58 protein-coding genes (2 of these 58 running past the window's edge) are annotated in these 56,030 nt (G+C 62.6%); 16 read left to right on the plus strand and 42 right to left on the minus strand.

Annotated elements, in window-relative coordinates; genetic code table 11:
- The 5 genes from KIO74_RS19325 to gcvA form a co-directional block, all read right to left on the minus strand.
- A protein-coding gene (locus KIO74_RS19325; RefSeq protein ID WP_213333378.1) for an aldehyde dehydrogenase crosses the window boundary here: on the minus strand, positions 1-1,474 show its 5' portion. The gene continues 20 nt to the left of window position 1, outside the view; 1,474 of the gene's 1,494 nt are visible here — the first part of the coding sequence; its start codon is at positions 1,472-1,474; its stop codon lies beyond the left edge, outside the window.
- Between the two features lie 32 nt (positions 1,475-1,506).
- On the minus strand, positions 1,507-3,159 hold the full coding sequence (locus tag KIO74_RS19330) for a 5-guanidino-2-oxopentanoate decarboxylase (RefSeq protein ID WP_213333379.1): 1,653 nt from the start codon (positions 3,157-3,159) through the stop codon (positions 1,507-1,509).
- Positions 3,159-4,184, minus strand: coding sequence for an NAD(P)-dependent oxidoreductase (locus tag KIO74_RS19335; protein WP_213333380.1), 1,026 nt, complete (start codon positions 4,182-4,184; stop codon positions 3,159-3,161). The genes KIO74_RS19330 and KIO74_RS19335 overlap by 1 nt, the downstream gene beginning before the upstream one ends.
- A 52-nt stretch (positions 4,185-4,236) precedes the next feature.
- A complete protein-coding gene (locus KIO74_RS19340) occupies positions 4,237-5,346 on the minus strand; it encodes an ABC transporter substrate-binding protein (protein ID WP_213333381.1) in 1,110 nt (369 codons plus the stop codon).
- A 274-nt stretch (positions 5,347-5,620) separates the two neighbouring features.
- The gene (gene gcvA / locus KIO74_RS19345; RefSeq protein WP_213333382.1) at positions 5,621-6,514 is read right to left on the minus strand and encodes a transcriptional regulator GcvA; all 894 of its coding nucleotides are present in this window, start codon (positions 6,512-6,514) and stop codon (positions 5,621-5,623) included.
- A gap of 204 nt (positions 6,515-6,718) precedes the next feature.
- Between gcvA and speB the strand changes: the two genes are divergently transcribed.
- The 6 genes from speB (at position 6,719) to KIO74_RS19375 (ending at position 13,406) form a co-directional block, all read left to right on the plus strand.
- Positions 6,719-7,828 carry an agmatinase gene (gene speB / locus KIO74_RS19350; RefSeq protein ID WP_213333388.1) on the plus strand — a complete coding sequence of 370 codons (1,110 nt, stop codon included), beginning with the start codon at positions 6,719-6,721 and terminating at the stop codon, positions 7,826-7,828.
- 4 nt (positions 7,829-7,832) lie between these two features.
- A complete protein-coding gene (locus KIO74_RS19355) occupies positions 7,833-9,026 on the plus strand; it encodes an acyl-CoA dehydrogenase family protein (RefSeq protein WP_213333389.1) in 1,194 nt (397 codons plus the stop codon).
- A gap of 64 nt (positions 9,027-9,090) precedes the next feature.
- On the plus strand, positions 9,091-10,236 hold the full coding sequence (locus KIO74_RS19360; RefSeq protein WP_249731072.1) for an ABC transporter ATP-binding protein: 1,146 nt from the start codon (positions 9,091-9,093) through the stop codon (positions 10,234-10,236).
- Positions 10,237-10,255: 19 nt separating this feature from the next.
- A complete protein-coding gene (locus tag KIO74_RS19365) occupies positions 10,256-11,164 on the plus strand; it encodes an ABC transporter permease (RefSeq protein ID WP_213333391.1) in 909 nt (302 codons plus the stop codon).
- Positions 11,161-11,949, plus strand: coding sequence for an ABC transporter permease (locus tag KIO74_RS19370; RefSeq protein WP_213333393.1), 789 nt, complete (start codon positions 11,161-11,163; stop codon positions 11,947-11,949). The genes KIO74_RS19365 and KIO74_RS19370 overlap by 4 nt, the downstream gene beginning before the upstream one ends.
- A gap of 5 nt (positions 11,950-11,954) precedes the next feature.
- On the plus strand, positions 11,955-13,406 hold the full coding sequence (locus tag KIO74_RS19375) for an amidohydrolase family protein (RefSeq protein WP_213333394.1): 1,452 nt from the start codon (positions 11,955-11,957) through the stop codon (positions 13,404-13,406).
- 342 nt (positions 13,407-13,748) lie between these two features.
- On the opposite strand, the gene KIO74_RS19380 is transcribed toward KIO74_RS19375, so the two are convergent.
- Positions 13,749-14,618 carry a DMT family transporter gene (locus tag KIO74_RS19380; protein WP_213333396.1) on the minus strand — a complete coding sequence of 290 codons (870 nt, stop codon included), beginning with the start codon at positions 14,616-14,618 and terminating at the stop codon, positions 13,749-13,751.
- Between the two features lie 391 nt (positions 14,619-15,009).
- Between KIO74_RS19380 and KIO74_RS19385 the strand changes: the two genes are divergently transcribed.
- The 6 genes from KIO74_RS19385 to KIO74_RS19410 all read left to right on the plus strand — a co-directional run bounded on the left by KIO74_RS19385 (position 15,010) and on the right by KIO74_RS19410 (position 20,867).
- Entirely contained in the window at positions 15,010-16,116 is a 1,107-nt protein-coding gene (locus tag KIO74_RS19385) for an ABC transporter substrate-binding protein (RefSeq protein WP_213333403.1), read from the plus strand.
- Positions 16,117-16,177: 61 nt separating this feature from the next.
- The gene (locus tag KIO74_RS19390) at positions 16,178-16,975 is read left to right on the plus strand and encodes an alpha/beta fold hydrolase (RefSeq protein WP_213333405.1); all 798 of its coding nucleotides are present in this window, start codon (positions 16,178-16,180) and stop codon (positions 16,973-16,975) included.
- Positions 16,976-18,181: an LLM class flavin-dependent oxidoreductase gene (locus KIO74_RS19395; protein WP_213333411.1), complete on the plus strand. Its 1,206-nt coding sequence runs from the start codon at positions 16,976-16,978 to the stop codon at positions 18,179-18,181.
- Positions 18,178-18,837: an SGNH/GDSL hydrolase family protein gene (locus tag KIO74_RS19400; RefSeq protein WP_213333413.1), complete on the plus strand. Its 660-nt coding sequence runs from the start codon at positions 18,178-18,180 to the stop codon at positions 18,835-18,837. Before KIO74_RS19395 ends, KIO74_RS19400 begins: the two co-directional genes overlap by 4 nt.
- Positions 18,838-18,853: 16 nt before the next feature.
- Positions 18,854-19,840, plus strand: coding sequence for an amidohydrolase family protein (locus KIO74_RS19405; protein WP_213333415.1), 987 nt, complete (start codon positions 18,854-18,856; stop codon positions 19,838-19,840).
- 313 nt (positions 19,841-20,153) lie between these two features.
- The gene (locus tag KIO74_RS19410; protein WP_213333416.1) at positions 20,154-20,867 is read left to right on the plus strand and encodes a L,D-transpeptidase; all 714 of its coding nucleotides are present in this window, start codon (positions 20,154-20,156) and stop codon (positions 20,865-20,867) included.
- Between the two features lie 1,412 nt (positions 20,868-22,279).
- Here KIO74_RS19410 and KIO74_RS19415 read toward each other — a convergent pair.
- The 6 genes from KIO74_RS19415 to KIO74_RS19440 form a co-directional block, all read right to left on the minus strand.
- Positions 22,280-23,113 (minus strand): oxidoreductase, encoded by an 834-nt coding sequence (locus KIO74_RS19415; protein ID WP_213333422.1) that lies wholly within the window; start codon positions 23,111-23,113, stop codon positions 22,280-22,282.
- Between the two features lie 101 nt (positions 23,114-23,214).
- Complete coding sequence (locus KIO74_RS19420; protein WP_213333424.1) at positions 23,215-23,709, minus strand: nuclear transport factor 2 family protein; 495 nt, start codon at positions 23,707-23,709, stop codon at positions 23,215-23,217.
- A gap of 113 nt (positions 23,710-23,822) precedes the next feature.
- On the minus strand, positions 23,823-24,632 hold the full coding sequence (locus tag KIO74_RS19425; protein WP_213333426.1) for an SDR family oxidoreductase: 810 nt from the start codon (positions 24,630-24,632) through the stop codon (positions 23,823-23,825).
- Between the two features lie 56 nt (positions 24,633-24,688).
- A complete protein-coding gene (locus KIO74_RS19430) occupies positions 24,689-25,102 on the minus strand; it encodes a GlcG/HbpS family heme-binding protein (RefSeq protein WP_213333427.1) in 414 nt (137 codons plus the stop codon).
- Between the two features lie 149 nt (positions 25,103-25,251).
- Positions 25,252-28,017, minus strand: coding sequence for an ATP-binding protein (locus KIO74_RS19435; protein ID WP_213333428.1), 2,766 nt, complete (start codon positions 28,015-28,017; stop codon positions 25,252-25,254).
- 258 nt (positions 28,018-28,275) lie between these two features.
- Complete coding sequence (locus KIO74_RS19440) at positions 28,276-28,866, minus strand: helix-turn-helix domain-containing protein (RefSeq protein WP_249731073.1); 591 nt, start codon at positions 28,864-28,866, stop codon at positions 28,276-28,278.
- Positions 28,867-28,905: 39 nt separating this feature from the next.
- Between KIO74_RS19440 and KIO74_RS31920 the strand changes: the two genes are divergently transcribed.
- Complete coding sequence (locus KIO74_RS31920; RefSeq protein ID WP_249731074.1) at positions 28,906-29,178, plus strand: hypothetical protein; 273 nt, start codon at positions 28,906-28,908, stop codon at positions 29,176-29,178.
- Positions 29,179-29,422: 244 nt separating this feature from the next.
- Positions 29,423-29,620, plus strand: coding sequence for a hypothetical protein (locus tag KIO74_RS19445; RefSeq protein ID WP_213333430.1), 198 nt, complete (start codon positions 29,423-29,425; stop codon positions 29,618-29,620).
- Positions 29,621-30,099: 479 nt separating this feature from the next.
- On the opposite strand, the gene KIO74_RS19450 is transcribed toward KIO74_RS19445, so the two are convergent.
- From KIO74_RS19450 to KIO74_RS19465, 4 genes are read right to left on the minus strand one after another with little or no spacing between them, the layout of a single operon-like run.
- Complete coding sequence (locus tag KIO74_RS19450) at positions 30,100-30,450, minus strand: hypothetical protein (protein ID WP_213333431.1); 351 nt, start codon at positions 30,448-30,450, stop codon at positions 30,100-30,102.
- Entirely contained in the window at positions 30,447-30,692 is a 246-nt protein-coding gene (locus KIO74_RS19455) for a hypothetical protein (protein WP_213333433.1), read from the minus strand. The genes KIO74_RS19450 and KIO74_RS19455 overlap by 4 nt, the downstream gene beginning before the upstream one ends.
- Complete coding sequence (locus tag KIO74_RS19460) at positions 30,689-31,003, minus strand: hypothetical protein (protein WP_213333435.1); 315 nt, start codon at positions 31,001-31,003, stop codon at positions 30,689-30,691. Before KIO74_RS19460 ends, KIO74_RS19455 begins: the two co-directional genes overlap by 4 nt.
- Positions 31,000-31,932, minus strand: coding sequence for an ORF6N domain-containing protein (locus KIO74_RS19465; protein WP_213333436.1), 933 nt, complete (start codon positions 31,930-31,932; stop codon positions 31,000-31,002). Before KIO74_RS19465 ends, KIO74_RS19460 begins: the two co-directional genes overlap by 4 nt.
- A gap of 347 nt (positions 31,933-32,279) precedes the next feature.
- Here KIO74_RS19465 and KIO74_RS19470 point away from each other — a divergent pair, with 347 nt between their 5' ends.
- Positions 32,280-32,642: a hypothetical protein gene (locus KIO74_RS19470; protein WP_213333438.1), complete on the plus strand. Its 363-nt coding sequence runs from the start codon at positions 32,280-32,282 to the stop codon at positions 32,640-32,642.
- A gap of 502 nt (positions 32,643-33,144) precedes the next feature.
- Here KIO74_RS19470 and KIO74_RS19475 read toward each other — a convergent pair.
- The 17 genes from KIO74_RS19475 to KIO74_RS19550 all read right to left on the minus strand — a co-directional run bounded on the left by KIO74_RS19475 (position 33,145) and on the right by KIO74_RS19550 (position 50,843).
- Positions 33,145-33,549 (minus strand): dATP/dGTP diphosphohydrolase domain-containing protein, encoded by a 405-nt coding sequence (locus KIO74_RS19475; protein WP_213333440.1) that lies wholly within the window; start codon positions 33,547-33,549, stop codon positions 33,145-33,147.
- Positions 33,546-34,811 (minus strand): hypothetical protein, encoded by a 1,266-nt coding sequence (locus tag KIO74_RS19480; RefSeq protein ID WP_213333441.1) that lies wholly within the window; start codon positions 34,809-34,811, stop codon positions 33,546-33,548. The genes KIO74_RS19475 and KIO74_RS19480 overlap by 4 nt, the downstream gene beginning before the upstream one ends.
- Before the next feature lie 20 nt (positions 34,812-34,831).
- Complete coding sequence (locus KIO74_RS19485; protein ID WP_213333442.1) at positions 34,832-35,092, minus strand: hypothetical protein; 261 nt, start codon at positions 35,090-35,092, stop codon at positions 34,832-34,834.
- Entirely contained in the window at positions 35,089-35,367 is a 279-nt protein-coding gene (locus KIO74_RS19490; protein ID WP_213333448.1) for a hypothetical protein, read from the minus strand. Before KIO74_RS19490 ends, KIO74_RS19485 begins: the two co-directional genes overlap by 4 nt.
- Positions 35,367-35,696: a hypothetical protein gene (locus KIO74_RS19495; protein WP_213333450.1), complete on the minus strand. Its 330-nt coding sequence runs from the start codon at positions 35,694-35,696 to the stop codon at positions 35,367-35,369. The genes KIO74_RS19490 and KIO74_RS19495 overlap by 1 nt, the downstream gene beginning before the upstream one ends.
- Entirely contained in the window at positions 35,693-36,205 is a 513-nt protein-coding gene (locus KIO74_RS19500) for a lysozyme (protein ID WP_213333456.1), read from the minus strand. Before KIO74_RS19500 ends, KIO74_RS19495 begins: the two co-directional genes overlap by 4 nt.
- A complete protein-coding gene (locus KIO74_RS19505) occupies positions 36,202-36,426 on the minus strand; it encodes a DUF7940 domain-containing protein (RefSeq protein WP_213333462.1) in 225 nt (74 codons plus the stop codon). Before KIO74_RS19505 ends, KIO74_RS19500 begins: the two co-directional genes overlap by 4 nt.
- Positions 36,423-36,548, minus strand: a complete 126-nt coding sequence (locus KIO74_RS32275) for a hypothetical protein (RefSeq protein WP_283772134.1) — start codon at positions 36,546-36,548, stop codon at positions 36,423-36,425. Before KIO74_RS32275 ends, KIO74_RS19505 begins: the two co-directional genes overlap by 4 nt.
- Positions 36,549-36,588: 40 nt before the next feature.
- On the minus strand, positions 36,589-36,915 hold the full coding sequence (locus KIO74_RS19510; RefSeq protein ID WP_213333464.1) for a hypothetical protein: 327 nt from the start codon (positions 36,913-36,915) through the stop codon (positions 36,589-36,591).
- Positions 36,912-37,736 carry a hypothetical protein gene (locus KIO74_RS19515; RefSeq protein WP_213329919.1) on the minus strand — a complete coding sequence of 275 codons (825 nt, stop codon included), beginning with the start codon at positions 37,734-37,736 and terminating at the stop codon, positions 36,912-36,914. Before KIO74_RS19515 ends, KIO74_RS19510 begins: the two co-directional genes overlap by 4 nt.
- Positions 37,736-38,056, minus strand: coding sequence for a hypothetical protein (locus KIO74_RS19520; protein WP_213329917.1), 321 nt, complete (start codon positions 38,054-38,056; stop codon positions 37,736-37,738). The genes KIO74_RS19515 and KIO74_RS19520 overlap by 1 nt, the downstream gene beginning before the upstream one ends.
- A 97-nt stretch (positions 38,057-38,153) precedes the next feature.
- Positions 38,154-38,555, minus strand: coding sequence for a hypothetical protein (locus KIO74_RS19525; RefSeq protein WP_213329915.1), 402 nt, complete (start codon positions 38,553-38,555; stop codon positions 38,154-38,156).
- Between the two features lie 509 nt (positions 38,556-39,064).
- Entirely contained in the window at positions 39,065-42,040 is a 2,976-nt protein-coding gene (locus tag KIO74_RS19530; protein WP_213333466.1) for a beta strand repeat-containing protein, read from the minus strand.
- 15 nt (positions 42,041-42,055) lie between these two features.
- Complete coding sequence (locus tag KIO74_RS19535) at positions 42,056-42,922, minus strand: hypothetical protein (protein ID WP_213333472.1); 867 nt, start codon at positions 42,920-42,922, stop codon at positions 42,056-42,058.
- A 6-nt stretch (positions 42,923-42,928) separates the two neighbouring features.
- Positions 42,929-44,398, minus strand: a complete 1,470-nt coding sequence (locus KIO74_RS19540) for a phage tail protein (RefSeq protein ID WP_213333474.1) — start codon at positions 44,396-44,398, stop codon at positions 42,929-42,931.
- 5 nt (positions 44,399-44,403) lie between these two features.
- Positions 44,404-45,939: a hypothetical protein gene (locus tag KIO74_RS19545; RefSeq protein ID WP_213333481.1), complete on the minus strand. Its 1,536-nt coding sequence runs from the start codon at positions 45,937-45,939 to the stop codon at positions 44,404-44,406.
- Positions 45,940-45,950: 11 nt separating this feature from the next.
- Positions 45,951-50,843: a phage tail length tape measure family protein gene (locus KIO74_RS19550; protein ID WP_213333483.1), complete on the minus strand. Its 4,893-nt coding sequence runs from the start codon at positions 50,841-50,843 to the stop codon at positions 45,951-45,953.
- A 54-nt stretch (positions 50,844-50,897) separates the two neighbouring features.
- Here KIO74_RS19550 and KIO74_RS19555 point away from each other — a divergent pair, with 54 nt between their 5' ends.
- Positions 50,898-51,422 (plus strand): hypothetical protein, encoded by a 525-nt coding sequence (locus KIO74_RS19555; RefSeq protein ID WP_213333485.1) that lies wholly within the window; start codon positions 50,898-50,900, stop codon positions 51,420-51,422.
- Here KIO74_RS19555 and KIO74_RS19560 read toward each other — a convergent pair.
- The 9 genes from KIO74_RS19560 to KIO74_RS19600 form a co-directional block, all read right to left on the minus strand.
- Positions 51,419-51,709, minus strand: coding sequence for a phage tail assembly chaperone (locus KIO74_RS19560; protein ID WP_502762121.1), 291 nt, complete (start codon positions 51,707-51,709; stop codon positions 51,419-51,421). The genes KIO74_RS19555 and KIO74_RS19560 overlap by 4 nt on opposite strands.
- Before the next feature lie 35 nt (positions 51,710-51,744).
- Positions 51,745-52,200 (minus strand): phage-derived protein YdaY family protein, encoded by a 456-nt coding sequence (locus KIO74_RS19565; RefSeq protein WP_213333493.1) that lies wholly within the window; start codon positions 52,198-52,200, stop codon positions 51,745-51,747.
- Between the two features lie 107 nt (positions 52,201-52,307).
- Positions 52,308-53,783, minus strand: a complete 1,476-nt coding sequence (locus KIO74_RS19570; RefSeq protein ID WP_213333494.1) for a phage tail tube protein — start codon at positions 53,781-53,783, stop codon at positions 52,308-52,310.
- A gap of 84 nt (positions 53,784-53,867) precedes the next feature.
- Entirely contained in the window at positions 53,868-54,278 is a 411-nt protein-coding gene (locus KIO74_RS19575) for a phage tail terminator-like protein (protein WP_213333495.1), read from the minus strand.
- A gap of 4 nt (positions 54,279-54,282) precedes the next feature.
- A complete protein-coding gene (locus tag KIO74_RS19580; protein ID WP_213333496.1) occupies positions 54,283-54,882 on the minus strand; it encodes a hypothetical protein in 600 nt (199 codons plus the stop codon).
- A complete protein-coding gene (locus tag KIO74_RS19585; protein ID WP_213333504.1) occupies positions 54,882-55,028 on the minus strand; it encodes a hypothetical protein in 147 nt (48 codons plus the stop codon). Before KIO74_RS19585 ends, KIO74_RS19580 begins: the two co-directional genes overlap by 1 nt.
- Positions 55,028-55,348, minus strand: a complete 321-nt coding sequence (locus tag KIO74_RS19590; RefSeq protein ID WP_213333506.1) for a hypothetical protein — start codon at positions 55,346-55,348, stop codon at positions 55,028-55,030. Before KIO74_RS19590 ends, KIO74_RS19585 begins: the two co-directional genes overlap by 1 nt.
- Before the next feature lie 14 nt (positions 55,349-55,362).
- Positions 55,363-55,989, minus strand: coding sequence for a head-tail connector protein (locus KIO74_RS19595; RefSeq protein WP_213333510.1), 627 nt, complete (start codon positions 55,987-55,989; stop codon positions 55,363-55,365).
- A gap of 1 nt (position 55,990) precedes the next feature.
- On the minus strand, positions 55,991-56,030 hold the 3' end of the coding sequence (locus KIO74_RS19600; protein WP_213333512.1) for a hypothetical protein. It continues 146 nt past the right edge of the window; 40 of the gene's 186 nt are visible here — the last part of the coding sequence; the start codon falls outside the window, past its right edge — the gene reads right to left on this strand; its stop codon occupies positions 55,991-55,993.

The following is a 56,030-nucleotide window of genomic DNA, read 5'->3' on the forward strand; positions in this document are numbered from 1 at the left end:
ATTTCCAGTCGGTATATTTGTCGATCGCGTGGAGGGATTTGTCCCGGCCAAAGCCGGAGGCCTTGAAGCCGCCGAAGGGCACGGAGATCGAACCGCGATCGAAACAGTTTACCCAGACCGTTCCGGCACGGAGCGCTTTGGCCACCTGATGCGCCCGCTTCACGTCGCTGGACCAGACGGAGGCCGCGAGGCCGAAGTCTGTGTCATTCGCGGCCGCCACGGCCGCCTCGGCATCGCGAACCGGGATCACCGAGAGAACCGGTCCGAAGATTTCCTCTCGCGCGATCGTCATGCCATTGCCCACACCATCGAACACGGTCGGGGCGATGAAGTAGCCGCCACTCTCGGCCCGTGCCCGCCGTCCGCCGGCGACAAGCCTCGCCCCTTCCGTCTGCCCTTGGTCAATATAGGCGAGGACGCGGTCCATTTGCTCCCGGCTGACGACCGCACCCATTGCGGTCGCCGGGTCGAGCGGATCACCGGCGGCAAAGGCGCTGCTGGCGGCAATGATCTTGTCAAGCAGAACGTCATGGATCGGGGCCTCGACGATCAGGCGTGAGCCGGCGTTGCAGACTTGTCCGGTGTTGCTGAAGATGCCCGCGACAACCGCCTCCGCCACCGCGTCGAGATCGCCGGCATCGGCGAGGACGACCTGAGGCGACTTGCCCCCGAGCTCCAGGCCGACGCGTTTGCCATTGGATTGGCCCGCGTAGGTGAGAAACCTGCGGCCGATGTCCACCGAGCCGGTGAAGCCGACGCAATCGACATCGGGATGCAGCCCCAGCGCCTGGCCCGCTTCGGGACCGAGGCCCGGCAGCACATTCAGCACGCCCGGCGGCAGGCCTGCTTCCACCGCCAGCGCCGCGATCCTGATCGCGGTCAGCGGCGACTGTTCCGCTGGCTTGAGGATGACGCTGTTGCCGGCCGCCAATGCGGGGCCGATTTTCCAGGCCGCCATCAACAACGGGTAGTTCCAGGGCACGACAGCGGCGACAACGCCCAGCGGCTCGCGGGTGACGAGGCTGACGAGATCGTCGGGACCTGGCGCGACCTCGCCGTAAATCTTGTCGATCGCCTCACCATAATACGCGATGCAGGCGGCCGCATTCGGGACATCCCAGCGCAGGCTGTCGCCGATCGGCTTGCCGACATCGAGCGTCTCGAGAAGCGCGAGCTCTTCCACGCGCTCCTCAATGAGTTTGGCGAAGCGGAGCATGATCCGCTTCCGCTCCTTGGGCGACTGCCGGGTCCAAACCCCGCTTTCAAAAGCCCGGCGAGCGGACGTTACAGCGCGGTCGACATCCTGGGCGTCGCACGCCGACACGGCGGCGATGGGCTGTCCCGTTGCCGGATTGATCGTGCTGAAGGTCCGGCCGGATTGCGCCGGGCAATAGGCTCCATCAATGAAGGCGCGAGTCTCCGGTCGGAGCCGCGCAGCCTTTTCCTGCCAGAACGCCGTGTCGTGCAATGTCATGATCTCATTCAATCCGTCGGCCGTCGTGCGAGTCAGTCGAGGAGGCAGTCGGGCGAGACCTCGATCAGTGTCGGGCGGTTTGTCGAATGGGCTCGCGCCAGCGCTGATTCCAGTGCCGCGCCGTTGGTGGGGCTGGCGTAGTCGCAGCGGTAGGCGGCGGCGAGCCGCTCCAGCTCCGGCGGCGCGACATCGACCGCGACTGGCTCGATGTGATGGGCCGCCATGTGCCGGCGTATGGCGCCGAACCCGTGATTGTTCCAGACGACAACCGGCAGTGGCAAACCGAGATCCGCGGCGGTGGCCAATTCGGCAACCGTGAATTGCAGCCCGCCATCCCCCGTCAGGCACACCACGGCTTGCCCTGGAGAGGCCAGTTTCGCGCCGATCGCCGCGGGAAGCGCGTAGCCAAGCGTCCCGTATCCTGTCGAGGCGTTGAACCACGCGCGCGGATGGGACGGTTCGTGAAAGCGGTTGCCGGCGTAGACCGGCAGCGTGCTGTCGCCGACGATGATCGCATCCGCATCCTTGCCCGCGAGCGCGGCGATCAGCGGCTGGAATTGCCGGGCGTGGGGAGGAAGCGTCGCGGCCGCGGCGTCACGCACGGCCCGGACCCGCGCCGCGCCACCACTCTCGCGGGGGTGCGTGGCTTCAAACAGTGAATCCACGGCCCGTGCCGCGTCCGCGTGGATGGCGATGGCGGGCAGCGCGTTGCGAAACAACTGCTCGGGGTCGATGTCGATGCGGATCAATGGGCCGAGCGTGAGCTTCTGGCCGGCCTCCGTCTCGAAATCGGTCGGCCCGAGCTCGGTGCCGATCGCCAGCAGTGGATCCGCGCTCGCGAGGAGTTCGCGCACGGGCGCCATGCTCGGTGCGTAGCCGATGGTGAGCGGATGTCCCGCGGGAATGAGGCCCTTGCCGTTGATCGTCGTCACGACGGGCGCATCGAGCCGCTCGGCCAATCGGGTGATCGCCTGCCCGCAGAAGGCGGCACCGCCGCCGGCGAGAATGACAGGCGCTCGCCCCGCGCCGAGAACGGACGCGGTGGCTGAGATCGCGTCCGTTGCCGGAGAGGGAGGACTTGTGGAGACTATCGGCACAGGCGCGGCCGCACCGGGGCCGCGCAGGAGATCGACCGGGATCTCGATATGGACAGGGCGCGGGCGGGCGCTGCGAAAGATCGCGAAGGCCCGGCCCAGCACGTGCGGGAGTTCAGCGGCATCCATCAGCGTATGGCTGAAGGCGGCGACGCCGGCCGCCATACGCTGCTGGGACGGCAACTCATGGAGATAGCCATTCCCCGAACCGAGCTCGCCCCGGGCACCGACGCTGGAGATCACCAGCATCGGCACGGAATCCGCGAAGGCCTGACCCATCGCGGTGGTGATGTTCGTGACCCCCGGACCGCTGACGATGAAGCAGACGCCCGGGCGCCCCGTGACCCGGGCATAGCCGTCAGCCATGAAGCCGGCGCCCTGTTCATGGCGCGGCACGACATGCCTGATCGTGCTCGCCGCAAGGCCCCGGTAGAGCTCCATGTTGTGGACACCGGGGATGCCGAACACGTATTCGACGCCAAGAGCCTCGAGCTGGCGGACGACGGCAACGCCAAGGCTTGGTGCCAAGTCCAGACTTGGTATCGTGTCCTGCTCTGGTGCCAGCCTGGGGGTATCGACGCCAGTCCCCATCACTCCGCCGCCAGCGGCATGGTCTCCGGATTGAGCAATCCCTTCGGGCGCTCGCCCTTCATGAGGCGCACGAGGTCACGCGATACGGATGCGCAGCGTGTTCCGCGCACTTCCCATGTCGCGCCGCCGTTGTGCGGAGCCAGGATGACATTGTCGAGCTTCGTCAGCTCCACCGGGCAATAGGGATCAGCATAGGGCGGCTCGTCCCAGTAGACATCGAGCGCCGCGCCGGCGATCACGCCATCCTGCAGCGCCTTGATCATGGCCTTCTCGTCGACGATGCGCCCGCGCGCCGTGTTGATGAAATAGGCCTCCTTCTTCATCAGGCCGAACTCACGTTCGCCGATGAGGCAGTGCGTGCTGTCGTTGTAGTCGCACTGCACCGAGAGATAGTCGCTCTCCGCGATCAATGTGTCGAGTTCTGGCACCCACTCCACGCCCAGCGCCTTCTCATCCTCGGCGGACAGACGATTACGCTTGGTATAGATCACCTTCATGTCGAAGGCTTTCAGGCGGGGAACCATGTAGCGCGCCACGGCGCCCATGCCGATCATTCCGACCGTCTTTGCCGGGCAGCCCTGGCCCATCAAGGCCATCGTCTGCTCCTGCTTGAACTGGCCCGCGCGGGTGTAGCGATCGGAATCGACGATCCGGTAGGCGAGGCCCAGGATCATGCCGACGGTGAGATCGGCCGTCGCCAGGCTCACACCGCCCTGGAAGACCTCGGCCGTGTCGCCCTTGACGATCGGCAGGTTGCGGGCGGTGGCCGCCGGAATGTCAATATTGATGCCGACCTTCGTCAAGGCGCCGATTGCCTTCAGATCCGGATTGGCGTTGATGACATCGGCGCTGACGATGGTATCTCCCAAAACGTAGAGCCAGTCGCAGCGCTTGGCGTTGGCGATGAGTTCGTCCTGGCTGATCTGCCGGTCGAGATAGGGATAGACGGTGACATCGGCGACTTCACGCAGGATGTCGAGCGCGACTTCCGGGATCGGCTGAGCCACGAAGACTTTATCACGCATACGCGGGAGCTCCTTGAGTTAGACTGCGGGACGGGCGAGACCGTCCCGATGATCAGGAAAACGATGTGATGAGATCGACGTAGGCCTTCTCGGAATCCGCGAAGTAGTCGCGATACCAATCGGCGCTCGTCTTGGCCTGAACGGCCGCATTGGCCGGCGATCCGTTGTCGATCGCGAGCTGCTCGGGTGTCTCCAGCGCGCGGGCGGCCGGGTTCGCCGGGCCGTTGCCGAGAAGATCGAGAAGCGCGATCTGGGCCTTGGGGTCCTGCATGACGGCGATAGCCTCCATGGCAAGCTTCCCCGCGGGATTGCCCTTGGGCACCACCCAGCAGGCTGGCATCAGGAACCCGCCCTTGAAGGTGTAGTCGACCTCCGCGTTGGCTTCGCGCTTGAGAACGTTGGCCCTGGTATTCCAGATATAGGCCATGGCAACATCGCCGTTGCGCAAGATATCCATGCTGCGCGAGCCCGTATCCCAGAAGATCAAATCATCCTTGATCGAGGATATTTTCTTGAACGCGCGTGCCTGGTCCAGAGGGTAGAGCTTATCCGCGGGTACACCGTCGGCCATCAATGCCATTTCAAGCATGGCGGTGGACGATTTACGCAGGGCGCGCTTGCCAGGATATTTCTTGACATCAAAGAAGTCGGCCAGCGTTGGCTCTCCGGAAACCTGCTTCTTGTTCCAGGCAAGCACGAAGCTCGACATATAGTTGCAGATGCCATACTCGTAGGCGAATTCTGCCGGAACCTTGGACTTGTCGACAACGCTATAGTCGATTTTCTCGAGCAGACCGCGTGGGCCGAGTTCACCGATGGCGCCAACGCCGGCGTCGCAGACGTCCCAGGTCACATTCTTGGCGTCGACCATCGCTTTGATCTTGCCATTGCTTGGACCGGATTCGTCATAGACGAATTTTCCGCCCGCCTTCTCATAAAGCGGCCCGAAAACGGCGACGAATGCCTTCTGGGAATCGCCGCCCCAGGTCGCCATGACGACTTCCTTCGCGGCGGCCGAGGCGCCGCCGAGGCCAGAACTCAGCCCGACAGCACCGAGCGCCGTGAGCCCCTGGATGAGTGTGCGTCGACTGATCTGGCCCTTGTTGTAACGCTCAACAGCAAGTTCAACGCAGTCTTCCGCAAATTCCTGCAAACGCGCCATCGTATTCCCCTCATTATTGTATGGAATAGATCCGCGAGGACATCGAACTGAGCGATGTCGCTCTGACGCAGGCCCGGCTCTTTATGCGACGTGGTTTACGTCTCCGCCAAGTTCACTGGTCTGCAGACATTGTGCAGGGGACGCGCATGCGGTCGCAACTGATAATTCTGAGAGCTTGTCTCTGAGAAAAACTAACAATGAAGCGCACGCAAACGACAGGATGCCGCGGACCTCGCGTCGCGGCGGGTAAACGGTGGGGACCGGCGGACGAGTTTTAAATCTTCCCGTCGGCGATATCAGCATCGACCCATTCGATGAACGTCTGGACGAGAGGGGTGGTGCGCATGTCGCTGCGGCAAATCAGGAAGAAGGCATCGGTCGCGGGCACGGCCAGATCGAACGGCACCACGAGCCGCCCGTTCGCGAGCGGCTGGCGGATCGTCACATTGTCGCCGAGCGCGATGCCGTTGCCGTACATGGCGGCGGTGATGGCGAGATGGGCATCCGACATGAAATGCTGACGGGCCTTGGCGAGCGTGTCGGTTGCGCCGGATGCGGCGAGCCACCGGCTCCACTCGCGTCCTGCGTCCCCGTGAAGGATCACGTGCTGCGCCATGTCGCGCACTTCGCGCAGTTGGATCTTGTTGAGCAGCGTCGGACTGCAGACGGGAAACAGGCTGATTGTCGTCAGCTCGCGTACCCATCGGTCCGCCCAGCTGCCGTCTCCATAGTGGATGCAGAGATCTATGTTGGGTGAATAGACGTCGGCGGGATTGTTCGACGAGGAGAGGCGCAGGCGAATGCCCGGAAACTGATCAGTAAATGTCGCTATTCTAGGCAAAAGCCAAAAGGTAAGCAGTGCCGGAACGCAGCTGATCACAAGGTCGCCCTCCATCGAGGGGCGCCGAAGACGGCTGGTTGCTTCGGCGATCGTCTCAAAGGCGCTGCTGATCGATGGCAGCAAGGCGGATCCCTGGGCGGAGAGGCGCAGCCGCGTGCCCTCCCGATGAAATAATTTGACGTTGAGGGTCGTTTCGAGCGCCCGGATTTGATGGCTGACCGCGCTGTGCGTGACGTGCAATTCGTTCGCCGCCTTTGTCACGGAAAGGTGTCTGGCGGCGGCTTCGAAGGCCCGCAGAGGATTCAATGGCGGCAGTCGCGCTGACATGGCGTTCGTTATCTTTCCTCACATCGCCGGCGCAATATTTATCATTTGCCTCGGCGCTCTATACTTTCCAAGCTGCATTCGTAGACGCTCAACGTCTCACGCAAGCAAGCGACGCGAGCCATCCTGCTCTGCCTCCTTTGGTCGTGGGGACTCCGGGCTGTCCTGTTGCAACCCGTCTGGCATGAAGCATGCCAAGAGGTCGGTATGGATCGTTCAAATCTGGAACGGCTGCGCAGAAAATATGCGGATGCTCACGGCGGCGAGCTGTTTGATCCGCATTTCCGCAAGGTCGCTGATCGCATCTTCGACAAATCCGGGACGCGGACGTTGCCGTTCGCGGGAATTCCCACCTTTCTGTCGTTGCCTCACCGCGCGGTCGACATGGCTGCGCCGGATTTCGGCGACTTGCAGGTGGCTCTGCTCGGCATTCCGATGGACCTGGGCGTGACCAATCGCAACGGTTCGCGCTTCGGGCCGCGTGCCCTGCGCACCATCGAGCGTATCGGGCCGTACAATGAGGCGCTCGGTTGTACGCCTGGTGCCGAACTCCGGGTTGCCGACATCGGCGATGTCCCGTTCCGCAGTCGCTACGATCTGGCCGCCTGCCATGCGGATATCGAAGCCTATATCAGCGCGATGGTTGACGCGGGCGTCGCGCCCCTGTCGATCGGCGGCGATCATTCCATCAGCTACTCCATCCTGCGTGCCGTCGGCCGCGAGAGGCCGGTGGGCATGGTGCATATCGACGCGCATTGCGACACCGGCGGCCTGTACGACCAGACGAAATTCCACCATGGCGGCCCCTTCCGGAATGCCGTTCTCGATGGCGTGCTCGATCCGGAACGCACGATCCAGATCGGCATCCGTGGCGCGGCCGAATATCTGTGGGAGTTCTCCACGGATTCCGGGATGACCGTGATCCACGCCGATGAGATCACCTCTCTCGGCACCGATGCGATCGTGGCTGAGGCGCGCCGGATCGTCGGCGACGGGCCGGTCTATCTGTCCTTCGACATAGACAGCCTCGATCCGGCCTTCGCTCCGGGTACCGGCACGCCCGAGATCGGCGGGCTGACCACACGGGAGGCGCTGGCGATCATCCGGGGCATGAAGGGGCTCGATATCATCGGCGCGGATGTGGTGGAAGTCGCGCCGCAATACGACGCGACGACCAACACGGCCCATGCCGGCGCGCAGATGCTCTTTGAGATCCTGTCGCTCATGTGCTTCAGCCCCACGGTGACGGGCGTCCCCGCCAGCGAGAGCATGACGGAGGCGCAGGCACTGATGGGCGATCCGCAACCGGCGGAATAGCGCCATGCCCGCTGATACCCTCACCCGGCTGCACCCTTCCTCCAAACAAGCGCCGCAGCAGCGCGCACGGTCGCTCGTGCCGCTTGTCGCCGAACGCGCCGCTGAGATCGAACGGATCAGGCGGCTTCCCGAGGACCTCGTCGACGCCCTTGTCGGCGCCGGCCTGTTCCGCCTTCTCATGCCGGCCTATGTCGGCGGCGAAGAGGTCGCGCCGCTTGCCTTTCTCGAGGTCATCGAGACCATCGCGTGCGAAGACGCAAGCACCGCCTGGTGTCTCTCGCAGACGTCGGTCTGCTCCACCGCCGCGGCCTCGCTGCCGCGCGAGATCGGATCGCACATCTTTTCCGATCCCCGCGCGATCCTCGCGTCAGGCTTCGGCGGCGGCAGGGCGTTCCCCGTCGCGGGTGGCTATCGCGTCACGGGTTCCTGGGGATTTGGCAGCGGGAGCCGTCACGCCACCTGGCTCGCAGGGGCTTGCGTGCTCCACGACACGGATGGCGAGCCCTTGCATGATGCTGCGGGCAAGCCACAGAGCCGGATGATGCTGTTCCCCCAGTCCGCTGTCACCCTCAGCGATGCCTGGGATGTCATGGGGCTCAAGGGCACCGCGAGCGACACCTATGCTGTCGATGGCCTGTTCGTGCCGGACGGCTACGCGTTCCAGTTCGGCGCCAAGCCACAGGCGCATGCCGCCGGGGCGCTCTATCTCTTGCCACCGGACAGCCTGTGGGGCGGCGGTTTCGCTGCCATCGCGCTGGGCGTCGCGGGCGCCATGCGTGAGGCCTTCCTCACCCTGGCGCGGGAGAAGACCGCGCGCGGTCAGAAGCGGCCGCTCGCGGAACAGGCTTCTGTGCAGGCCCTTGTCGCGGAAAGCGAGGCGCGCCTGAAAGCGGCCCGCCTTCTTGTCCACGTCACCTTTGCGGATGTGTGGGCGGACCTGTCGGAGAGCGGCCACATCGATCTGGCGCAACGTGTGGCGATCCGGCTGGCCGCGAGCCACGCCATCCAGGAAGCCAAGGCCGTCGTCGACGCCTGCTACCACGCGGCGGGCACATCAGCGGTGTTCGCGTCTGCGCCCTTCGAGCGTCGCTTCCGCGACATGCATATGATCACGCAGCACCTCCACGGCCGGCGTGACCATTTCGAGACCGTCGGCCAGTTCATGCTCGGCCTGAACCCCGACGTTGCATTTCTGTGACCAATGACACCTTGGCGCGAGGCTTGCTTGGCGTCACCCGCAACACAAAATCGAGGGGCAGACCTTGAGCTTTGCGCACGCTGTTCGCGATGTCTTTGACCGCCCCATCCGCCGGGCCGCCCGGCCGGGCCAGGCTGCGCTGGCGGGCGCGATTACGGTCGACAATCTGACCAAGACCTACGGCCGCGCGACGGCGCTCCATGACGTGTCACTCGAGATCAGCAGTGGTCAATTCATGACCCTGCTCGGCCCCTCGGGATCAGGCAAGACAACCCTGTTAATGTCGATCGCCGGCTTCGTCTCACCATCCGCCGGCACGATCAAGCTGAACGGCGAGGTCATTAACCACCTGCCGCCTGACCGGCGCGAGTTCGGCATGGTCTTCCAGGGTTATGCGCTGTTTCCGCATTTGACCGTGGCGCAGAACATCGCTTTTCCACTGCGTGTCCGCCATCGCCCGAAGCCTGAGATCGAGGAGCAGGTCAAGCGGGCCCTCGACATGGTGCAGCTCGATCGTTTCGCGGATCGCTTTCCGCGTCAGCTGTCCGGCGGGCAGCAGCAGCGCGCGGCGCTGGCGCGCGCGCTTGTGTTCGAGCCGAGCATCGTGCTGCTCGATGAGCCGCTGAGCGCGCTCGACAAGAATCTGCGCCATGACCTCCAGGGCGAGCTGAAGGACCTCCACAACCGTGTCGGCTTGACATTCATCTACGTCACCCATGACCAGCAGGAGGCTTTGTCGATGTCCGACGAGATCGCCATCCTCTCGGAGGGCAGGCTCGTCCAGCTCGGATCGCCCGCGACGCTTTACGAGAAGCCCGCGACGCGTTTCGTCGCCGGCTTCCTCGGACAGAGCAATTTCATCAGCGGGCAGGTCGAGACCGTTTCCGGAGATGCTTTCACCTATCGCAGCGGCGCCACCCTGCTACGACAGGCCGGTGGGGCCCACCAGTTGGTGGGCAGCTCCGTCACCGTGACTATCAGGCCTGAGAAGATCCGCCTCCTCGGCCCTCAGGACACGGCCGACAACATCGTTACCGGGCGCATCGCCAAGTTCAGTTATTACGGCGGCCATTATCACCTTCAGGTCGATGTCGAGGGCATCGGCCGGATCATGCTCGACGCGCCGACCTGGGGGCGGGAGCCGCCGTCGCTCGACGACGCGATCCGGATCGGATGGGACGCGGCAGCCTCAGTGACCGTCGCTGCCTGATGAAGGTGCAAACCGAGACATGACAGCGCTCCCCAATTCCGAGATCTCCGGCCGCATGGGCGGACAGTTGCGCGACCGGCGCGCGCGTTTCGGCTGGCCGGTCAGCGATCAGACCGCCTTCTACATCCTGATCGCGCCAGCCACGCTGCTCCTGCTGGCGTTCTATGTGTATCCGCTGCTTCAGGTCTTCTGGATCAGCTTCACCGAGCCGCAGCCCGGTTTCGCCAATTATGCGCAGCTGTTGAGCCCCTCGGTGCTGCGCGTCGCGACCACCACCTTGCGCGTTTGCCTGATTACGACCTTCATCACCGTCGTGCTGGGCTATATCGTGGCCTATTGCTGGGTGCAGGCAGGGCCGCACGCCCAGCGGCTCATGCTCGTCGGTATCCTCCTGCCGCTCTGGGTATCGGCGCTGGTGCGCGCCTTCGCCTGGATCACCCTGCTTCGTCGCGAGGGGATCATCAACGCGACGTTGATGAACATCGGCGTGATCAATAACCCGCTGCCGCTCCTCTGGAACGAGCTTGGCGTGATCATCGGCGTGGTCCACTACATGCTGCCCTATGCCATCTTGCCGCTGGCCGCCAATCTCAGGGGCATCGACCCCGCGCTGATCGCGGCCGCGCGCGGCCTTGGCGCGACGCAGGGGCAGGCCTTCCGCATGGTCTACCTGCCGCTGAGCGTTCCCGGGATCGTCGCTTCGGGCATCCTGGTTTTCATCTTCTCGCTCGGTTTCTACATCACGCCGGCGCTGCTGGGCGGCGGGCGCACGATGATGGTCACCGAATACATCAGCATCCAGATCATCGAAGTGCTGCGCTGGGGCCTCGGCACGACGCTGGCCGTCACGCTGGTCGTCATCATCGCCTTGCTCCTGGCCGTGGTGTCCCGCGTCCTTGATCTGCGCAAACTCTTTGGTGCGAAATGAAAGAGGCCGCCCTCCTTCCGGCACCACAGACACGAGTGGCCGCGTGGGTCGTCGTCTGCTTCCTGTTGCTGCCTATCCTCGTGATCGTGCCCCTGTCGCTGACAGACCAGGACTATCTCGCCATGCCGGTGGATGGTCTTTCATTCCGGCACTACGTCAACCTCTTCACAAGCCCGACATGGCTCGGCAGCTTTGCCCAGAGCCTTTTCATCGCCTGCGTCTCGACGGTCCTGTGCGTGACACTCGGCACCTTGTGCGCGATCGGCTGCTGGCGTCTCGGCAATCGTGTCAGCGAGATGGTCAGGCTTCTGATGCTGTTGCCGATGATCGTGCCGACAATCGTCTATGTTCTTGGGTTCTACCGCCTGTTGGTCGATCTGAGACTTCTGGGCACCTATGTCGGCGTCATCATCTCGCACGTCGTCACCGGTATTCCTTATGTCATCGTGATCGTCTCGACAGCACTCGCGAGCTTCGACCTTCGCTACGACATGGCGGCGAGAAACCTCGGCGCGTCCATGTCGCAGTCGATCCGGCTGGTGCTTCTGCCGAACATCAAGGCGGCGGTCGCCTCAAGCGCGATCTTCGCCTTCATTCACAGCTGGGACGAGCTTCTGATCGTGCTGTTCATCGCGGGACGGACGATCTTCACGCTGCCGCGCCGGATATGGGACGGAATCAACGACAAGCTGGACCCGACCATGGCGGCTGTCGCCACGCTCCTTCTCCTCATCTCAGCGGCTTTGCTTTTTCTCGACTTGATGCTCCGCAAGCGGGAGAGCTGACAGCCATGCGACGACTTCTGGTAACGGGCGGTGCGCTCCTGACGATGGATCGTGCCACAGGCGATCTCGCGAGCGGTGATATTCTGATCGAGAATGAGCGTATCGCCGCCATTGGCGCCGAGCTCGCGGTTGACGATGCCGAACGGATCGACGCGCGCGGTGCCATTGTGATGCCGGGGCTCATCAGCGCGCATCTCCATACGTGGCAGACCCCACTGCGGGGCATAGGGGGCGACTGGGCGGGCTCCGATTACGATGACATCCTGCACGCGCGGCTGGCCCCGCTCTATACCCCGCAGGATCTCCACGACGCGACCCTGTTCGGCGCCCTGTCACAGCTTGATGCCGGCGCGACCACGATCTTCGACTGGTGCCACAACAATCCGACGCCCGAGCATACAGACGCCGCTGTCGATGCGCTTCTTGCCTCGGGCGTCCGCGCGGTTTTCGGGCACGGTTCCGCCAAACCCCCGCCCAAACCCGGGGAGCCGCATTTCTCAACGATACCCCACGACTGGGACGAGATGCGCAGGTTGAGACGCGGGTCCCTTTCATCGGATGACGCGCGCGTTACGCTCGCCGCGTGCATCCTCGGGCCCGACTATGCCACCATGGAGGTCTGTCGCCGCGACTTCGCCGAAGCGGCCACGCTCGATGTTCTGACGAGCGCGCATGTTTGGGGGCAGAGCGGTCGCCTTGTCGCGGACGGATACCGGCAGCTGGCGCGCGAAGGCTTGATTTCACCGCGCCACAATGTCGTTCACGGCAACTATCTTGCCGATGATGAGCTCGACATTCTGATCGACGCGGGCGCGAGTTTCACCTCGGCGCCCACGGTGGAGTTGCGCGCGCATGTGCGCGAACCGCTGTCGGTACGCATCAGGCGACGCGGGCTCCGGCCATCGATCGGCGTGGATTGCGAAGCGCTCGCCTGCGACCGGATGCTCGATGCCCTTCGGTTCACGCTGCAGGCTCATCGTCTGTTCAACAACCAGGCGCTTGTCCGTGCGATGACGACCGGCGGCGCCGCGGTCCCGGATGCCGCAGGCTCCGTTGTGCGGCAGGTCTCGCTGACCACGCGCGAAGTATTGGAATGGGGAACCATCGACAATGCCCGAGCGCTCGGCATCGACCATAAAGTCGGCTCCCTTACCGTCGGGAAACAGGCCGATATCCTGCTGGTCCGCGCCGACGGCGGCCACGTGGTGCCGGCGCGCGACCCCCCGCAGGTCCTGATCCAGCTCGCGCAAAACCGCGACATCGACACGGTCTTCATCGCGGGACGCATCGTGAAGCAGGGCGGCCGCGTTCTGCACTCCCACTACGAGCGCGCCACGGCGGCGGCCGACAATCTGGCGAGCCGCCTGTTCTCCTCCCTGCCGCCAGATCTGCGCCTGCGCTGTGCGCTGGGGCCGGAGCCATCCGTGACCGCCGCGCAGGTCGGCATGGTCGTGTAATCGGGCACGTCGGCAGGGTATCAGATCACGAAAAGGTCGGGGATACCAGCCGGGAGCTGGGGCTTCTTCCCTGAGACGGTTTGATATCTTGCGAGCTTAGTTCACACCTTCGTCCCTGCATTCATCGCGCACTGTCACCAGTCGTCTCGAATGGGACCTAGAGCATTTTCAAGCGAAGTGGAAACCGGTTCGCGTGAAGAAAATGCTCAAAAACAAAGACCTAGAGCATCCCTGGTGAGCCGGAGTTCACCAGAAATGCTCTAGCGTTCGCACCCGCACCATCAACTGATGTTTTCTGTGGGTGGATTGTGAGAATTTTTCCGAGCCGTCGGGGCTTCTTCGTCAATGTCTATCGACCCGAGCGTTCGCGCGTTCCCTCCTGTAGATAAAAATCATCGCCGTCACGATGATCATGGCGCCGATCAGCACATTGAAAGCAGGTGGGCGCATCCAGATCATCTGGTCGAGCGCGACGGCCCAGATGAGCGATGTATATTTGAACGGGGACACTGTCGATGCGTCCGCGAAGCGCAACGCATCGATCATACAATAGAGCGCGCCGAGATAAGCGACGGACATGGCGGCCAGCAACACCGCATCATTAACGGCGGGTATGACGAATTCACCTTTTGACCAGATAAGCCCAACCACCGCCGTCGCTGCCGCCGAGTGCAGCATGGTCGCTTGTGTGGCATCGGTTTGGGCGAGGCGACGGGTGACGATGTCGCGGAGCGCCGCGCAGGCGGCTGATGCCAATGGCAGCAAAGCATAGAGTGACAGGGTTCCCGATGTCGGATTGATCACCACCAGGACACCAATAAAGCCGATGAGCACCGCCATGAGACGCGGGCCATCAAGTTTTTCGCCGATGATCACCGGTGCCAGGAGAAGAACGAAAAGAGGATTGGCGAAGGATAGCACAATTGCGATCGACAACGGCAGGTACATGAGCCCGATCACGAAAGTGATGAGGCTGCCCACGTTAAAGAATGCTCGCAGCAATTGCCTTGGACGACTGTGCACCTTCAGTTTCGCGCCGCGACCGCGGATCGATATCACGAGTACAGCCGCAAGTGTGATCAGGGCCTGGGTGAGGACGATCTGGCCTGTCGGCAGACGTCCGAGCAGAAGCTTCGTCAAGGCATCGTTGATCGTCAAAAGCAGCGAACTTGCGAGCATCAGCGCGATGCCGACAGCGGGTCTCGTGATCATGGGGGTCCATCGTTGAGAACGACATGGCATCGTCCGCCAAGGTGCCGTGCACACGGCCGCGCGAATAGCGGTGCAAGTGGCCAAGCAAGTGGCCGAGGTTGAATAAACCTGGGAGGGGCCACCGTCCTGCGAATTATATTCACAAGGCGGTCCTTACAAATATCAATTGCTGCAACGCACCCTGCCCAGCAGACTAGCTTCGGTGCTCCTGGGGAAAGGGCTCGCCCTTCTCCGCCAGAGGACTGCTGCTGATGCGCGATACGGCACCGCGGACCGGCGTCGGACCATATGTTTCCCCCTTGCCTTTGGGGAAGCATATATCGGCATGCGGGCCGGCAACAACACTGCGGCGCAACAACACTGGGGCAAAGCCTCGACGAGGGGACATAAGATGGCCGAACTGCAGAGCTACGCCGAGGACTGCGGCGAAATTCTTGCCAAGAAGTACAAGCGCGGCGAAATTAGCCGCCGGAATCTGATGCTCGCTCTGGGCGCCCTCGGGCTGGCGCCGTCAGTTCTCGGCAGCACGGGTGCCGCGGCGGCGGTGCCGGATGTGGTGATGGCCAACTGGGGCGGTGATGCGCTCAAGGCCCTGGCAGCGACCTTCGGCGCCAACTACGAAAAGCAGACCGGCGGCAAGCTCGTCATGGATGGCTCCGGCCCCAGCAATGGCAAGATCCGCGCGATGGTCGAGGCCAAGGCCGTCACGTGGGATGTGTGCGACGCAGGCGCGGCCGCCATCGGCGAATTAGGTCCGCTCGGCATGCTCGAGCCCATCGACTACACCGTCGTCGACAAGTCGAAGTCCATTCCGGAATTCGTCTATGAATACGGCGTCTGCAACTACCTGTTCAGCTTTGTGACGGCCTGGGATACCACTAAGGTCACGACACCACCTTCCCCCGCCGATTTCTTCGACCTCAAGAAATTTCCGGGAAAGCGCATGGTCCGCAAGGATGCCCAGCCGATGGTCGAGCTGGCCTTGATGGCCGACGGCGTGCCGCCCGACCAGCTTTATCCCCTGGACGTCAAGCGCGCTTTCGACAAGATCGCTTCGATCAAGGAGCATCTTCTTTACTGGGAGAACGGCACGCAGAGCCAGGAGCTGCTGCGCAACGGCGAGGCCGTGATGGGCTGGCTGTGGAGCAGCCGCGCCAACATCCTCAAGAAGGAGACGCAGGGCCGTATCGACTGGAGCTTCAAGGGCGGCGTCCTGCTCTCGGGCCTGTGGGTCGTGCCGAAGGGCGCTCCCGCACTCGCGCAAACCATGAAGGCCATCGCGACGTTCCAGGATCCGGAGCCACAGGTCGGCCTGCTGGCGGCACTGGGCAATGGGCCGGCCAATCCCGCCGCCGATGCCATCACACCGCCGGAACTCAGGGCGATCAACCCCGGCGCGCCGCAGAACGTGGCCGTCCAGGCCAAGATGAGCTTCGACTGGTGGATGGCGAACTACGCAAAGACGCTGATCGCCTACCGCGACATGATCGCGTCGTGATAAATCGCGTCGTGATACCTGGCCTGCGACAGGCCGCGTCGCCATGATGCGCCGCGGAAGAATGGACGTCGCTGGCATTGCCTTCGACGTCCTTTCAGGAGGCGAGGGTCCCGCCACACTCGTCCTCCACGGGCTTCAGACATTTGATCCGGCAGCGCCCTTCCTTGAAGCGCTCGCCGGGAGCGGATTGGCCTTGATGGTGACTTCGCATCCGGGCTTCGCCGCGACGCCCCGGCCGCCCCATGTCGCGACGGTGGAGGATGTGGTCAATGCCTATCTTGACCTGCTCGATCAATGGCCGTCCGGGCCTGTCAATCTTGTCGGCCTGTCCTTCGGCGGATGGATCGCGGCGGAAATCGCCGTTCGCTATGGCCACCGCCTTGCGAAGCTCGTCCTCATCGATGCGCTCGGCATCCGGATCAACAGGCGCGAGACACCTGATATCCTGCACATCTTCAATGAGCCTCCCGAGATGGTCGCCCGCGCGACATGGGCCGATCCAGCGCAAGCGCCGGATTTCGCCGCCATGAGCGACGATGCCGTGGTCGCTTACGCCGCCAATCGCGAGGCATCCTGCCGTTACGGATGGCGCCCCTATATGCACAGCCCGCGTCTCCTCCATTGGCTGCATCGTATCAAGGTCCCGACGCTGGTGGCCTGGGGGGCGGCGGACGGTATCGTCACCCCGGCCTATGGCCAGGCTTACGCGGCGGCTATCCCCGGCGCCATGTTCCGGATGATCGAAGGCGCTGGCCACCACCCGGATGTCGAAAAGCCCGGTGAACTCGCCGCTGTCGTCTCAGACTTCCTAAAGAGGACAACAGGCCATGGGGCGACTCTTGGCGGGGAGTGCCGCTGAATGCAGGCCTGGTACATCTGCGAAGCGCCCTATCCTTTTGTCGACAAGGCCGTCATCGAGGCTCACGCGTCCGCCCGCGCCAACCTGCCGAGCCGTCTTTGCGATCCGCGACGGGCAGCCGATATCTTCCACGAGGTGCTGGACGAGTTCCTGCTGTGCGACGCGCTCGGCATCAACGTGATTTCCAATGAGCACCACAGCGGTATCAATTGCCTCCACAGCGCGAGCCCGCTCTTCCTCGGCATCCTCGCTCGGCAGATCCGCAATGTGCGCATCCTGAGCCTTGGCACCCTGATCACGGTTCGGGAGGATCCCGTGCGCGTCGCCGAAGAATACGCTACCGCCGATGTCCTCTCGCGCGGTCGTCTCGATATCGGCTTCGTCAAGTCCGGTGGGTCGGAAATGGCCTCAGGCAATGCCAATCCGGTCGGCATCAACGACCGGTTCTGGGAGGCGATCGACCTCATCGAAGCCGCGCTCAGTCATCGCGAGGGCCCCTTCAGCTGGGAGGGCGATCACTACCACCACCGGCATGTGAATGTATGGCCGCAGGCCTGGCAATTCCCCCATCCGCCGTTCTGGGCAGCGACCGGTGATCCCGAGACGGGCCGCGAGCTTGGCCGCCGCGGCTATGTCCACACCGTCTTCGCCAGCGGCGCCGAGCGCACCCTTCGCGCCTGGGATGCTTACCGCGCGGGCGCTCGCGAGGCGGGCCGGAGGGTGCTGGCCGATCGTTTCGCCTATATGGGGTTCACCTATGTCGGCGAGACCGACGCGGAGGCCTGGGAGACGGCGCGGCAGTTGCTGTGGTTCCTGGAGGTGGGAGATATCTCGGCGCCGCAGTATTCGTCCTTTCTCCCTGGCCAGAATCCGCCGGGAGCAGCGCCGAAGACCTATCGAGCCTTGCAGGCCGCACAGGAGATCGCCCACGCCGGCCGACCGCCGCAGGGGCGCAAACCCATAACGGTCGAGGAGGCTATTGACCGCGGCATCATGTTTGCCGGCAGCCCCGAAACCGTCAGACGACAGATCGCCGCCTTCCATGAAAAGGTCGGCGGTTTCGGGCGCCTCGTGATGATGGGCCGTTCCGGCCTGATGACCCATGCCGAGACAGAGCGGAGCATTCGTCTGTTCGCGCGCGAGGTGCTTCCCTATCTCGAGACTCTGTCGCCAGCGGGGGCGGCTTGCCAGGGCGCCCGGCAATGAACGCGGCCGCACCGCGCGCGCCCTTCCGCATCCTGTGCTTCGGCGATTCCAACACCTGGGGCGCGCGGCCCGACGGGGGTGGACGTCATGACGCCGCGACGCGATGGACGGGCGTGCTGTCCCATCGTCTCGGGCCGGCCTACACGGTGATTGAAGAGGGACTTCGCGGGCGCACCACACGGCTCGATGACGATATGGGTCCGGGGCGCAACGGCGCGGCGTATTTCGCGCCCTGCCTCATCACCCATCAACCGCTCGATCTGGTCATTCTCATGCTCGGCGTCAACGACCTGAAGGACAGGTTCGGCCAAACGGCGGCCGATGTCGCTGACGGCGTCGACCATCTGATTGCCCTCGTCGATGCGCTGCCGATCGAGGGGCCATCGGACAAGGTCCCTCAGGTTCTCATTGTCGCGCCACCCCGGCTTGGCACGCGAGGCGCTGCCTTCGCCGCCGTCTATGCTCACGCCGACACGAAATCGGCGGAACTCGCCCCCGCGCTCGCCGCCCTCGCGACCGCGCGCGGTCTGCCCTTCCTGGACGCGAGTGCGATCGTGACCGTCGCGGGTGGAGATGGCGTGCATTTCGGCGCAGCGGGACACGAGGCGCTCGGCGAGGCGTTGGCGCACGTGGTGGCCAGCCTCCCACTCAGATGACGACTGGGACTGAGCCATGGCCCTCATCGATTTCCACTGCCACGCCATTCCGCCCGCCTTCGTCGATACCTTGCGCCGGGGGAAGCTTGCTGAGGTGCTCGAACTCGGCCAGGACGACCGCCTGACCTTTCATGCACCGGCCGGGATAGCCATCGAGCCGGACATGCGGCTGCGGCCCAACGTTTATGACGGTGACCTCATCCTCGCCGCCCTCGATGACATGCGGCTTGACGGCGCGGCGATCAGCAGCCCGCCGGAATACTTCATGTACTGGGCTCGGCCACAGGACGGGCTGGAGATCGCTCGCCAGATCAACGACGGCTATGCCGCGTGGCGGGAGCGGCACCCCGCGCGATTGATGCCCTTGGCCACGGTGCCATTGCAGGCGCCCGATCTCGCCTGCCGCGAGCTGCGCCGGGCCGTCAGCGAACTCGCTCTCGCGGGCGTCGCGATCTGCACCCATGTTTGCGGGCGCGAACTGGACGACCCTTGCTTTGAGCCATTTTTCGCGACGGTCGCAGAGCTCGGCGTCCCGCTGTTCCTGCATCCGCAAAATGGCGGCGATGTCGCCCGGCTCGCGCATTACCATCTCTGGAATGTGGTCGGTTTCCCCTTTGAAACGACGGAAGCGGTCGCGCGGCTCATCCTGGCCGGAGTCTTCGCGCGCCATCCGACGCTCAAAGTGGTGCTGGCGCATGGTGGCGGCTTCCTGCCGTATCAGCTCGGACGGATCGAACATGCCTGGCTGCACCGAGCCTCCTTGCGGACGCGCTGCCCCTTGCCGCCGAGCGCCTATCTCAGGCAGATCTACTGCGATGGGCTCGTTCACAGCGCGATGGCGGCGCGGCTGCTCATCAATGTTCTCGGGGCCGATCACGTTGTGCCGGGCAGCGACTATCCCTTCGACATGGGATCGAAATCGCCCCTGGACCCGTTATTCGCCGCCGGATTGACGGCATCAACCCTGGCAGAGAATGCCTTCCGCCTTCTCCAGCGGTGTTGAGCGTGCCGAGCCAGCCGAATCGCTTTCCGCGATCCGGTCTCGCGGTAGCAAAAGCGCCTAAGCGGACGCTTTGTACTTCACCGGGGGTATCCGGAGACTGATATCATGTCGGGTCACTCATGCGCCAAGCGGCGTGAGAAGGCCAGACCGTATGAAAATTCAAGACTCTCCCGCCGGGCAGGCACCGTGCGGCAAAGGTCCGCCCTTGCCAATCGCGCCGGGGGAGAGCAATCTCTGCGCCGCAAGACGTTAAGCGGTTATATTGCCGGGGTATTGTCTCGTCGGGCAGCAGGACATGGGAAACTGACGAATCATGATCACAGACGGTGGGCATCCCGATACTGGAAAGATCGACCAAGCAGCCTCGCCTGCGTTTCGGTCGGGTTTTCTCAACCGCCGGTCGTTTCTGTTCGGCTCCGCCGTGGGCCTCGGTGCGCTGAGCCTGGGCGGTTGCGTGACAACCGACGGCAGCATGAGCCTCGCAGAGGCGGAGAAGGTCTACGGTCCGGTGCCGGAGGAGAAGTTCCCGATCCCGGCGGCCGATGTCAGGAAGGTCGATCCGAAATATTTCCGCCGGACTGTCCGTTACGAGACCAAGGAAGCGCCCGGCACAATCATCGTCGATCCCGGCAACTATTATGTCTACCGCATCGAAGAGGACGGCAACGCCACCCGTTATGGGGCCAATGTCGGCCGCGACGGATTCCGGTGGAGCGGTGATGCTTACGTCGGCCGCAAGGGCGAATGGGCCACCTGGACGCCCCCCAAGGAGATGATCAAGCGCCAGCCCGAGGCTGCCAAATACGCAGGCGGCATGCCGGGGGGCCTCGACAATCCGCTCGGCGCCCGGACGCTCTATCTCTATCAGAACGGCGCCTATACGCTCTACACGATCTACGCCAGCAGCGATCCCGAATCGATCGGCTCAGGCATCACAAGCGGCTGCGTCGGCTTGTTGAGCCAGGACATGATCCATCTCTACAACCGCACGCCGGTCAAGACGAAGGTGGTCGTCCTGCCTGCGTAAGGCATCGCCGCCGGTTCACGGTGGGGCGCAACACGTATTGCGCCCTCAAGCCTCGGTTCGCCTCGCCATTCCACCCGACAGCGTCATTGACAAGCGCAGCGAGCGCCCGCGTCGGCCTCTTGTGGCGTCAAATTCGGGGAAAGCATCCGCAGGAACACCGTCGATAGCGACGCATAAACCCCTCGCCGCTCGATGGTTGGCAGATAAGCCGCGATTCCAGCGAACGGCTGACCGACAGCGTCGGCTGAGCCTCAATCACGGCCGCTGCCATCCAGATGCGAGGTCCGCGATACTGGGAGCTGCCCTCATCCGGGCCGATCGCGCGCAGCGCATCGAGCGGGTCTTCGTCGGGGGCGCCCACATTGATTGGCGGTGTGACGCCGTGTTGGCTATTGGACGCCAGGAAGTATTGCAGGGCGTGTGGACGGAAGTGACCATCGGCGCCAGAACTCCGAGAGTCGGACTATGCCACCGTTGTCCATTCGCCTCTGCCGCCTCCGCGTCCTTTCCCTATTCGGGCGGGTTGAATTGTAATATCTATCGAATTCATCTGAAATATTTTGAAAATTGGGATATATAGCGTATTGATTGCCGATTGTTTTCGTAAAAATCGACTTTTTAAGAATACTAACCATATATTTCTTATAATAGGTTTTATCAATGCCATTCGCGCCGCCATTCAAAGAGAGCTTTCAGCCTGGAGATATCATCTTTGGTCTGGGCACATTTATGGCATATGACTTCGACAGATACAGCCATCTCGTTTCGCCAGACTTGATGCGCCAGTTAATAAATATAAACCGGTATCTAATCAATGGAGAGAAACTAAATAGCTTTACACCGAGTGATAATTCTGAATTTCTGGCGGAAATTTTGCGCCATCCTAAATATAGACAAGCAGCAGATCTAGAGTATCCGGACTTCGTACGATGGAGAAAGAAGTCGAAATTTGGATTGTATTGGCATACTCACAGTGAATCAAGCGCGACTGTGCATTTCTTCCTCGACCAATTGGACATCGCGGCTGTGATAAAAAAGAGCCATGAACATGATTATGTAACGCCATTGGGCGGGAAGCGCAGATCGATCACTGGCTCTGAGTTGCGGTGGATATACCGAAATCGGCATGACCCCCAAGTGCAGAAAAGCGTTCAGTTCTGGCGGAATGGATATCCCGAGTATCCTCCTTGGGATGCGAGCTTCTGGCAAAGCCCTAGAGACTTCTGCTCATGGAAGCGCTATTGGCCTCGTCGGCTCGAACAAAGATAGGCTGCGGATTCCCGGTTTTTTAGCATCCTGGGCCTTCCTGGAGAATTGCTGTCTCCTGCAAGTTGCGCGGCATGATCGTCAGCGGGGGGGCTCTACGTCTCCCCGACTTCTTCCGACGCTATTCATCCTCCGCCGCCGCGGAATTAACTCTCCGCGAAGTCGGTCGAGATGGAGACGCTCCGCCAGTTGGCCAAGATCGCTTGGTCCGAGGCATGCTTGGCCTCTATCGCGGCAACGGTATCGCTGCCAAGTGGCAGTCGCACAGGCGGGTTGTCCGTGTCGGTGAGGCCGACCAGCACCGTTGCCAACTTGTCGGGGTCGCCTGGCTGCGCGTGGTTGAGCTCCTTCGCCACACCGCGCACGTTGCCCGCTGTCGAGTGATAGTCGGCGATGACGTTTTTACTCGCCACCAGTGAAGTCGAGTCGAGAAAGTCGGTGCGGAAATAGCCCGGCTCGATCACTGTCACATGGATGCCGAGCGGCGCGAGTTCATGGTGGAGTGCCTCTGACAAGCCTTCCACGGCGAACTTGGTCGAGCAGTAGATGCCGAAGCCAGCTGCCGAGCGATAGCCACCTATCGACGAGATGTTAAGGATATGGCCCGAATGCTGCTTCCGCATTGTCGGCAGTACGGCGCGCGTCACGGCGAGCAGCCCGAACACATTGGTCCGATACAGCGCCTCGACCTCCGCGCCTGTTGCTTCCTCGATCGCGCCGAGCAGGCCGTAGCCGGCGTTGTTCAGCAGCACGTCGATCCGGCCGAAACGTTCCACCGTTGCGGCGACAGCCGCCTTCGCCTGTTCTTCGTCTGTCACGTCGAGCGCGGCGGCGAGAAGATTGGGGCGTTCGCCAAAACGTTCCGACACAGTCCTCGGGTTGCGCGCCGTAGCCACGACGTTGTCGCCTCTGTCGAGCGCCAGTTCAGCGATCCTAGCGCCAAAGCCGCGAGAGGCTCCAGTGATGAACCAGGTTTTCATGGTCGTGTCCCTTTACGTGCACGGTCGGACTCGCCGACAGGTTGATAATCGCATCAGGGGCGCGCGGCTGTCCGCATTTGCGCCCCTTGCCTTGGCGAGAGCTACTGGTTAAGCTTGACGCGGGTCCACAGATCGTTGAACGCGATGCTGTCGTAGAACGCCGTCGCCTTGACGATCTTGCCGTCTTGCATGTCGAGGAACCAAGCATAGGTGTTCACATAGGGCTTGCCATCTTTTGCCGTACCAGCCGCGTCGAAATGGATGATGACAGTGGTGCCATCAGAATAGATGTCACGAATTACCGGTTTCAGCCCGACGCTCATGCGCTCAACGAAGGGCCGAATAACTTGGCCGAGGAATGCCTCGCGGCTGGGATAAGTCTTCGATGCCAATGAGTTGCCTGTGATGGTCCATACGGCGTCTTCGGCAAGCAGGTCGTAGGGGCTACCGGTGCCGGCCGCCCAGGCGTCGAACGAACGCTGGACGATCGTCTTGTTCTCCTTGCCCGAGGATTTGTTCGCCTGCGCGACCGGAATGAAGGCAGCCGTGGCGAGACTTGCTGCGGCGATCGCGATGAGAGGGCTCAAGCTGGTCATATCCGTCACCTTTCTTTCGTTGCAACAACGCCTTACGGAGGGCGCTTTACCAGTATGGGAAGGGAGAGAGGGAGCGGCGGTCGAAGAACCACCGCTTCAAAGGACTTTCGTGCTCAGATCTGGTTGTCCCAAGCAGCGATCTGGTGCTGCTTCAGCATGTCCTCGATCACTTTCGGCACCACGTTGCGGAACTTCCCGGTGTCGGCCGGCACGACTTCGATCATGCGGTCGATCATCTCTTTCGGATCCATCTTGCCTTCCGGCGTGGCGAAGAAATCGTCAAAGCCCTTGCGCAGATCGGCGCGCTTGGTGAAGTTCTTCTTGTCATCCAGCCAGCGGAAGGGGTTGTCCGCCATGGTCTCGTTGTAACCAGTGTAGTAGGCGCCCGGATTGATGGTCTGGATCCTGATGCCGTAGGTGGCAAGCTCCTGCTGCAACGCTTCGGCGATCGATTCCAGCGCGTGCTTGGTCGAGACGTAGGTGCCCCAGTTGGCCGGCGTGAACAGGCCGCCCATGGACGAAGTGAAGACCACCTTCTTGCCGTTGCTGTTACCCTCGCGCACCCAGCGCTGGATCACGCCTTGGGTGAGGACGAGCGGCAGGAAGACATTGATCTCGAAGTTGCGGCGCACGAGATCGACCGGGATCTCCCAGACCGGACCGGCTTCACCCTGGCCGGCATTGTTCCAGAGGATGTCGAAATCCCAGGACTGCGCCTGCCTGATATCATAGGGATCGGTGAGGTCGAGGCGTTCGACGCGGAAATTCTTCAGGCCGAGTTGCTCCGCTTCCTCGCGCAGCGGCGTCACCTGTGGCGAAACCTGAACAGTGGCGATGATGTTGTGGCCGTTCTTGGCCATCCCGATGGCGGCGCCTTTGCCGAAGCCGGAACCTGCGCCTGTGATAAGAATGGTCTTGGACATGGTCGTTCCTTTCTTTGAGTTGGGACGTGGTCGGGAAGAGGATGGGTTCTCAGGGATTAGCGGGTGAGGTTCTCGAAAGCAGCGAGCGCGGCCTGTGCGACCTCGGCATCCTGAGACACCGCACCGCCGGAAACGCCGACCGCGCCGATGACGCTGCCTTCCGGGCAGCGCAACGGGATACCCCCGCCGAAGGGAGCGAGGCCACCGTTGGTCAGCTCCAAGGCGTGAGCCGGAGCGCCGGGCTTGCAGTATTCCCAGACTGCTTCGCTGTTCGCTTGGAACAGTACGGCGGTCTTCGCCTTGCTCATCGCTATGTCGATCGACGCGAGGACCGCGCCGTCCATCCGTCGGAAGGCCTTGAGGTGGGCGCCGGCGTCAAGCACGGCGATGATCACCGGCAGGCCGATCTCGCGAGCCCTGGCTTCCGCGCCGTCGATGACGGCCTGGGCCTGGTGAGAGGTGATTTGCATGACGTTCTCCTGTCTGCGTCGTCTTGACGAGGAGAAGATCGCTGGAAGGCCGGTGCTGCGCGAGTTCGGTGTTGTTAAGCGGCGTGAAGCTTTGTGAATGCGATAAGGTCGCGGAAGATAACAATCCCTTGCGAGATCGTGGCTACCGATCAGACTGCCTCTGGCGGACGGCCGAGCGCTTCCAGCAGCGCCTTCGCGGCGAGGAGGTCGGCGCTACAGAAGCCTTCGCTGAAGCGGGCATAGGTCGCTCCAAGCAGCTCGCCTGCCGCATCGCTCCGGCCATGGCTTCGCCACAGACGGGCGAGGCTGGTCGCGGCCCGCAGCCGCCAGGATAGTGCGCCCTGTGCCTCGGCAATCGCGATCGCATCCTCCAGTGAGCGTTCGGCTGCCTTCTCGTCGCCGGCCTGTGCCAGCAAGTCGCCGCGAACGCGCAGCAGCTCCGGCATGTTGTAGACCGCTGTATTCGCCGAAGGTGCCGTTAGTTCCCCTATGAGCGCGAGCGCCTGGTCGTAGTGGCGCCGCGCCGCGAGGCCTTCCGCCAGCGTGCAGCTTAGCCAAGCCGAATAGTTCTCGTAACGCGCGGCACGCAGTCTGTTTAGTGCCTCTCTGACGAGATTCACGCCTGCCTCTACCTCGCCGCGCCGGAACATCACCTCGCCCCTGAAACCGAGGCCCACCGATTGGTAGGGGGCGAGCGAGTGCTCGCCCGCATGTTGGATCAGATGATCCACGTAGTCCTCGACGGCTTCCCATTCTCCCATCAGGTGGAATACGCTGGCCGAGCCGATGAGCGCCACGCAGCCCGTAACCGGATCGAGATTTGCGATGTCACCGGCCTCGAGCGCAGCCTTCGCGGCCTGATCTGGAAAGCCCATCTGCCAGAGCGTCCTTGGGATAAGGATCGGTGCGTCGCGATCCGCGCCGAAGAACTTCGTTGTTACCCGGCGGTCGTCAGTCGGCTGCTGTATCGATTCCCAGAGCGCGTCGCGCGCCGGAGCCAAGTTGCCGTTCAGATGGTGCGAGACGCCGAGCATGGAATATGCGGCGGCGACGGCGACCGGATCGACGAAGTCGGTGGCGATCGCCGCGGCTTTCTCGGCCATCGACACGAGCGCGGCGAAATCCCCCCTCCGCCGATGGTACATATGCATGCCGCAGAGCAGACGGAACTGCCCCAAGCTGTCGTCAAGCGACTCGGCGATCTCCAGCGCTCGCGCTAGAGAAGCGTGGGCTTCCTCACTGTTGCCCTGAGAAAACATCAGAGCTTGGCCGAACGCTAACCGTAACGCCATTTCGCTCGATGTGCCGCGCAGGGAAGCGTCGAGCACCGACAGCGCGCGCTGAGTCCATAGTCGGCATTCGCCAAGCAGCGACAGGTCGAGGAAAAGTTGGGCCGAGCGGGCGGCGAGTTCGGTGCCGAGCCGAGTGTCGCCCAAATCGGAGAAGGCCCATTCCAGAGCTGCGCGCACGTTGCTCAGCCTTTCACGAGCCGGCCGTTCGGGTTGGCCAGGTGTATTCACAACAGAGCGGTCGAGAAGATCACAATAAAACGCTGCATGCCGTCGCGACGTATCGGCCAACTCGCCTGATTCGATGAGCTTCAGCCGCGCATAAGCGCGCGTCGTGTCAAGAATACGGTAACGGGTGCGGCCATCGCCTGAGTCGGCGACGACTAGAGATTTGGAAACCAGCTGCACCAGGGCCTGGACAACCTGCGCATCATCCACACCATTACCGGCGGCTACGACCTGCGTTTCCTCAAGCATGAACTGTCCGACGAAGACGGAGAGACGCCTCAGCACGGTTCGCTCGCGATTGTCCAGCAGCTCATAGCTCCAGTCGAGCGTCGCGCTGAGCGTCTGGTGCCGCGGCAGCGCCGTACGCCGTCCTTGCCAGAGCAAGTTCAATCGTCCACCCAGCTGCGCGGCAGTCTCGCGCAATCCTTGCAGCGTCACGCGCGCGGCCGTCAGTTCCACCGCAAGCGCGATGCCATCCACCTTGCGGCAGATGTCGGCGACGATTTCGGCGTCCGCATCGCTAAACTCGGCGCGATAGCCGGCGGCCACCGCTCGCTCAAGGAAAAGCCGGGCAGCAGGATAGTTGGCGATGGTCTCGGCGGAAATTACGGCGTCGTCGGGCGGAAACGCCAGCGATGCAAGCGGATAAACGTGCTCACCATCGGCGCGCAAAGCTTCACGACTTGTTGTAAGGACAGCTACACCCGGTGCCTCCTGGCAGATTAACTCTGCCAGCTCGGCCGCCGAATCCACGACATGCTCACAACAATCGAGTACAACCAGCATTCGCCGCTCGCGCAGATAGTTGACCACATTGCTCGTCGCGCTGCCCGATTGAAGCAGGTTGAGCACGCAGGCGAGCGACTCGACCACCGGTACGTCCGATTTGCGCATGCTCAAATCCATGAACTGCACGCCGTCGGGGAAAGTGCCGGCCAGCTGGCTCGCCACGGATAAGGCCACCGTCGTCTTGCCGATGCCCCCGGGGCCATGAATGGTAACAAAGCGCCGCGACTGCACGATGCTGGCGATCTCACTGACTTCGCTCTCGCGTCCTACCACCAGGTTCGACCGTCGCGGTAGATTTGCCAAAATGTCGGGTTGGCAAAGCGCCGTCGCGATCGCGTCCGGCTGATTGGTCCTGCGATCGACGGCGGCGACGAAGCAATAGCCGCGACCGGCGATGTTCGTCACATAGCGCGCGCCCTCCCGTCCGTCGCCCAATGCTTTGCGCAACCCGGCGACATGCACGCGCAAGCTGCTCTCCTCTACGGTTACACCGGACCAGACATGGTCAATGAGCTGTTGCTTGGTGACGACATTGCCGGCGTTCTCCACCAGCATGATCAGTATGTCGAGCGCGCGGCTGCCGAGTTGCACAGGCGCGCCCTGCTTCATCAGGCGGCGCTCCTGAACGAACAAGGCGAACGGACCGAATTCCGAAGCTTGTACGGAAGATGACATCAGGTCCCCTCAACCTTCGAAATTGCGCTAAAGCTGAGACGAAGCTTAAGTGTCCTCGTTAAACGGGCCAGTGCGCCCAGTGCTTTTTTTGTATGGCAGTGCTTTTGTCGAAAAACAGAACCGCAGACTTAGCTCACATTCTCGATAGACGAAGCATGCAAGAAAAGACGGGCCCCATTAACACAACAGCCTTCAGAATTTGCGGCTGCGCCGCCAGGCTCCGGGCGTGTCGCCCACGGCGCCACTAAACGCGCGGGTGAAATGGCTTTGGTCGGCGAAGCCACAGTAATGAGCTATTTCATCTATCGGCAACGCCGAATTCAGCAGCAAGCTTTTGGCACGCTCGATTCGCTGGGCAAAGAGCCAGCGCATGGGTGTCAGTCCTGTCGTCGCCTTAAAAGCGCGAGCGAAATGAGCTCGTGAAAGGCCGCAATTGCGCGCTAGTTCCTCAAGTCCAATCTTGCCGTCCATGTTTGCCAGCAGCATGTCCTTGGCGCGGCGTTCCTGCCACGCTGCAAGCGCTGACCTGCGCGGCGTCGGCCAGGCAGCGGCCTCCCCATGCCTGGCTGCCAAATGCGTGACCATCGCGAGGCTAACATGATCAATGAAAAGCCGGTTGATTGCTGGCCCCTGATGGAGGGCGGGTAGGAGGCATTCTCCGAGATGCCAGATCACGGGATCATCGATCGGATCTCCAAACGAGGCACGCAATGTAATCGGCCGCCGTGTTTCGTTCTCCTCGGCGATGAGGTCCAAGGAGGCGCGCGGCACGTAGAAGGCCAAGCAATCGACAGCGGCGCGCACGATCGACTGGTGTTCTTGATGGAGATCGAGCAGAAGGAATTGCCCGCGATCAAGAGGTTTCATATCGACAGGCTTTCCGTCGATCCAATAGGGATTGGCCGGGATTGCCCGCCTCTGAAGAAAAACGAGAAACGCGTCTTCCCTCCCGATCCGCGTGGCCGCCTCGCTGTCGCGTTCCTCCCAGGCGAGATGAGTTGTCATGAAATCAGCTGTCTGCAGCAATCGAGCTTCGATCGTCGGCGGGGACTTAACGCCGACCGAGTCTCCAAGTTTGTCGCCATAGGCGCCTGACATGACCTACCGCCAATAGTTGGATGGATGCCCTCGCCGCTAACAGAGGCACGGCATACCGCTCTTGTCCAGCGCTCCCCCGTCGGAACAACGACGGTGTCCGCACATAGCTCAGAGTGTAGCCGCACCTTCAGACGCAAGAAAGCTGCCCGTGGCCGTGTCACAGCCTGAAGCTGGCGAGAGCAACACCTTGCGTCTATGAGACTGGGCGCCCGGACGGGCTGCTGTTCCTGTGAGGTTGCCCATGCTCCCGCTTCACGGGCGCAGCTTTCGCCGGCCGGAGGTTGCCGCGATCCTTGGCGTGACCGATCCTGTCGTGGCGCATCTCGAGCGCATCGCTCTCGACCCCGGGGCTGACGGCAAGAGATGCCGCCTGCCTGGCGAGGCGGAGAAAGAAGCCGAGAGGCATGCCGAACGACGGCCCCAAAACGCTATTCTCTGAGCGAGATCGAGCCGGAAGCCACGCACGCTCTGTGACCTGTGTCATGTGACGCGGCTTCCCTGCGCTCGGAAGTGACGGAGTGCCGCGAGGCTTTTCCATATCTTACAAGGTGGAAAAACCCACGCCCCCTCCGTGCGGAGAGCCACGTCCCGAACGGAACGGGAACACGTGGGCCGGAAATCAGGTACGGTTGTGTACGAGGATGAGAACATCAGAGGCACAAAAGTGTCTAGGCAAAGTGTCTAGAAAACGGTTGAGAGCTGCGTCGCTCTACAGCCATTCTCTATAAGAAATTAATTCAATTGAATAAATTTGGTAGCGGAGGCTCGTCTTGAACATCCTCCCCGCTTATGGAACATCCGGAGAACGATCTTAGCCAAGTCCTTGTGACACTTCGCATTCGGCAAGGCCCCGAGAAATAGGTGGGCACAAAAAAGGCGCCGCGAGGGCGCCTTCTCTGTTTCAGGGGCTTGGTCGAATCAGGCGGCGTTCGCTGCCTTCACACCATCGGCCACCCACCGCCACTGACCGCACTCAAGGCCCCACCGCGCGATGATGTCCGCCCGAGCCCGCCGCTCGGTCAGGTCGTTCGGCAGGCGGTGTGTTGCCTCCTCCTGCACTGCTGCCAGCATGAAGCTCAGGCGCTCGACCTCGAACCCGAGAAGGTCCTCCACCGCCCCGCTCGACGTGGCGCAGTGAACCGCCAGCACGTCCTTGGCCGTGTTGATGGCGAGATAGAGGGCGGACAGCCGGGTCATCTCCACCCCGGACAGATCCACGTCCAGGATCGTCGCGTCCGGTGTCGTTTCGGTCAGGGAGAGGCCCGTCATGCGGCACCTCCCGTCTTGGCGATGGCGTTCTTGACGATCTCGCCTTCGATCGTCTTTTCGAGGGACTGCCACCAGCGATCTTCAACCGCGCTATCGAAGTCGCACCAAGCATCGATGATCACGCCATCGGGCACGCCTGGGAAAGCGGCTTCGGCCGCCTTCCACACGTCTTCACCTTTCTCGTGGGCCTGCTCCATCACTTGGATGATCTGAGCGCGGACCTGTTTCCGGATGTCGTTCAAAGCTGACCTCCCGTCCCGGGCAACCGCCGGATAGCCGTCTGGAGGCGGCGCTTGGCGTTGTACGTCTCGCGCTTCGCCCGCTCCACAGCGTCATACTGCTGTTCGGTGAAACCCTTCATCGCCTCCCATTCGGGCGTGTTGAAGTCGACGTGCGGGACGCTGTGCGCCTCCTTCCACACCCGATAGCCGTCATGGAGATCCTGGACCCGGCACTTCTGATCGAACTCGCAACGCTCGAGCTCAACGGCCCGGCGAGCGATCTCGATCATCAGCGGCAGATGCTGTGTCATGGTGAGAATGTCGGCCTTCATGCCGCACCTCCTTCAAAGCTGGTAGCCGGGGCACGGAACTGGATGACCTTCTGGTCGACCGGCAGCGAGGCCTTGGCGCGGCGCTCTGTCCGTCCGGCCACATAGGACCGGACCAGCTCAGCACCGAGGCTCGCGCCGAACAGAAATTCCTGCGCTTTCTCCCGAGGGAAGCGCCAGGGCTGGCTACGGTTGACATGGGCCGGTGTGCGCCAGCATCCGACCTTGGCCGTGAACTTCAGCATCTCACGGGTGATGAACTGCGTCGTACCGCGGAACCGGCCTTTGACCTGGACCAGATCGAGCATGTCCGCCGCCGTCACCGTCGATGTCATGTCCACGGTCGGATGCATATCCTCGCGGCGCTGGGCATCCTGCACGGCCTTGGCGATGATCGGGGCGATCTCGTCGCGAAGCACCACGCCCGTGCACTGCTTGATCATGTTCCCGATGACGCGCTTGACCTCCTTGTCGAGCATCGTGACCGCCACTTCCGAACGCACAGGCGCGACCGCCTGATTGAAGTAGCTGTCCTCCAACTTCTCGAACACCTCCCACGCCATGTCCGTGTCGAGCAGCTTCGCGTGCCGGGCGGCACCACGTTCTGTCCACAAGATGAGGCTGGGGGCGTTCTTTCCAACTAACCCACTCACAGTGGGTGAGTTCTTGAATTTCTTTAATTTTGAATGGGTTAGCTTGATATAGTGCGTGCCCTCAATGAACCGCTCTTCATTCCGGTCATGGTTCATCTGGATATTATGGCCGACCGTGCCGTACACCTTGGCGAGCAGCTCGGTGGTGATAACGCGCCTGCCTTCGTACGCGACGACGGGGAGGTCTTCGACCGCACCTTCATGCACCGCTGGCAAGCCGGGCGGCAAAGTCACCACTTCCCCATCATGGGGATTATGCGTATAAACATCATCAACCATTAGAGGCTCCTTCACAGCCTTGGTGGTTACGGGGGCCGCCTGCAAGAGGCGGTTTCGTTTCAGCGACGACGGAGCGGCTTTCCACGGCATGTGCTCCGTCGTCGTTCTTCATGCGATCCAGCTTCTCCCTGATAGCTCGGACGATCTCGCTGTTCTGCGAGGATCCATTTCGCTTGGCTTCACGCATCATGAAGCGCTTAAGGTCGGTGGGGAGGCGAAGCATCAGTCTCGGCCAATTTGCTTGGCTCATCGGATCTCCTAGTGACACCAAAATGGTGGGTTAACCATACACTCCACCATTATGGTGTCAAGCTTCACATGACACCATTTCGGTGGTATCCACAGCCATGGCCAAGCAAGATGACTACATCCGGATCACCCTCAGGCTTCCGCAGGACGTGCATCGGCGGCTCATCGAAGCCGCGGGTCCGCGATCGCTAAACGCGGAGATCGTCACACGTCTCCAGAACACGCTGGATCTAGATGAAGGCCTCTCCTCTGATCCCTCGCCCGGCTACGAACATATGGAAGAGCCCCCTCCATATCCCCCTATCCCTCAATCGCTGTTGGACGAGTATTCCTTGCGCGCCGACCACGAAAGGCTGGATCGCCTCAAAGAGGCAATTGAGTGGATTATCTCGCTTGCCGAACAGCAAATCGGGCGTACCCACAGTAAGGTCAAGAAACCGAAGCCCCGAAGCGGGGAATAACCGCTTCGGGACGGTCGGCCGCTCATCCTCGGAAAATCTGAGGTTGCATTCCCGGAAATACTTGGATTGCCGGGGGCCAGCACAAACCGGGAATTCTCCGGTTTGACCTCAATATGGGATTCTCCCACATTGCCAGCCCCCCACATGACCCGGTCTAAAGTACGTTTTGCGTACTTTAGAAGCTCGACGGAATGCGTCGGGGTTTGCCCCACGGTGGCAAGAACTCTGATTTCGTTGGCGATTTCGGCTTAACCTGTCCAACAGGCAGGTTTTGAGAAGGCGTCACGACGGTCGTGATACCTTGAGGAGAGGTGCCCTCAAATCTGAGGAGACCACCGCGACATCGAACGATCTTCGTTCGATGACATCCGACGAAATTCGTCGGAGGTGGCGACAATTCGTCGAGGCCCTAAAACGTCAAAAGCCGCCCGGTCCCGAAGGACAGGGCGGCGCGACATTCCGACGTAGCTATGTTATAAAGAGGCGTCTGCAGTTTGGACCTTCAGCCCGCTCCGCGCGTCGGTGCGGGTTTTTTCTTTGACCGGATCACGGCTTCCAGGCGCTTCAGGATCGCCGAGGCCTTCCCCGGCACCGGCCTGTCATCCACAAGGTTTCCTGTCTCCATCGCATCGAGGATGATCGCGCAACAGGCTATGGCGTGCCCGAGGTGGTGCGCGCCGCTGTCGTCGGCGGTGTCCTCGCCGTCCAGGTAGTCGAGCAGATGTCTCTGTGCTGCGGCAATGTAGACGCGTGTCCTGACCTTCTTCTCACGCCAGTTGTACGGGTCATATTTGTCGGCGCCGTCCATCATGGCATGCGCGCCATGGATCAAGCCGGCAGCCGGGAACAGCGACAGGTCGACCCTGCACGAGCCGGCCCGGTCCTTCGGGTTGGTGTCGTCGGTCATGCCGCCGCAGGCTCCTTCCACGAAACCCACTCCGCGGTGACGGGGCTGTGGTCTTCCACCTTCACATCCCAACGGCTCGTGATCCCGCGGTCCGGGTGAACGAACCAAAGTGGCTGTGACGGCTCGCTTGGAGATGCGCGAAGCGCGTTCTTGGCAAACTCATCGAAGCCCTTGAGGGTGTTCGCGACGATGGCGCGCGGTAGCCAAAGTTGCTGGTGCCAATGGCCGATCAAGAGGATATCGTAGTCGTTGCCGATGGAGGTGGCTTGGCCGCGTGTCTTGACCTCACCGCGCATGATAGGGCCGATCGCCCCGATGATCCCGTCCCCTCCCTTCACGCCTAGCATGTCACCATGCATGGCAAGGTAGCGCTGGCCATAGACCCGATAGTGAACCTCGTTTGAAGCGCGGATGTCGATTGTCACACGCGGATCGTTGGCAAAGTGGCGCTTCAGAAGCTGGTATATCAGCCAGTCGAAGTTCTTGTAGACGTAGCGCTTGAACTCAGGCTTCGGCGTGCCTCGCCCATGATTCCCGGCTGCGCATGGGACGTAAACCCTCCCGAAGATTGTCGCCATGCGCTCAAGGCCGGTTATCAGGAGGTCCCGGCACCGCAGCGCGGCGGGGATAACCTCCTCTTCATCGGTCTTGGCAAGCTCGGGATGAAGACCGCCGGAGACGAAATCGCCAAGCAGGTTCACCACAATGCCGGGGTAGTTTTTCGGCCCGTGGTTGGCGCAGATATCTACGGTGGCATCGAAGAGCCGGCGGACACGCCGTTCGGCAATGTCGATGTTGTACTCATTGACGCCGCCGACTTCCTCCGGCCTCACCACTTCTGGAATGTGCCAATCCGACCAAATGGTCACGGGCACCTCCGGTTTCTTGTTGGGGGTTGCGGCCGGAATTCGGACGAGCCAGTCCGGCGGGGCTTCGGGAGCGGCCCCCATGGCTCCCAACGCGGCAAGGATGACCTCGTCTGCTAGATGGCCACGCTGTGCCTCGCGGAGCTTGGCCCGGAGGTCATTCACCTCGTCCTGAAGACGGACGATCTTGCGATCAGCCGCGACGAGTTCAGCTGCGGAGGCCGGCGCTTCATGCGGGGCAGATCCCGTCAGACCGCGCTGTTCGGCACGGGCAAGGCGAAGTTGAAAGGTGGAGCGGGCGATGCCCAGCGCTCTGGATGCCGCGTTCTGGCTGCCGTAGGTCTTTAAGGCTTCGGCCGCCTCGATCGCGAGATCGTCAGACAGGGTCGATGTCATTGAGATCCTTGATGGAGAGGTTACCGGGGGAGCCCGGAAATGAATGGCCAGATCTTGCCGATCAGCCACAGGAAGCCGGACGTTGCCGTGCCCGCGAGGCCACCGACGACGACGAAGACACGCCATCCGCCCTTGGCCTGGGTCATGATGTCTTTGATCTCTGTCACGTCCTTCCGCAGGGCTTCGACGTTCGTCTTCACCTCGGCAACGTCGGTCTTGAGGTTGGCAACGCGCTCTTCCAATGTGGCCAGCCTTTCGCCGGTAGTGCGGGCTGTGCTCATCGCCACCCCTCCCGGAGCGCATCGTCACGGGCGATCAGCCGGAGGCCGCAGCGCTGTTGTGAACCGGATCGAGCCCGGTCAATCTTCCAAAAGCGTTCGGTGTCTTCGACCGACAGCGCACGGTCGGGGATCTCGAAGACACCGACGAAACAGTGACGGATGTCGAGCGGGATATCGGGAAGCTTGGGAGCCTCGGCAGGCGGTGGCGCCATTTCACGGGCGGTGGTGCACCCAGCCAAGACTATGATGATGGGAAGGACGAGGATCTGCCGCATCAGCGCACCCCTCGGATACGGCGGACAACATCGTCAGGCAGGGCTGGCGCGTCGTTCGCCGGGGTCGCCTCGATCGCGGCGCGGTTGGTCTCCTCGATGCTGTCCTGAGCGTCTTTCAGCTGCGCATCGGCGGCATCGGCCCTCGCGATCGCCGCGTTGCGCTCGATGACGAGTTCAGCCTGACGGGCGCGCCATACGGCCCGCTCTGTCGCCACGCCGTCGTGATAGCGCAATGCGCCATAGCCCCAGATGCCGCCGGCCGCGAGGATCGCCAGCACGAGATAGATCGCGATCGGGGGCACGCCGATGGCCGAAGCGACAGCGTTCATTTCAGGCTCTCCAGGCACAGCTCCAGCTCACCCATGCGAGCCGCGTCGCCGTATTCGCGCCGGTTCTTCAGACCGGCGATCACCTTGCCGCCGGCCCGGTTGAACCAGGTCATGGCATGACAGGAGCCCCGGAAATCGCCGGCCCGCGCGCGCTTGGCTGCCGTCGATGAGCAAGCCGCACCGACGCCGATGTTGTAGGTTTCATCCAGCATCGCGCCCTGCCAGCCGAGCGGGGCATCGTCGAAGCCGGGGATGCAGCGGGCGAGCGGCTTGTGGAAGTCGTTCTCCAGCCGAGACAGGAGCATCGCCTTGCACTCGGCGTCGGTCTTCACCATGCCGGGCTTCACGTTGAGCGTTTCGCCCGTGCAGATGGTCCAGACGCCTCCGAGCCTATCCCAATAGGCGGTGTTGACGGTGCCTTCCCACGGCTCGGTCAGGTAGGTTGCCGTCATGGCGATGAGGCCAAGCGCGGCCCCCGCTGCCAGGGCCTTGCGGGCACGAGCGCTCATTGTTTCTCTCCCGACACGGAATTTTGCGCGACGATGCGCGCGACGAAGGCGCCGCAAACGGTCAGCGCGCACAGGCTGGCGAACACGCCGCGATGGATGGGCAGGATCTCTTGCAGGAGCGGAAGCGCGACCTCGGCACCGGACAGAGCGCCGGCGAGGATCAGCAGGCGGATGCTCCAGGCGTAGCGCAGGACCTCTCGCCAGTTGGGGACGAGCCTCACCGGTCTTCGCCTTCAACGACGTATTTCGTGCCGTAAGCGACACCAGCCCAATAGTTGCCCTCGCGAGACGCACAAGCGCTCAAGGCCGCGGCGACGAGCACCACGATCAGCAGCAGTTTCATTGATGTCTCCGAAGGCTATTCCCGCATGCGGCACGGGCGATCAATCCGTGACAGGCGCGAAGATCGTCTCTGCCTCAAGCAGGGCGTACGGCAGATCACGCAGATAGGCGACCATTGCCGCCGCATTGGCGATGTAGGCCGGATCGTCGATGATGCGCTTCGGCGCCACGAACTTGCCGACGAGTTCAACGACCGCGCCCGCCTCGAATTCGACCGCATCCGGGTTCAGGTTGATCCCGACGCCCGGCGATGCCGTGTCGATCGCACGCGGGGCGATATAGACCGGGGGAATGCTGGTCGGGTTACTCAGCGCTTCGAGGGCGACCTTCTGCGCGGCGGTGATGATGAATTTGTTCTCGACGCTCATGCTGCGACAGCCTTTATCTTTGTGATGTAGTTCTGGATGACGGTGTTCAGATTGGCTTCCTTGCCGACCATCGAAGCCCCGAACATTGCGAAGGCCACGCGGCGCGTGCTGAAGGTCGAAGGCGATCTGCCGCCGATGCGAAACTCTCCGGTGGGGCGGCCGGCAGCCGAGACGGTGGCTTCCGCCATCTGGACGCCATCGCGCCAGATCCGTTCGGTCGTGGCGTCGATGCGGGAGATCCCCGAAAGTCCGGCCGATGACGCGACAACAGCGAGCGTGGTCGCGCCGCTGACCCGGTTGAGCTGCCCGCCCATGGAGCCCGTGGCGCCACGCGGAATGCAGAAGGCGGAAAAAGTCTCACCGGCCCCGACATCCGGCACGGACGCGGCTACGTCTGTGTCTGTATAGGACCAGATACTGGCGTCGTTGACGGTCCATTTGACGCCGTCAACAGACGGCCGGCGGCCTGTGCCCACGTAACTGGACGTGCCGTTGCCGGTCCACCCGTATCGGTCAGTCCACGTCGGAGAGTTCGACAAGGCGAAGATCTTCGACGCTTCGGGGTTCTTCAGGTCCGTGACGCCATGGATCATGTTGGTGGCGCCCGTCGGGGCGATCAGATCCGCGTCCGGCCAAATGCCAAAATCCTGGAAGGCAACGATCGTCTCGTTGAGGAGAGACTTCACGGCAGCGGATGGAGCAGCCCCGACGCCGTCCCAAAAGTCAAAGACCGCTTTGGCTCGCGCGTCATAGCTCGGCGGCGTCCAGAGACGGGGGCGCCGCGCCAGCCCGAGCCCGGTTGAGAGCGCGAGGCCGGCCATCAGTCGAGCGCCTTGACCGCGATCTTGTGCCCAGCCGGCACCAGGAGGTCGATCGAGCTTCCAGCCAGCAGCACGCGGCGCGGCGCATTCGACGGGTTCGGCGTGCCTGTGCCGCTCGTCAGCCACACGTCCACGTCGGTGGTGACGCGGGCGATATTCTGGTCTTGCCCGTTGACGGTCATGCCACCCGGCGCGGCAGCGGAGACGGCCGCCGTTCCCGAGACCGCAAGCTTCTCCGAGGCAACAGGGGCCGCATGGTGCAGCCCCTGCGAGATAGCCGGCGACGCGGCCGAACCGAATTCGACATAAACCGTGGCCATGCGGCCCTCCTGAATTGAAAAAGCCGCCTCGGAGGGCGGCGGGTGAGCGGTTCTTGAGGGAGAAATCAGGCCGGGGTGCGAAGCAGCGGTCGGTGGATCACCACTCTTCCAAGCTTAGTATACCGCGAACCGCTGTCGAAGACGGTGTTGTCCTTGCGGTCCATGGGCCGGTTGGGTCTGTGGCGGTGAGTATTCCACTCGTCGTGGAAGCGACATACAGCCCCAGCGCGGCATTGTAGACTACCTTATTGATGGCATCCGATGTCCCGCTAGTTCGCTGCGTCCAGGTTCCGGTTGGATCCGTAGCGGTCGCAATTTTCCCGGCATTGCCGACCGCAACCCAATAGGATGCGCCCTTGCAAATGCCGTTGATGTTGTCCGATCCGAATGACGATGTGCGGGAAGTCCACGCGCCAGTCGGCGACGTCGCGGTGCGCATGTCGCCCGAGACACCGGCCGCGACATAGAGCCCATCGTCACCTTTCGCGACGTCATTCATCGTGTATGTTCCAGATAGCCGATTTGTCCACGTCCCTGAAGCCGTCGAGGCCGTGTATATCGCGTTCTGACCAGCCGCTATAAAAACGGTTCCATCATGAATAACCTTTCGGGCATTGACGGTTGATATTGCTGTCCACGGTCCTGACAGAGCGGTAGCCCTCTGAGAACCGCTACCTGCTTGAGAAAAAATGACGTTCTCAGTCGCTGAGAATGCGCCACTACCTGCTGCCGTGCCAGGAACCGTGCCCCCAGTCCACCCGGCCATTGGGTCGTTCGTGTAGAGATACGAATTGACGTTAGAATTCTCGCCCGCCAGGAAACAGGGAGTTCCGGACAGCGAGCCAACCGCATACCACGAATAGTTGCTCGGGACTGTAAATCCGGTATTCGTCGTCCAGGTGATGCCGTCGCGCGAATAGATCATGCGATAAACGCCGCCGACGAACCCGCTTATCATTAGGAGGGGCTTTTTTGCGGATGCGAAAACGTATGGGTTGATGATCAGGCTCATGATTGGTTACCGATCAGTTCGACGATGAGGCCGGCCGCCGTGCCGTTGCCAATCTGGTCGATGTCGATCGTTACCTCGTCGTCAGCGAGGAAGGCGGCGGAGGATATGACGGCGGGCGTCGCGGCCGTGGCAGACGTCTTCTCGGTGTTGTCGATGGTGAGCTTCGTCGAAATGACGGAGGTGCCGTTCTTGTTGATGTCGACGGTGAAGATGCTGCCGGATGCCTGCGCGGTGAGAAGCGAGGCTTTGACGGCCGTGAGGGTGAAGGCATAGGGCAGCCGGAAATAGGCCTTGCCGGTGCCGGTGGTGAGCGACGTGGTGAGGTCGCTGCAGGCGAGGATGAAGGCCTCGGGCTTGGCAGCGATCGCGTCGGCCTGCGCGGCGGATACCGGCTTGTTGGCATCCGACGTGTTGTCGACATCGCCGAGGCCGACATCAGCCTTGGCGAGGCCCGTTGGCGAAATGATCTCCGGGCTGGTCAATGTCTTGTTGGTCAGCGTCTGCGTGTCGGTGGTGCCAACAATCGCGCCGGAAGGGAGAGCCTTGCCGCTGTCCTGAATGCTCTTCCCGGAGCTGTTCGAAAAGCTCGCGGCATTCCCCGATGTGGATGAGGCCGGGCCAATCACCGCACCGTCGAGATTGGTCTGCACCACCTGCCAATTCGCGCCAACAGAGGCGTGCGTGCCCGCGCTCGATCCATCGACGAAGCAGAACACCATGTCGCCGACTTCGACGACGGGGCCGGAGCCGCCGCCGATGCGGCCCGCCGTCGTGATGCGATAGGTGTCGCCTGCATTGGCCGCCGGATAGTTCGGGTTGGTCGAGGCGCTGATGCCGCCCTTCATCGACGCGAAGTCCGCGCCGGCCAGGAGGTTATTGATATAGGCCTTGATGGCCTTCTGTGTGGCAAGGCGGGTATCGCTGTCGGCCGCCAGCGTGTTGTCAGCGTCGATGACGCCGGATGCAAAATGCGAGGTCGCGATGCCGCTGATCGTGTTGTTGGCGAAATTGATGACCTTGTTCGTCAGCGTGGCAGTGGCCGACCATTTCGTGCTGTCGGACGTATTGTCGACATTGCCGAGGCCAACGTCACCCTTCGTCAGGGTGAGCGCCGCCTTGAGCGCAGCATAATCCGCAAGGCCGCCGAGCGTCCGGCCGAAGGAGGTCAGGTTATATTCGGCGACGACCCCCGCGCCCGTTGCGTAAAAGCCCTTGTTCGCAGCCGTCGCCAGCGCGGCGATTGAGGTGAGCGTCGCGGAAGCAGCCTGGACGTCGGTGCCGATCTCCAGATTGAGCGCCGCCTTCCAAGCCGCCTCATTGGCCCCGCCCAAGAGCGATGCGGAATAGGAGCTGAAGGCGCCGCCGCTTTCGAGGACCTTTCCTGTCTCGTCGGCAAAGACAGCGATATCACCTGCGGCAACGGCGCCGGAGGTCGTGACATCACCCGAGCCTGCGCCGGGCGGACCGGCATCGCCTGTCCGCGCGAAGCTGAAGGCCAGCTTGGCGCCGTTCGTCGGCGTACCGCTGCCGGTGACATAGGCAACCGGCACCTTGCGATAGCCGGTGCCGTCGACGACCGCGCCCGTCACCCGGTAATCGGCGAAGGTCGTCGGGGCGTCGACCATCGCCAGGCGGATGGTGCCCTTGTTGCCAGAGGTCGTCGAATCGTCGAGGGCATCGAGCCAGGCGGTGACGGTGGCGCCGCCGGCATCGAGATTGTCGAAATAGATGAAGGTGGCGGAGGCAGGCGTTGCGTGGTTGAGCCGCACATTGCCATTGCCTGGATCGGCATCGGTCGTGGTGGTGGAGAAGTTCCAGGAAGCGGCGATCACGGGACCGGCCGGGCCAACAGCGCCCTGGGGAATGGCGAAATTGAGGAGCGCTTCGCCCGACGTTCCCACATTGGTGACGGTCGGCGTTGATCCGGCGGGTAGGCCCGACACGGCACCGATCTCGATCGTCGCGGCGGCGCCGGGGTCTCCCGCCGGGATCTTGAAATTGAGGGTTGCCGCCTGCGACGTACCGACATTGACGACGGTCGCCGGCTCGCCAGCCGCCACGGTTTCCACCGCCCCGACTTCAACGGTGGCAGCCGTGCCACGCAAGCTGGCACCCGCCCCCCATGTGCCGGAGGTCTTTGGCCCAAAAATCTTCAGGGCTGCAGTGTCGATATAGAAGTCGCCATCTGCGCCTAGGCCGCCGCCGGGATCGCCGGTGCCGGAATGGATGGTTTTCCCATCGGCGCCCTTGATGCTGCGGCTGCTCCCCCACGCGCCTGCTGACTTGGGGCCGTAGATCGTATTGGCGCCAGTATCGATGTACCAATCACCATCGACGCCAAGCCCTGACGAAGGCGCGCCTGTCCCAGACCTTACTGTGTTGCCAGCGGGGCCAACGAGGCTTCTTGCCGCCCCCCACGCGCCGGCAGTCTTCGGGCCGTAAATGGCGTTGGCCGTTGTGTCGATGTAAAAATCACCATCGATGCCGTCGCCGCTTTCGGGGGCACCCGAGCCGCCCAGAATGGTGTTGCCATCAGCGCCAGGCTCACCCTCGCCCGCCGGTCCAGACAGGTAGATCGTCCAGTCCGCAGCCGAGCCCGAGCCGATCGCCGCGCTCACATCGACGGTCAGCGACGTGCCAGAATAGGACGTGATCTGGCCGGACATCTGCCGTGTGGTCGGGTTCGCCGCCGAGACGATCTGCACATAGCGCCCGACATTGAACGACTTGCCGGCCTGCGTGACAAAGGACTTCGAGCCGGTGCCGATCGCGGTCGACGTGGTCGACGTGCCCGTGAGATTTGCCGCCGCATTGATGGCGAGCAAGGCTTCGGCCGCGATGGCGTTGGCGACGACCCCCATGTCATTGCCGGTCTGGGGAAAGACCGTCTGATGGTTGAAGCCGTTGAAATTCGCCGGAATGAGCGCGATAAGCCGCGCCACCGCAGCGAGTGCGGTCGAATCAAGAGCCATAAGGAGGCCTCCGGTCTAGATGAGTTCTTTGAGTTCGAAGGAGGTCCCGCCGCGCTGATAAGTGTTCTGCGAGAGGCCGCCAATGGAGCGCAGCCGGCCCAAGAAGGAGCGGCGCTGAATGAATGCGTCGGCCGGGTCCGGGATCACGAAGACCTCGCGGTCATCGCCCGCCATCCGCATCATGCGATAAGCGGATGAGTACATCTCAGCATCGGGAAGGTGATCGAGGTTGAACGAAAATACTCGCACAGCCGGACCGAGCCGGCTGGAATATTCGGCGCCCGAGATCGACTTTTCGCGGATGACGTTGGGCTCGAAGGTCAGGCCGTTATTGCCGTATTGGTAGTTGATGGACGGCTCCCACCAATCGGCCATGAACAGGCGGCCCGCCTCGAAATAGCCGGCCGCATTGCCGGTGTCGTCGATCTCGAGCTGCCAGAATTGCGCGGTCACCTGCTCGTCAAAGACATGGATGATCCAGGGCCTGACTTCCGGGTCATCGTTCTCGGTGCCGGCACCGCCCAGCCACCAGTTGAAGGTTTCCCAAGGCAGGGTCAGCGATGAGACCGAGCGGCCTATCCACCCGGTGTCGAAGATCAGCGTGGAGTAGCCGGAGTTGGAATAGCCGCGGATGCGGTATTGCATGCCGCCTGAGCCGTTGTGAGGCCCGAGCAGAAACACCCGTTGCGCGATGGGAGTGGAAAATCCGATACGGAAACGGGTGCTGGTCAGATTGAGATTTGTCGAGCGGGCGCGCTTGAACAGCTGGCTGTTCTGGAGATTGGCAAGCGGCAGGCCGGCGGTCCATGAGCCGTAGCCAGCCGCGATGGCGCCGCCATCGGACAACGCATTGTAAAGCAGCATGATTCTGTTATCGGCCATGGCGCCCTAACCGCAGAGATAGATGCAGGCGACGAGCTTGACCTCGTCGGGATCGGCGAACGTCACGGCCTCGCGAATGCGGGCCACGGTGTAGTTGGTGACGAGCTGGACGGACTGGCCACCGAGATCAAAATCCGGCTGCCGCATGCCGACGCCCGGCATCGTCGATGTGCAGGCGAGATCGCCCAAGGCAAGATCGCCACCCCGGCCGCAGACCAGTACCTGGCCCTCGCCGAGGCCGTTGATCACGACGCCGTCGAAGCGGGCTGCCCAGTCCGCGCGCTTCGCCTTGCTCTGCTTCCAGGCCTCGCGGTGCTTTCTCAGCGCCAAAGCGCCGCTGCCAAGGCGCTGTTGCAGGCTAACCGCCCCGTCGAACTTCATCGGCGGGACGTCGGATCCATCGACTACGGCGTGCAGAGAAGCCTCATCGAGAGCGTGCCGACGCGTCAGAACGCCAATTGCCGCCGGGTCCATCGCCTTGCTTGCGAGCGCGACCGACGTGACGGTGTCGTCGACGCCGCGCCGGTCAATCACATCGAGGTCGACCAGGATTGACCCAAGCGGGATATCGGGCGCGTTCTTGCTGATGAAGCCAGGATGCGAACCGGTAAACGGCCCAACCGTGCCGCTCTCGCAGAAGACCGCGTAGCCACCGGACGCGGGCGGCAACCCGAGCAGCGCCGAGCCGCCCGCAGGGCCGGTAATCGGAATGCTGTTGAAGCGCGCGCCGTGCGACTGCGGCCCCGTGCCGAGATTGGTGCCATAAATGGCCGCCTCGCCATTCGCCCCGGTCTGGTTGATCTTCACCGAAGAGACGTTGGGAGCGACGGTCGAGTTGAAGGTGATGCCGGGCTCGACGAGGGTGCCATCGGTCGCCTGGATGCGAATGCGCGTGCCATTGAGACTGCCACCGTTGATGAGCGGCGCTGTCATCGTGATCGTTGCCGTGACGACGCCCGCTGTCAGCTTCGCCGCGGACATAGTGACCACCTTGGCGTCGGTCACCTGAAGGTTGTCGATGTTGCCGGTTTTAACCGCGAGGGCCTGGATGTGGGCTGAACCAACGGCGAGATTCGCGATCTTCTGCGCGGTCGCCGCGCCATCCTGCAGCTGCGGCGTACCGACCGAATTCGGCGGCGGCACCTGATTGCTGGTCGTCGCCACGACGCCGTCAGTGGGCGAAAACGGATACCATTCACCGACCAGCGGCGGGCTGTTGTTGTCGATCGCCCGGAACCAGTAATACCAGGTCTCGGACACGCCGAGATTGCCATGCACGAAGGTGCCGATCGTGTCGCCGACCTTGGTCGCGGTGGCGCGGTTGTTGGTCTTGGAGGCGTAAATTTCCACCTTCTGCAAGGCCATGTAAGGCAAGCACTCATTCCCACCGCCACCGCTCGTGGTGACGATCAGTAGGATCTGGCCAGCCCCGCCGGACTTGACGACCGACGCGATGGTGATTGCGCTATCTGCCATGAGGGTCAGCCGAACAGATCGAGGGTGACGATGTTCTCGGCGCGGCTCTCATCGCGTCCGATCACGCGCATGGGGCGCCCGGCCGCATAGCCGAAGCGCGGCACCTGCACGGTGACGGTGTCGTTGAGCTTGATGCCGGCGGCCCGCTCAGCCCACAGCACGACCTTCACCCGGTCACGCCTGACCTTGTAGAGCGAGAGCAGCCGCGTCGCCTCGACAAGCGCGTCGGTCGGCTGCGTGAAGCATGTCTCGATCGTCAGCTCGCCCGCGTTCTTGTACTTGGTCTTGATCGCGGCATCTTCCGCCTTCCGCTCCCGCCATTCCGTGGCGAGATAGGCCTTGTAGTCTTCATTCTGCTGCGTGCACTTCGCGACCTCGGAGCCCGACAACGGCGTGTAATTCCGCTTGTAGCGAGCGACGACGCGCCAGACGGGCACGCCCCGGCCCGCATCATTCGTGACCTCGAAGGTCATATTCTCCGGCCGGATGATGTCATCCATCGTGATGGTGGTGACCGGCGTTCCCGGCGCCTCGAAGCGACCGACCTCCAGCACGCCATTGGCATTCGGCGCGATCCAGGCGCCGACCGAGTTCAGCACTTGCTGTACGGCGTCCAGGATATGCTGATCACTGTCGATCCAGACGCCGCATTCGGACAGGCTGAGACTGCTCAGCGCCGCAAGGCTCGCCTCGGAATAATCCGCCGTGGTGAGGCCAGCGCGCTGAAGCATCTTACGGACGATGGCGGCGGCATTACGCTCGTACCATTGCACGCCCTCCTGCACGTCGGCGGTGAGCTGGAACGCGGACCGCGTGATGCGGAAAAGCCCGAGGCTGAAACAGGTCGCATAGCGGCCCGGCAGGACAGTCGCGGCGATGAGGGCGGCGAGCGAGGTGTAGTTGCCGACCTGCGTGAGCGGGGAGCCCCCGTCAAAGACGTCGATGTCGTTGACGGCGTTGTCCGCCACCTGGAACACGCCATCGAACGGGTTCGCGGCATAGGGCCGGATGCCATAGACCTTGCCGAAGACGAGCGGCTTCGGCTGGTCGCGCAGATCTTCCGTGCCCTCGGCGGTGTTGCCGGCGCCCAACGTCGTCCCGGCATAGCGGTTGACCTGCAACGGCCGGTCAAGGGTCAGCCGGTTGTCGAAGATCCGCACCCGCAGCGTCTTCCAGGCGTCCGTCGTGTCGATCGTCTCGATCGTGCCCTTGAACACCGTCACCGCCGACGAGAAGGACGAAGCGACGCTCGCGAGCTGCTTGATCTCGATGCGGCGACCGTCGAAGCCATAGTCAAACCACGCATCGAGCCCACCATCGGCATTGGCGAGGATGAGATCGCCGAAGCCGATGGAGGCGCTGCCGCCGGTCTGCCCCGCGTTGTAGAGATTGGCGGAGAAGGAGCCGGGGTCGACGATGCGCGGTTCATAGATGGTGTTGGCCGGGCTGTCGGACGGGCTGGTGATGTAGGCTTCTGTCGCGAAGCGAAACGTCAGCAGCGCCGCCCCGTTATGGGCGTCGATCTCGACGAGATAGAGCATGGAGGGTGAGCCTATCCGTTGGTGCCGGTGCGGCGCGCGATCTGCGCCGTTGAAGCCGTGCGAGTGTCTGCCTTCACCGCGCTGGTATTCTCGACAACGGCCGCGGCAACCGCCTGATGGCCTCGCGCGGAGACGGCAATCAACTGCTCGACGAGTGCCCTGAGCGCCCGGATTTCCTCCTTCGCGCTGTCGTCATTGGCCGGCGCGCGGCCGGAGCGCATCGCCTCGAGCACGGGGAGGTTCGCCCGCGTCTGATGCGCCGGCATGACATATTCACCACCCGCGAGCGCGATATTGCCGCCGCCGGCGTAACGCGCGATGACGCTGTCGACATCAAAGATGCCGTTGCCGATGAGGCCGCCCCGCGCGTAGGCCCCGACGATGCCGCCGAACCGCATGGCGCCGGCCGCCTTCGCATCGGCGAAGGCCTGGTCGAGCTGCGACGTCGAGAGATCCGACTTCACCCAGAAATCAAGGCCCGCCTGATCGGGCTGGCGGCCGAAGTATTTCTGGTAGAGCGAGGTCACATAGGCCGTGCGCTGGTCGGGCGTGCCCGTACCGTTGCCGATCTGGGCAGCCTGCGCCGCGGCCAAGGCGGCAACCGCCGCGTTCAGCTTCTCGATGCCCGCCGCCACCGTCAGCACGCTGTCGTTGACCGTGAGGAGGCCGCTGACCTGCGCGTCGAGCGCTGAGAGCTGCGCCCGGGCGATATCGAGTTCCGATTGCGCCTTGCTGCCGACCGCCTCAAGGGTCGACTGCACTTCCTCGAAGATCCGGGCATAGACCTCGTTGAAGCCGTAATAGGCCTTCGATTCCTCCAGATACCGGCGCGCCGCGTCGGCGAGCTGGTCCATCGCCGACTGATCGCCCGCCATGGCCTTGGCCGCCAGCTCCTGGAAGGTGGCCTGAGCTTCCTGCTGCTGCTGGCGATCGTTATAGGGCGACAGGCTGTCGTCGGAACGCAGGTCGGTGCGCAGCTTGCGGATCGATGAGGTGAAGGCCTCCAGCCGCGAGATCGTGGCGTTGATGGTGGAGGCCTGCTGCTCATAGGCCCGCTGGAGATCGGCGCGGGCATCATCAACGGCCCGCTGGGCTTCATCCACCTTCTGCTGCGCCGCGCGGGCCGCCTGTTCGGCCGCCTGCTGCTCAGCCGCTTTCGCCTTGGCCGCGAAGTCATTGACGATCTTGACGCGCTCGGCGGCGAGGGCAAGCTCGAGATCGGTGATGGCCTGTCCGCCGGCCTTCATCTCCGCTTCACGCTCACGCTGCGCCTGGCGGTCGAAGGCCTTCAGCGCACCTTCCAGCGTGCTGTTGTCGTTGGCCGCGTTGAAGATGCGATCGTAGTAGCCCTGCTGGCGCTGGGCGATGGCGGCGAGGTCGTTGCCCATGTCGGCAAGCGCCTGCGAAAACTCCTTCACGACGCCGGCCAGTTCGGGGAACTGCTGCACGAGGGCGTTGAACGCATCGCCCGCGAGTTCGGCACCATTGACGATCTGCTGGGCTTCGGCCGCGAAGACCTTGGCCGCGAGGGCGCCATCGAGCCCGAGGGCGGCCGAATCCGCTAGATCCTTGCGGTACTGCGCAATCTGATCGCTGATCTCATTGATATAACCGCGATCGCTCGCCTCATTGAGCCGGCGCTCAAGGCCATCGGTGAAGGCATCACGCAACCGGTCCATGGCGTTCTGCACGCGATACTCGATCTGCCAGGCCGTGTCATAAGCGGACATGCCGAGTTCTTGCAGCACCTTCGACAGGCCAGCGGCCGTGCCGTTGATCGACTGGATGGACTGCTGCACTTCCGTGAGCGTCTTCGCCTGGTCGAGCATGGACAGGGCATATTCGAAGGAAGCCTCGCGCGCGGCCTGCACTTCCGCAGTGCCGTCACCGAACACAGTTTTCGCGTCGGCAATGAACGACTTGGCGCTCTGCCCGAACTGCTTCACTGCGTCGGATGCTTGCTTGAACGGGCCTTGAGCGCCAAGCCCAGCGCGCAGCTCCTCAATCGTGCCGGTGAAGTCCGCGCGAAACTCATCCTTCATCCGGGCGACGAAGGTGTTGTAATCCTTCTGAAGGGCGATCAGCTCATCGACATGACCCGCGTTGACGAGGATAGGGCCAAGCTCGTTGAGCTTGTCGATACCGCCCTGGATCTGCTGCTGGATGTTACCAAGGTCGTCACCGCGAAACAGTCTGCCTAATTCAGCAACTTGCGGCTTAGCATTGTCATAGTTTTCCTGTGCCTGACGCTGGAGTTCTTCCTTCTGTTGCTTTCGAGCCGATTGGCCACCAAGAAAGCCGAGGCCACCACCGATGACAGCCCCAACCGCCATACCAATCGGGCCGAAGGTGGCTCCGGCAATTGCGCCGCTGATCACGCCGGTCAACGCGCCCATCGTAGGGGACCCAGACGACAGCCCCCCACCGTAGGCCGCAGCTGCGGCGGCTAATGCCGTCACCCCGCCCGCCATTGTCTTTCCAGACGCACCGAACAGCCCGCCGCCTTCGCTGGCCATTTGTTCCTGCGTGCGTGGCCCAACAAAATCCTTCAGACCATTAGTGGTGCCTTTTGCGACGGCATCACGGAAGAACTTAACATCGCTTCCCATGAGAGCGCCGAACAGCCCACCCGTCGATTTACCGTCCGAGCTTGCCATGCCAGTAAGGCCCGCGAGCGGCCCCTTGCCCGTGAACAGCGCATCGAGTGCAGCCGACTGAAAAGCTTGGCCAAGTGATTTCAGCGCGTCGGCGAAGCTCCCAGATGCATCCAGAAGATCCTTTGCGACGTCGCGAAGCCCATCGAGGGAAAACTCTTGCGCCTCCAATTCTTCACGGGCGGCCTTGGCTGCGGCTTGTAGTTCGGCCATGCGCTCAGCTTGTTGACGTACGGCTGCTGACATTGCGTCCGTCACCTGGACGCCATCCCGCTGAGCGGCCTTCATCAACTCATATTGCATGCGGAGATCCAGAACTTCGGCCGATGTCTTGCCGTAGCCCTTCGCCTCCATTTCCATCTGTTCGATCCGCGCTTCGTTGCGGGCCATCAGATCTTTGACAGCGTGATCCTCGTCCTTCTTCGCCTTCGACGCTGCGTTTACCGCCTGCTGGCGAGCCAGGGCGCCAGCACGCTCAATTCTTGCCTGCTTATCCAGCGCTCCAACAGTTTCGCCGATCAGATCCAGCCGCGCTTGCTCCTGAGCAGCGGCGGCTTTTTCGGCTGGCGTCTTCGCCTGAAGGGCCTTCAGCCTCGCTTCGTCCTTCTGGCGGAGCACATCCTCTTGCGTGATGATCTTGCCGTTGGCCATCTCCATGGACTTATAGGCTTGGGTGACCATATCGAGAGACCGCTTGGTCTTCTCCAGGTCAGTCACCCGGTTGGCGCCAAGACCGTTCACCGTCGTGTCGAAGCGATCGAACTGACCGTTGGCGGTGTCGACTTGCTTTTGCAAATCAGCGGCCTGAGCCTTAAGCGTGCGATACTTGGCTCCCATCGGGTCGAGGCCATCATTGATCTTGTCGACCTCAAGCGACAGCCTCGCAGCGCCCTGCGCCGCCTGGCCGAACGCAGCTTTGAAGTTGTCGCCTGCAATGGATTTCTGAAGGTCGAGGATCTGACCGTCTAACTGCTTCAGCTCGTTTGAGAATTTGCCACCACTTAGGTTATCCCAGAAGGAATCGTAGGAGCCGACCTTCTGCCGACGCTCAAGAAGCACGGCCAACTGCTGAGCCTTCGGTGCCGCCGAGATGGCCTGACCGATCCAGGCGAACGCATTGCTCGCGGCCTTCGCGACGGTGTCCCATGCTCCAGCGAGACCGGTGGTGGACACGGCCGCACCGTCAATTGCCGGGCGCAACGCATCGATGAGAACTTTCTGGGCTCCGATTTGATCGTTCTGGTCGACCAGCGAACGAATGTGATCGCGGGTCTTGCCATCGAGGAAGCCCAACGTCTCGTTCAGCTTGTCAGCGCCTGCGAGGGGGTCTGAGAAGGCTCGGGACAGCTCAGCAGCAGCGTCTCCAGCCGCGAGCCCAACCGTCTTTCCAAACCGCTCGGTGATGCCGATCAGGTCATCGAAGTTGCTGAGGCCGATCTTGCCGGTCTTGGCGAATTCAGCGGCCATCGAGCGCGCGGCGGACACCGTGATGTTGCCGGCCTTCGCTCCTGCCTCAGCCATGCGATTTAGATCGTCGACGGTCGCCCCCGTCGCCGCGCCCACGCCCTTCAGTGACTGCTGAAGCGCAGACTGACCGTCGTTGAATGACTTGTAGGCGAGGAGCGCGGTGGCGCCGAGCGCTACGAAGGCCGCGCCAGCGGCCGTCACCGGCGTGATGAGCGCGCCGATAGCGCTTCCGATGCCCTTCACAGCGCCTGACACGCCAGTCTGACCGAGGATCTGGGCGATCTGCCCGCCTTGGCTCGCCAAGACCTGAAACGGGCTTGCTCCCATGGCGAGCATCGTCGCGACGTCGTTCAGCTGATAGCCGAGGTTCTGGATATGGTGACCGGCGACCTTGCTCGTATCGCCTACCCTGACGATCCCCGTCGCGGCATTGTTGTTGGCCGCCTCCAGCGATTTCGACTGCCGGATGACATAGTCCTGCACGCGAGCATATTGCTCGGTTCGCTCTGCCGCCGTGCCCCGACCGCGATCCAGAAGGGCCTGCGCCTCGGCAACCTGCTTGGTCATCCGATATTCAGCGTCCAGGCGCCGCGCGAGGCGTTCAAGCGACTTCTCAGCCGACAGCGCCGTCCTGGACGTGTTCTCGGTAGCCGTCGCCATCTCGTCGCCGGTAGCGGCAACGCGGCCCTGCGCGTCGGCCATCTTGTTCAGGCCGGCAGTCGCCTGCTCGACGCCTTTCGTCGTGGCCTGGATATCGATGCGCTTGATCGCATTAACTTGCATGCTAACCTCGCCCATCGCCGCAATGTGCGGACTGAAGAAGTGCTTGGGGGGAAAATGAGAGTATTTGCCGCAATCGCGGGGGCACTATTGCTCGCCGGGTGTCAAACCGCTGGCCAGAGCGACGCGACCGTCAGCGACTGGAAGATTGAGCAGAAGCAAGACGAGATATCCGGCAAGGTTAGAACGAACATCTCGGCCACCACCGTGAAAGTCGATCTCACTTCGCACAGCGGCATACACGCAGCGGTGCTTGGCTTGTCGTGCACCAAAGGTGCGCCAAGCATCATGGTCTATTATGACTGGCCGGTTGGCACGACGAACAATGCGGCAATCTCTTACCGATTTGACGACGCGCCGGGCGTCGACGTGAAGAATTTCAGGATGATGAACTTGCAGGCGGTGGTCATCGACAACAAGGCTGAAGTCAGCAAGTTCTTATCCCAGCTGCCGACCGCTCGCACACTATACTTCCGCGTTTCGTCGCCAGTTGCGGGCCAGTCAAACGCGTTGTTCGGGGTGCGAGGCGGTTCTATGGCCCTTGACGCCCTGAATCAGGAGTGCAGCACAGGACCAGCTTAACGTCGGGCCTCGCTCGGCTGCTGCTTGTTGACCGCTGCGAGGTACACGGCGTCCATCAGCCGGATCGCACGCCGAAGGAGTTCAAAACCTTCGGCATCATCATACCCGTAGCGGGATGCATAGCTATCAATCGACGAGAAGGGGATAGGCCCGACGCCGAAGCCAACCGGCCTATCAGTGCCCAACTCGTTGAATGCCTCAAGAAGGTCGGCTTCGAGGAGATCGAGATCCGGCGGAAGCATGTGCTCCGGCACTGGCTGCCCGATCTTCTCGAAATTGGCGATCAGCGCCTCGCTATGACGGCTCCAGGCCTGCTGCCACTCTACCGCTGCCCGGAGGCGGGAAAAGGGTAGCTATCGGCCGCGTCGGCGTCCCCGTCGTCCTCGTCCGCGTGCTCCTTGCTGCCCGCCACAAAGGCTGCGGCCCACAGCACCGACGTGCGGAAATGGCGATAGTCCTTGTCGGTGAGGAAGGTGCGAGCAAGATCCTTGCTATATGGCACCTCCTCATCCCCGCTCTTGAGATTTGCCCAGTCGATCAGTACCGTTTCAAGCAGGGCTTCACCGACGATCTTCTCCATCAGTGCGGGCGGGACGGTGCCGTCGCGGTGACGGGCGCCCTTCGGGACGTTGCGCAAGGCCTTATTGAGGAAACGCTTGAAATCCTCGTTGCCTTCACCGCGCACCTTCAGGCGCAGGTCGCCCATCTCCGGGATCTTGTCGACCCATTCGCCGGTCTCGATGACCGCGCTGTCAACCTTGATGCTCTTGATATCCATTGAAAAAGGTCTCCTTGTCACAGAAAGGGTGGCGGAAGGCGCTGTGACCCGCCTCCCGCCGGCCGCGAGGGATCCGTCCAGGACCTCACGACGTCGGTGGGGCCGGATTAGGCCGGCAGGTAGTGGAAGCGCTGGACCGCCATGGTGTAGCCAAGCGTCGGGTGACGGATGGCCTGGAAGTTGGCCGACAGCATCACGTCGGCGTTCTTGCCGCTGACGGAGGGAGAACCGGACGAATACTTCGTGTACGGCAGATCGATCAGGATCGAGGGACGCGTCCCATCCTGGCGGCCGAAAAGGATGCTGAAGTTCGAGGCCGTGTTGTTGGTCACCTGCTCGTAAATCGACTTGTCGCCGAAGTAGAGTTCCTGCGTGCCGGTCACCGCGAATTCGCCGTTACCGATGCCAACCGCACCGATCGAGCCCACGGCGTTCTGTGCCCGCAGGTTGTTGTTGACCTCAATGGTCGCCGACATGACGAAGTTCGGGCCGGTGACCGCAACGCCGCCGATGCCGATGCGGCCCACATTGGACGAGGTGTTGAGCACGTCGCCCGTGGTCGCAGCGACATCCGTCGCACCCGAGACCCGTGTCGCAACAATTTCAGAGGATCGCCCGATGTAGCCCTTGGTGTAGGTCGCGATCTGCTGCGCCGGGGCGCTGACACTGAGCGTGTTCAGCTCCAGGCCGCGGAAATACTCGTAGCTGACCGGGGAGTGATCGAGATACTGGCGCTCGAAGGTCGAGGAGCGCTTCGTCGTGCCGTTCTTCAGGAAGTCGCCGGTGAAGATCTGGATCGTCTTGCCCGTGCCCGTGTCGGCATTCCAACCGGCCGGAACCTGATCGAATGAGAGCTTGCCCGCGGCGATGGCCGACACACGAGCCCATCCATTATTCGCGGCGGTCCCGAACTGGGTACCCGTGGCGGTCCCGCCGATCTTCACCCATTCGCCGACGTTGAGCCCGAGTGTGGTGAAATCGAGGGCCGTCGCGGTCAGGCCGTTGCCGCCTGCCGTCACGGCCGCCACGTCAGCAGATGCCGCTTCAAAGCCAACGACACGCGCTGCTGCACCGACAGGGATCGGATCAGCCTCGATCGCGAAGGTGGCAGCCGGGAACACGATGGTCGTCGCAGTGGACGAGGTGACCCGGGCCAGCTTGTTGTTGGCTGGCGTGGGAAGGCCGCTCAGCGCGACGAGATGACCAGCCTTGAAGGCCGCGCCACCCGAAGCGACGGTGACGGTGGTCGCGGTGACGTCCGAGATCTCGGTGTCAACGGTCGCAACGACGATCGCGGGCTTGCTCGCCCACGTACCCTGGAGCGCTTCCTCGAAATCATCATCCGCTGCGCCAAAGGACAGCTCACCGCCGACATCGCCAGCGACCTGATATCCAACGAGGATGAGGTCAGCGACCTGACGGTCAGCGCGGATCTCATTCGAGGTGACGGTCTGGGGTGAGGGATTGAGACCGCTCGACGTCTGCCGGATTTCCTTGAAGGCAGGGTTCGGAGGAGTGACGCCTGCGGTGACTTCACGGACCTTGGCGAGCTTGACGCGGTTGGTTGACTGCAGATCGGCCATGCGGGCCTCCTTTATGGTCGTGCGGGAGCCGCATGCGACCCGAGAAAAGCGAGCGATCAGCCCGCCGGTGAATTGTCGAAGGGATCAGCCGAGGGTGTCGGCGTAGTAGGGAACGGCGAAAGTCACCGTGAAGTAGTTGTCCGCGTAGTTCCGACTATCGAGCGTCGGCGGTGACGGCGCCCAGGTGGTGACACCACCGAACTGCTTCGCCTGGAAGATCAGCGCCAGCTCGTCAGCCCAGGCGAGCGCCGTATCTCGTCCTTGGCCGCGCTCGGTGCGAAGGACGAAGCGGATGGCGCCTTCCTCACGAAAGACGTTGTTGCCCGGCGCTCCGATGGTGATCTGCCCCCGGTTCGCGACGGGGTACTGGACTTCCAGAAAGGCGGACCCGTCTTCCGGGCCCGTTGGCTCTTCGTTGATGTCGAACACGGGGCACCGCGTCCACAGAGCGGCAAGCCGCGCCTCGACGGCGTCGGCGACTGCTTTGCTGGGCATCCCGCTACCTCAATGTGATGATGACAGCCGGCTGCCTGCTGTCCGGATCTTTCTTGGATCCGGCAACCGTCCGGTATGAGAAGCGGATACGAGCCATGTTGCCGAAGCGGGCATTGGCGAGCGCGGCGACAGCCTCGAAGACGCCGTCCGGAGCCTGCTCAGAGAGGCCGCGCTCGATTTTACGGGCATAGGGCTGGATGTTGACGAAGGCATATTCCTGAGCATCCGGAACGTTCAGACCGGGCTCGATCTCGACGCCGTCCGCATAGAATTTATGGGAGCCACGATAGCGGCCCGTGAGGACGGGAGAGTGCAGGACCAGTTGCTCGCCAATCCAGGCGAAGATCTCGTTGATCAGGTCGAATTCAAAGACGATTCGGCCGTCCGGCTTCACGCTATCGAGGGGAGCCCCTTCTTTGCCGTCGACGAAGGCGGTGTGAGGCGTCTCGTGACCAAGGGCCTGCTTGTTCTGTGCCTGCGCTTTAGCAAGCTCCTCGCGGGCAAAGTCAGCGATGATCTTGCTACGGGCTTCAGGCCCAACGCTCGACGAAAGGGCAAGAGCAATATCACGATCGATCGGGTCGACCTTCACCTTGACGGCCATCAGCGCATCTGCCCCCTGATGCAATACAGAACGCTGTGCCCGAACGCTCGGCATTCATCCCATGTGGCGAGGCCAATCGCGACAGCCACACCGCCGAACACGACAGTGAAAATGACGGCGATGGCGTTGCGATGAAACCGGCTCATCAGCCCGGCACACCTTCGCAGTCGAGTTCGATGCGCACCACCTGACCCTGTACACGCTTCACGCGCGGCATCTGGACAGTGCGGGCCTTGCCATCGACGAGGATCTGATCGAGGCGCTTCGGAATAGCCGGGAGGCCGGTGGGCGAGATGATCACCACCGAGCGGACGATCGCCACGCCGTTGCCGTTCTCACTACCGTCCACGTCCCGGACATGACCCTTGATTGGGGTGTCCACGTGAGGCGTCGGGGCCTTATGGATCTGCCGGAACACTATGTCGGTGCCGTCTTCCGCCAAGATGGCGTCGAGATCGGCGATCATGTCAGCTGGGCTCATCATGCCAGTGGCCAGCAACGGAAGGGCTCGAGGAAGTTCGCCACAGCCTGGCGGGTGATCGCGTCAACCGCTCCTGTCATGTCCCATTCGCGGGAGCCGATGCCGTCGACGACCTTCTTCTTCAGGTTCACGTCGGAGCCGGTCATGCCGTATTGCGACCGAACATGGAGAAGCATCGCGGACAATAATTCGGCTGGCACCGTCTCGAAACCGACGACGGCACGGACAATAATTCGGGATCCGGGCTGGATAGCTGGCCAGCGCGTGCCGTGAGCCGGGACGATCGAGACAGTCATTCCGTCATTGCGGAGCTCAAATGCCTCGTCATCGAGGACCTGGTCATCGCCCGTCGTGTCGACGTACGTGATCGTTTCCACAGACTGGACAGGCGCCACCGGAACCCGCGTGAAATCACAGAACCTGTCGCACTTCACCACGACCGTCTGAGACGGAACGTAGATCGAGCAATAACGCTCCACATGGCCGCGAGCGGCCTTCATCATGAGTTCCAGCGTGTCGTCCAACTCGGTATCGGACAAGGCAATGCCGCACTGGCGCTTGACCTGCTCAAGGGTGAGCGGGTCCGTGCCGTCCGGGGGAATAACGACAGTCGCCGGATACCACATATCAGCCCCGCTTTTCCGGTGCGGGCTTCTTCGTAGCGCGC

This window comes from Chelatococcus sp. HY11 (assembly GCF_018398335.1).
Lineage (GTDB): Bacteria > Pseudomonadota > Alphaproteobacteria > Rhizobiales > Beijerinckiaceae > Chelatococcus.

Coding starts and splice junctions, on each gene's coding strand:
- KIO74_RS19330 (WP_213333379.1), bottom strand. CDS start 3,159: ATGGGGACTGGCGTCGATACCCCCAGGCTGGCACCAGAGCAGGACACG.
- KIO74_RS19335 (WP_213333380.1), bottom strand. CDS start 4,184: ATGCGTGATAAAGTCTTCGTGGCTCAGCCGATCCCGGAAGTCGCGCTC.
- KIO74_RS19340 (WP_213333381.1), bottom strand. CDS start 5,346: ATGGCGCGTTTGCAGGAATTTGCGGAAGACTGCGTTGAACTTGCTGTT.
- gcvA (WP_213333382.1), bottom strand. CDS start 6,514: ATGTCAGCGCGACTGCCGCCATTGAATCCTCTGCGGGCCTTCGAAGCC.
- speB (WP_213333388.1), top strand. CDS start 6,719: ATGGATCGTTCAAATCTGGAACGGCTGCGCAGAAAATATGCGGATGCT.
- KIO74_RS19355 (WP_213333389.1), top strand. CDS start 7,833: ATGCCCGCTGATACCCTCACCCGGCTGCACCCTTCCTCCAAACAAGCG.
- KIO74_RS19365 (WP_213333391.1), top strand. CDS start 10,256: ATGACAGCGCTCCCCAATTCCGAGATCTCCGGCCGCATGGGCGGACAG.
- KIO74_RS19370 (WP_213333393.1), top strand. CDS start 11,161: ATGAAAGAGGCCGCCCTCCTTCCGGCACCACAGACACGAGTGGCCGCG.
- KIO74_RS19375 (WP_213333394.1), top strand. CDS start 11,955: ATGCGACGACTTCTGGTAACGGGCGGTGCGCTCCTGACGATGGATCGT.
- KIO74_RS19380 (WP_213333396.1), bottom strand. CDS start 14,618: ATGATCACGAGACCCGCTGTCGGCATCGCGCTGATGCTCGCAAGTTCG.
- KIO74_RS19385 (WP_213333403.1), top strand. CDS start 15,010: ATGGCCGAACTGCAGAGCTACGCCGAGGACTGCGGCGAAATTCTTGCC.
- KIO74_RS19390 (WP_213333405.1), top strand. CDS start 16,178: ATGGACGTCGCTGGCATTGCCTTCGACGTCCTTTCAGGAGGCGAGGGT.
- KIO74_RS19395 (WP_213333411.1), top strand. CDS start 16,976: ATGCAGGCCTGGTACATCTGCGAAGCGCCCTATCCTTTTGTCGACAAG.
- KIO74_RS19400 (WP_213333413.1), top strand. CDS start 18,178: ATGAACGCGGCCGCACCGCGCGCGCCCTTCCGCATCCTGTGCTTCGGC.
- KIO74_RS19405 (WP_213333415.1), top strand. CDS start 18,854: ATGGCCCTCATCGATTTCCACTGCCACGCCATTCCGCCCGCCTTCGTC.
- KIO74_RS19410 (WP_213333416.1), top strand. CDS start 20,154: ATGATCACAGACGGTGGGCATCCCGATACTGGAAAGATCGACCAAGCA.
- KIO74_RS19415 (WP_213333422.1), bottom strand. CDS start 23,113: ATGAAAACCTGGTTCATCACTGGAGCCTCTCGCGGCTTTGGCGCTAGG.
- KIO74_RS19420 (WP_213333424.1), bottom strand. CDS start 23,709: ATGACCAGCTTGAGCCCTCTCATCGCGATCGCCGCAGCAAGTCTCGCC.
- KIO74_RS19425 (WP_213333426.1), bottom strand. CDS start 24,632: ATGTCCAAGACCATTCTTATCACAGGCGCAGGTTCCGGCTTCGGCAAA.
- KIO74_RS19430 (WP_213333427.1), bottom strand. CDS start 25,102: ATGCAAATCACCTCTCACCAGGCCCAGGCCGTCATCGACGGCGCGGAA.
- KIO74_RS19435 (WP_213333428.1), bottom strand. CDS start 28,017: ATGAAGCAGGGCGCGCCTGTGCAACTCGGCAGCCGCGCGCTCGACATA.
- KIO74_RS31920 (WP_249731074.1), top strand. CDS start 28,906: ATGGAGATCGAGCAGAAGGAATTGCCCGCGATCAAGAGGTTTCATATC.
- KIO74_RS19445 (WP_213333430.1), top strand. CDS start 29,423: ATGCTCCCGCTTCACGGGCGCAGCTTTCGCCGGCCGGAGGTTGCCGCG.
- KIO74_RS19450 (WP_213333431.1), bottom strand. CDS start 30,450: ATGACGGGCCTCTCCCTGACCGAAACGACACCGGACGCGACGATCCTG.
- KIO74_RS19460 (WP_213333435.1), bottom strand. CDS start 31,003: ATGAAGGCCGACATTCTCACCATGACACAGCATCTGCCGCTGATGATC.
- KIO74_RS19465 (WP_213333436.1), bottom strand. CDS start 31,932: ATGGTTGATGATGTTTATACGCATAATCCCCATGATGGGGAAGTGGTG.
- KIO74_RS19470 (WP_213333438.1), top strand. CDS start 32,280: ATGGCCAAGCAAGATGACTACATCCGGATCACCCTCAGGCTTCCGCAG.
- KIO74_RS19475 (WP_213333440.1), bottom strand. CDS start 33,549: ATGACCGACGACACCAACCCGAAGGACCGGGCCGGCTCGTGCAGGGTC.
- KIO74_RS19480 (WP_213333441.1), bottom strand. CDS start 34,811: ATGACATCGACCCTGTCTGACGATCTCGCGATCGAGGCGGCCGAAGCC.
- KIO74_RS19485 (WP_213333442.1), bottom strand. CDS start 35,092: ATGAGCACAGCCCGCACTACCGGCGAAAGGCTGGCCACATTGGAAGAG.
- KIO74_RS19490 (WP_213333448.1), bottom strand. CDS start 35,367: ATGCGGCAGATCCTCGTCCTTCCCATCATCATAGTCTTGGCTGGGTGC.
- KIO74_RS19495 (WP_213333450.1), bottom strand. CDS start 35,696: ATGAACGCTGTCGCTTCGGCCATCGGCGTGCCCCCGATCGCGATCTAT.
- KIO74_RS19500 (WP_213333456.1), bottom strand. CDS start 36,205: ATGAGCGCTCGTGCCCGCAAGGCCCTGGCAGCGGGGGCCGCGCTTGGC.
- KIO74_RS32275 (WP_283772134.1), bottom strand. CDS start 36,548: ATGAAACTGCTGCTGATCGTGGTGCTCGTCGCCGCGGCCTTGAGCGCT.
- KIO74_RS19510 (WP_213333464.1), bottom strand. CDS start 36,915: ATGAGCGTCGAGAACAAATTCATCATCACCGCCGCGCAGAAGGTCGCC.
- KIO74_RS19515 (WP_213329919.1), bottom strand. CDS start 37,736: ATGGCCGGCCTCGCGCTCTCAACCGGGCTCGGGCTGGCGCGGCGCCCC.
- KIO74_RS19520 (WP_213329917.1), bottom strand. CDS start 38,056: ATGGCCACGGTTTATGTCGAATTCGGTTCGGCCGCGTCGCCGGCTATC.
- KIO74_RS19525 (WP_213329915.1), bottom strand. CDS start 38,555: ATGAATGACGTCGCGAAAGGTGACGATGGGCTCTATGTCGCGGCCGGT.
- KIO74_RS19530 (WP_213333466.1), bottom strand. CDS start 42,040: ATGGCTCTTGATTCGACCGCACTCGCTGCGGTGGCGCGGCTTATCGCG.
- KIO74_RS19535 (WP_213333472.1), bottom strand. CDS start 42,922: ATGGCCGATAACAGAATCATGCTGCTTTACAATGCGTTGTCCGATGGC.
- KIO74_RS19540 (WP_213333474.1), bottom strand. CDS start 44,398: ATGGCAGATAGCGCAATCACCATCGCGTCGGTCGTCAAGTCCGGCGGG.
- KIO74_RS19545 (WP_213333481.1), bottom strand. CDS start 45,939: ATGCTCTATCTCGTCGAGATCGACGCCCATAACGGGGCGGCGCTGCTG.
- KIO74_RS19550 (WP_213333483.1), bottom strand. CDS start 50,843: ATGCAAGTTAATGCGATCAAGCGCATCGATATCCAGGCCACGACGAAA.
- KIO74_RS19555 (WP_213333485.1), top strand. CDS start 50,898: ATGAGAGTATTTGCCGCAATCGCGGGGGCACTATTGCTCGCCGGGTGT.
- KIO74_RS19565 (WP_213333493.1), bottom strand. CDS start 52,200: ATGGATATCAAGAGCATCAAGGTTGACAGCGCGGTCATCGAGACCGGC.
- KIO74_RS19570 (WP_213333494.1), bottom strand. CDS start 53,783: ATGGCCGATCTGCAGTCAACCAACCGCGTCAAGCTCGCCAAGGTCCGT.
- KIO74_RS19575 (WP_213333495.1), bottom strand. CDS start 54,278: ATGCCCAGCAAAGCAGTCGCCGACGCCGTCGAGGCGCGGCTTGCCGCT.
- KIO74_RS19580 (WP_213333496.1), bottom strand. CDS start 54,882: ATGGCCGTCAAGGTGAAGGTCGACCCGATCGATCGTGATATTGCTCTT.
- KIO74_RS19585 (WP_213333504.1), bottom strand. CDS start 55,028: ATGAGCCGGTTTCATCGCAACGCCATCGCCGTCATTTTCACTGTCGTG.
- KIO74_RS19590 (WP_213333506.1), bottom strand. CDS start 55,348: ATGATCGCCGATCTCGACGCCATCTTGGCGGAAGACGGCACCGACATA.
- KIO74_RS19595 (WP_213333510.1), bottom strand. CDS start 55,989: ATGTGGTATCCGGCGACTGTCGTTATTCCCCCGGACGGCACGGACCCG.